This window comes from Pseudomonas putida, from assembly GCF_028682475.1.
Classification (GTDB): Bacteria; Pseudomonadota; Gammaproteobacteria; order Pseudomonadales; family Pseudomonadaceae; genus Aquipseudomonas; species Aquipseudomonas putida_AG.
Window position 1 is genome coordinate 171330 of sequence record NZ_JANHLE010000004.1, and the last position, 56284, is coordinate 227613.

Below are 56284 nucleotides of genomic sequence, written 5' to 3' on the forward strand. Positions count from 1 at the left end.
GGTTACTGGCCTGCCCCACCGTCAGATCGATCTCGGCGTACAAAATAGTCTCCTGATCAAACACCGGCCCGGCCAGCACCTGCCCGGTCGCACTGACGATCATGCTGCCGCCATGCATGATGTAGTCCCCTTCTGCCGCCTCCAGGCCGAAATCCTCCCGGTAGGACGCCGGGTACTCACCCAGGGTGATCGCCTGGCAAGCCGAAAGCACTGGCACCCGCCCTTCCAGAGCAATGTGGACCATGGACGCGGCCCAGGTCGGACGATCATCAGCAGTCGGCGCACAGTAGATTTCAGTCCCCTGCGCATACATCGCCTGACGCAGTGCCGGCATGTAGTTCTCCCAGCAGATGACCGTACCGAGCCGGCCAAACGGGGTATCCACCGGGGCGATGCTCGAGCCGTCGCCGAAGCCCCAGATGATGCGTTCCTGGCCGGTCGGCATGAGTTTGCGGTGATAGCCGGCCACGCCCTTGCCCGGTGCCAGGGTCACGGCGGTGCAATAAAGGGTCCGGCCCAGGCGCTCGATGATGCCCATGACCACATGGACGCCGGTTTCATTGACCACTTCAGCGAGCCTGGCCAGCTCCGGGCCGTCGAGGCTGACAGCGCCTTGCACATAACGCAGGTACTGCGCGCGGCCGACATCGCTGCGACTGCCGACGACCGTGCCAAACGCCGCGCCTTTGGGGTAGCCACCGAGAAACGCCTCGGGGAACACGGCAAGTTCACTACCTTGCGCAGCGGCGTCGCGAATCAGCCCGGCGGCTTTCTCGGCGCTCAGTTGCGGCTCGAAGGGGATGGATGAAGCTTGAACAACGGCAACCTTGATCATGAGTCTTCCCTTGATGAATGGTGAGGATCGGCTTAGCCGCGGGTGATATCGCGGTCTTTGGTTTCCGGGAGCAGGAACCACAGCACGATGAAGCAGATCAGCGACACCGCAGCCAGGTAGGCGGCGGGGATATTCGGGTTGTGCGTGGCCTGGATCAGTGCCACGGCAATGAACGGTCCCGGTCCCGCCAGCAGCGCCAGGGCAACGTTGTGGCCAACGGCAGCGCCGGTCGAACGGATCGAGGCCGGGAACACTTCAACCAGCAGCACCACGTCCATCACGGCGGTGATTGCCACCAGCGCCGCCATGATCACCAGCCCCAGCAGAATCGCGGCGAAGCTGCCGGTGTTCATCAGCAGAAACACCGGGTATGCCAGCACAGTCAGGCCGGCGGCGGCAGTCAGGACAAACGGACGGCGGCCGAAGCGGTCGCTCAAACGACCGACCAGCGGGTTGAACAGGGTGTAGAGCACCAAGGCAAGGCTGCACAGCACCAATGCGGTCGATTTGCTCAGGCCGACGGTCTGGGTCAGGTGGGTGTTGGCGTAGGTGATGAAGTAGTACAGCGACACACCGAACAGCGCGGAAAAGGCGAACGAGACCACGAAGGCCCGTTGCTTGGCCCCACGCGAAACCTGCTCCAGGCCTCCGGTAGCGCGCTTGTGTTGCAGCGCTTCGTAGACCGGGGTGTCGCCCAGTTTGCGGCGGATGTACATGGCTACACCGGCCATGATGATCGAGGCCACGAACGGTACGCGCCAGCCCCAGGCCAGGAGGTCTGCGTCCGACAGGGTCGCGGTGATGATGGCGGCGATGGCCGTACCACACAGGAATGCCGCGCCCGCAGTGCCGGTGATGACGCTGGCGGCGGTTGCCCGGCGGTTGGCGGGTGCGCTTTCGACAATGTAGATGCCGGCGCTCGACCACTCTCCACCCACCATCATGCCCTGCAGAAAACGCAGCGCGACCAACAGGATCGGTGCGGCAATGCCGATGGCGGCGTAGCCGGGCAACAGGCCGATCAGGGTGGTGGCCAGGCCCATGCCGAACACGGTGATGATCAGCACGGCGCGGCGTCCCAGCTTGTCGCCAATCGGCCCTAGTACCACGGCGCCCAAAGGCCGCGAAAGAAAGCCCACGGCAAACACCGCCAACGACGACAGCAGCGAAACGCCGGGCGCCGTCGAAGGAAAGAACAGTTGCCCGATCACCGCGGCGAAGTAACCGTAGATGGCAAAGTCGAACCATTCCATAAAGTTGCCAATACCGACGGCAATGGCCCGTTTGCGCAGCTCTGCTGCGTCGTTTGATGAGACGGCGTGCTCACCCTGTTGCGATTGCACTATTGAATCTTGCATCCCCGGCCACCTGATTATTGTTGTGTTTACGCAGGGTCGAGATTAAGAATGTCGAGGCAAATTAATCAAACGAATATAAGAGATAGGCATGATTAGTGTTGCTAATATCAGCAGAGTCGACCTCAATCTGCTCATCGTTTTTCAGTGCCTGATGAATGAGCGCAGCGTAACCCGGGCAGCAGCGGTGCTGCACGTCACGCAAGGCGCCGTGAGCTCTTCGCTCAAGCGCCTGCGCGAGCAGTTTCACGACGAGTTGTTCATCCGCACCGGCACCGGCATGGTACCGACCCGCCGGGCGCTGGAGATCGCGCCGAAAGTTACTGAGGCCCTCACCGCCGTGGCCTCGATCGTCGACAAGCGCCCGCAGTTTTCCGCCGAATCGTCCACGCGGGTGTTCAACATTGCCCTGTCGGACGACATCGAAAGCTATGTCTCGCCACGCCTGGTCAACGAAGCCAAAGCCCGCGGGCTGTCAGTGAAGTTTGCCTTTCACCAGAGCAACAGTTCGCTGTGGAAAACTTCGTTGGCCGACCCGGATATCGACCTGGTCCTGTGCTCGGAACCCAAGGAACTGACATCGCATTACAGCTCTCAGGTGCTGTTTTCTTCGTCCTACTCATGCCTATACGACGGACCACGGCTGAACCTGAAAAGCCAGCTCACCCGCGATGAATACCTCATGCACGAGCATGTGCGGATTTCCTTCGACGGACGCCGGGGGTTCGTTGATGACCTGCTGGAAAGCGAAGGCGTCGCCCGCCGCGTTTCGGCATCGTTCACCCACTTCAGTGGCGCCTTGGCGACCCTGGTGCACAGCGACGTGATCGCCACCTTGCCCACTTTTGCGGCCCTGTCCTACGCCCGCATCGCGCGCTTGACCGTCAGCCCGGTGCCGATTTTCGTTCCGGCTTTTCGCGTGTTCATGGTCTGGGATGTGGAACACAACGACGACCCGCACAACCGCTGGTTGCGCAGTTTTATTATCGACACTACCCAGGAACTTCAGCACGGCTCACTCACGCCGACCTGAGCGACAGTAACCGGCTGCAGACGCCATTACATTGACATCACCGACCTTAACATCGAGACTTTCCGCCTCTTCAAGATGCTCATTGATATGGAATGCACCATGAGAAATCTACTTGTAGCCTCTTTGGCCGCGGTTGTGCTTACCGGCTGTTCTGCCGAAATCGACAACGCAGAAGTCATGACTAGAAACGGCTTGATCTACAAGTACGGCGACACTGATCCTTTCAGTGGCCGAGTCGTTAACACGCCAATTGGCCTGCCAGGCATTTCAGCCCTGTGTAACTCTCAAGTAGAAAAGGGACGCTACAGCGGCATAAGCGAATGTTTCTATAACTCGCAGAAAGTTTACGAAGTCGAATACGCTGCAGGTATCAAGAACGGTACAGAAACCGTGTTCGACGCCAAAACAGGCGCCAAGGTGTCGGTAAAGAACTGGAAGAGCGGCCGCCTGGACGGGACTGTAGAGGAATACCAGAACGGCGTGCTGACGCATCGAAAAGCGTTCAAGGATGGCAAGCCGGATGGCCAGGAAACCCGCTGGACCGCCGACGGTAGCAAGGTGATCACTGAACTCAGCTGGAGCGAAGGCAAGAAGTTCAGTGGCTATGAGACCGACTCAGAGGCAAAGCTGAACTATGCAAACGGCCAGCTTCACGGGCCGCAAACGAAATACGACTACATTGTCGGTAGCCTGAAGCAATTCGTCGCCGCAGAAGAGAACTACAAAGACGGCAAGCTTGATGGCGTACAGAAGCAATATAAAAACATTCTGCACACCGCTATTGTTCAGCAGGCGTCCGAAATCATCTACGCGGACGGTACTGCAGTCTCCGGGTGGATCCGGCAGTTCAGCACCCCGGATGGCAAGGTGCTCCAGGAAATCAAGCTCGTGCAGACCGAGCAAGCTGAGGACGAGGACTTCTTCAGCGGTTACCCCGGCAACCTCGTACCCGACGGCGTCATCCAGTCGTACAACCCGCAAACCGGCCAGCTCGAAGGCCAAGAGCGCTGGGTTAACGGTGTAAAGGAAACACAATCATCCCTGCTTTCCACGGTTGCAGCGGTTTCTGCCGAGACCTGTCAGGACGCCTGGATGACCGAGTACCGCAAAGAAGTCGGCGAAGAAGCGATGATCACCAGCGACCAGATTGGCGAATGGGAACAATGGTGTGCTGAAGGCAAGTTGCCTTAAGGCAGGTGTTCAGCGAGGGCGGCTCAAGGGCCGCCCTCATTGCTTGCTGGCTTCTCCCCCACGTGCTCAGCCTTTGACGCACACCACCTGCCGCAAGGTATGCACCACCTCCACCAGCTCCCGCTGCGCCTGTATCACTGCATCGATGTCCTTGTAGGCCATGGGAATTTCATCGATCACGTCTTTGTCCTTGCGGCATTCCACATGCGCGGTGGCGCGCACCTGATCTTCCAGGGTGAACTGCTTTTTCGCCCGGGTACGACTCATGGTCCGCCCGGCGCCATGGCTGCAGGAGCAGAACGACTGTTCATTGCCCAGCCCACGGACGATGAAACTCTTCGCGCCCATGGAGCCGGGGATGATGCCCAGTTGGCCCTTCTGCGCCGATACCGCGCCCTTGCGGGTCACCAGGATGTCCTGGCCGAAGTGGTGTTCGCGCTGTACGTAGTTGTGGTGGCAGTTGACCGCTTCCAGGTTGGCGTCGAAGGATTTCCCGAGCACCTGGCGAGCCGCAGCAATCACCGCGTGCATCATCAAGGCACGGTTCTGCCGGGCAAAATCCTGGGCCCATTCGACCGCTTCGACATAGTCGTCAAAGTGGCGGCTGCCTTCTTTGAAATACGCCAGATCCTTGTCCGGCAGGTTGGCGATGTGCTGGCGCATGTCGGCCTGGGCCAGTTCGATGAACAGGTTGCCAATGGCGTTGCCCACACCGCGCGAACCGCTGTGCAGCATGAACCAGACGCGGTCGCTTTCATCCAGGCAGACTTCGATGAAATGGTTGCCGCCGCCCAGTGTGCCCAGGTGCTGGCGGTTGTTGGTTTTTTCCAGTTGCGGGTACTTGCCGGTGATGGCCTTGAAGCGCCCGGCCAGGTCTTTCCAGGCCTGATCGGCCTGGGCCGGGACCTTGTCCCAGGCACCCTGGTCGTGACGACCGAAGGTTTTGCCATGCGGCACAGCCTGCTCGATGGCGCTGCGCAGCCGGTGCAGGTTGTCGGGCAGGTCTGCGGCAACCAGCGAGGTGCAGGCCGCGATCATGCCGCAGCCGATATCCACACCCACTGCCGCCGGGATAATCGCGCCCAGGGTCGGGATCACGCTGCCGATGGTCGAGCCTTTGCCCAGGTGCACATCCGGCATCACTGCCAGGTGCTTGAAGATGAACGGCATCTTCGCCGTGTTGATCAACTGCTGACGGGCTTCGTCTTCCACCGGCACGCCCTGGGTCCAGAGTTTGATCGGTTTGCCGCCGGCCACTTCAAGCAGGTTCATGTCACACCTCTGGATTGACGCACATGTATTTACAACCAGAAACACAATGCGTTCAGGAAAATTTACAGTACACCAGACAGCGACTAAGGTGTAATCAGAGGACCGAATCGCGACTGGCAGGACGCCAGTCGGCACATGCTGAGCAGGTGCCAACAGGCATCTGGATTGGCCTCTTTTCGAGGGCCGGGGAGACAACTCCATGGGGCGCCGCAAGCCAACCCGGAGTTGTCCCCGCCTCTCCTTTTCCCGCCCTTATTTCAACTTCAGCTGCGTGCGCAAATAGTCGTGCAGAGCGGCCGCGCTCTTGCGGTAGCCGTCGGCAGTCAGGTGCACCAGATCGCCACGAGCCAGGCCTTGCGCCTGCCAGGCGGCAATCGAGCATTGTCCGCCCATGAATGCCTGCCAGTCCCAGAACAGCGCATTGGCTTGCTGCGCGGCCTGGCGCTGGATGCGGACGACCGCAGCCAGTTGCTGCGGCTGACGCGCGGCGCAACTACGCGCCTTGCGCTGCTTGATCGAGTCTGGCGGACCGACAATCAACACCACCGCCCGCGGCAGGTCGCGGCGCAGGCGCTCAAGGGTCTGCTTGAGCTGGGTCTGGTACAGGTTCAGGTCTAGGGTGTCGTCGAACGCCTCGTTGGTGCCGTACGCCAGAATCACCAGGTCCGGACGCAGCGACTTGAGTGTGTCCTGCCAGCCGGGCTGCCATTTTTCCGTTACCTCAAGCCGCGCACCGTTGATGCCCAACGCCGAGTAGATCACCCCGGCATTCTTCTGCCCCTGAAGGTACCAGCCCCCCAGTACGGTGCCGGGGCGGCTGTCGAGGGTCAGATCCAGCGGCAGTCCGAGATTGTTCACCACCGGGCCGAAGCGCCATTGCCCTCCCGTGGCGGCCAGCAACCGGCGGTTCTGACCACGAGGGTCACGCAACAACAGAGAAGTACTTTCCTGCGCCTGGTATAAGGCGGACACTCGATAGCGCTGGGTGCTCGGCTCACGCGCCTCGATACGCACACTGGGCTTTGTCGCCAGGGGTACCGACAGATAGCCGCCAAGCGGGAACTGCGCGCTCTGCTGGTTACGTGCCGACACCAGTTCCCACTGGCGCTTGGCAGCCTTGAGGATGACCGGTTCATAACGCGTGCCCGGCACCGGCGTAGCGGCAACCAGGCCGATGCCGCCATCGCCGTACTGCGCCTGCAGCAAGCGGCGCATCTCACCGCTGAACAGGTCGGCGGCGGTATGCGAATCACCAAACTGAACGACCGTGACCGGCGCGCGGTTGGCATTCCTGAACTTGCCGGCCAGCACCGCGAGGTTGCCATTGCTCTGGTTGAGCGCAGGCTTGGCCGGCGCAGTCACCGGTCTGGCCGTGGTATTGACCGCCGCCACCGGGCTACAGCCCGGCAACGCACAGACCAGTAGAGCCAACCCAAGAATGTTGTGCAGTCGACGCATCAGTGTCCCGTTACAGTAAGGCCCGGGAATGCGATCTTCGACAATATCTGTTCGGCGATCAGCTTTTGCCCGGTGATAGTGAAATGAATGCCGTCATCGACCCGGGTCTTGACCCGTTTGCCCTGGCTGTCCTGCAAGGTATAGGAGAATTCGTCGTCCTTGTAACCCAGCACCGGATTGACCGAAAGGTAGTGTTGCTGGTGCAGCCCGACCTGCTCCTGATACAGGCCGCTGAGGTAGGCCATGGCGCTGGACAGCCGCGGCGTCTGCATGTTCGGCGGGCCGACCCAGATCACCTGCACCTGGTGCTCGCGGGCCTGATCGAGGATCGCATTGATGCGCTGGCGGTAGGCACTCTCCCAGTCCGGCGACTTGAAGCGCAGGAACGGCTTGCCCTTGCCCTGGGGCATGTCCCACGGATCGTTGGGGCCGAGGAAGATCACCATCAGGCGAATGTTCGGCGAGCTGTCCAGGGTCTGCGCCACAGTTCGCGGCCAGTTGAAAAACCCAGGATAGGCCAGCCCGGTACTCTGCCGGCTGAGGTTGACGCTCTTGATCTGGTAGCGCTTGCGCAGGGTGTTGGCCAGGTGCGGTGCGACGCCTTGCATCAACGAGTCGCCGACCAGAAACACCTCGTCACCCGCCGCCAGCGAGACCAGGGTGGCTGACGACGGCGTTGGGGCAATGGCTGCGGCTGGCTTGACCGCTTCCACGACTGTCGCTGGGACAGCCTCCTTGACCGCCAGCGGATTGCTCGCCACTGCCTGTGGCGCAGCATGGGCTGCCACCAGATTCACCGGAACCACGGGAATGGGCGCCGGCAGCTCGACGGTTTCAACCTTTGCTATCGCTGTGCGGCTCTGCACCAGGCTGTCGACAAAGCTGTCACGGGCCGCACCCAGCGCCTGGGTCAGGTTGCCGCCCAGACGCCAGGCCGGGCTTTGCCCAAGCACCGGCAGCTCGCAGCTCTGATGGTATTTCTGCTGGCAGTAGAGGCTGATCGACTCCTGGTTCAGCCAGAACAGCAGCACAGTGGCCAGGACAATCGCGTAGAAGGCTTTCGCCGCATCCAGTTGCACGCGCAGCAGTTGAGCGGAATTAGAAGCTGGCATAGATGAACCCCGGCACGCCCGACTGCGAAGCAAAGATCACCAACGACACGAACACCCCGAGTGGAATCGGATAGAACTGCCAGGGCAAGCGGGTTGTGGCGGTAAACAACTGACGAAGCAGGGCAAGCAGCTGTGGATAGACCGCGACGTACAGCACACTCGCAAGCACCAGCAGGCCGGTCGCCGAGAACAGCCCGTCAAGGCTCAAGCCGCCAATGCCGGCGAGCATGTCGATGGCTTCTTCGAAACTTGCGCAGCGGAAAAAGATCCAGGCAAAGGCCACATAGTGAAAGGTCAGCAGACGCGCCGCCAACCCCGCCCCGGGCCAGCGCATGGGTTGCGGAAGGATATAGGTCGAAGCCTTGTACAAAGCCAGGCCGATACCGTGCAGTGCCCCCCAGATAATGAAGTTGAGGCTCGCGCCATGCCACAAACCGGAAATCAGCATGGCCAGCAGCATGTTCAGGTTGCCGCGCCATACCCCGCGGCGGTTGCCGCCCAGCGGGATGTACACGTAGTCACGGATGAACAGCGACAGACTGATGTGCCAACGCGCCCAGAACTCCTTGAGGTTGTGCGCCGCATAAGGCGCGTTGAAGTTGTCGGGCAAGCGGAAGCCCAGCAACAGGGCGATGCCGGTCACCAGATTGGTGTAGCCGCTGAAGTTGAAATAGATCAGAAAGCTGTAGCCATAGACGCTCAGCAGGATCTGTTCCGGCGAGTAACTGCCCGGCGTTGCGAACACCGGATCGACCCATTCGCTGGCCAGCCAGGCGCTGCAGAAGAACAGCTTGACCACCGCCTGGGCGATCAGGCCCAGGGCTCGTTGAGGCTCCAGCACCTGGCGAATGGACGGCGGCCGGATTTGCGGCAACATATGCGCGGCGCGGTTGACCGGGCCGGCGACCAGACTGGGGAAGAATGCCAGGTACAGGGCCAGGTCCATCGGACTGGCGGATGGCATCTCGCGCCGATTGATCGACACCAGGTAGCTGACCGAATGAAAGGTGTAGAACGACAGACCAATCGGCAGCAGCACTTCCAGCACCGGCAGCGACACAGCGATACCGGCACTGGCCAGTGCGCCCTGCACGCCCGCGACAAAGAATTCCTGATACTTGAACAGGTAGAAGCAGCCCACGACCAGCAGCAACACCAGCAGGTAACTGAAACGCCGCCCCGGATAGCGTTCACCGAGCCGCCCGAGCAGGTACACCAGGGCGCTGTAGCCGAGCAGGACATACAGGGAGTTGAGGCTGAAACTGGCCACCAGGGCATAACTGGCCGCCAACAGCAGCACGTTCTGAAGGCGAACGCTCCAGCACAAGCTCCAGTAAATGACGAAAAACAGGATGAAACTGAGGCCGAACTCGATCGAAAGGAAGCTCACAACGTAGTCCATTACGTGACGTCAGATAAAAGAAGCCGCACCTGCGCGAACCCGCGAGATAAAGCGGCCGCGATTATGGCAGAGAGCCGCAAGCAGCCACAATGAAAGCCTTGCAGGAAAATCAAGCGCTGGCCGTCGGTGTTTATGCAACAGAATGCGACGAAAGATCCGCCCTACCGATTTGCTCCCCCCGCCCCGCTCTGCTAGTGTCGCGCCGTTTATACCGCCACCGAGACAGCCGCCATGGCCCGAAAAAAAGCCTCCATCGATTTCGAGCAATCCCTCGCCGACCTGCAAGCCCTGGTCGAACGCCTGGAGAACGGTGAGCTGTCGCTGGAAGACTCGCTGACCGCCTTCGAACAAGGCATCAGCCTGACCCGCGACTGCCAGGCCGCGCTGGTCCAGGCCGAGCAGAAGGTCCAGGTGTTGCTGGAGCGCGATGGCGAACTGAAGGCCGAACCTTTCGACGCGGAACAGGCAGAATGATTGCCCACTATCAGGCCAGCTGTCAGGCCCGGGTCGATGCGGCCCTCGAGCAGTTGTTCGTCGCCCCTTCGGCAGAGCTCACCCGCCTCTACGCCGCCATGCGCTACAGCGTGATGAACGGCGGCAAGCGCGTGCGTCCGTTGCTCGCCTATGCCGCCTGCGAAGCCCTCGGTGCCGCCCCCGAGCAAGCCAATGGCGCCGCCTGCGCGGTCGAGCTGATCCATGCCTACTCGCTGGTGCACGACGACCTGCCGGCCATGGACGATGACGACCTGCGCCGTGGTCAGCCGACCACCCATAAAGCCTTTGACGAAGCCTGCGCGATCCTTGCCGGCGACGGCTTGCAGAGTCTGGCTTTCAACGCCCTGCTCGATCCGCAACTGAGCCCGCAGGCTGACGGTATTCGCCTGGCCATGGTCCAGACCCTGGCGCTGGCCGCAGGTCCGGCGGGCATGGTCGGCGGTCAGGCCATCGACCTCGGTTCGGTGGGCCTCAAGCTTGACCAGACCGCGCTGGAGTTCATGCACCGGCACAAGACCGGCGCCCTGATCGAAGCCAGCGTGCGCCTCGGCGCCCTGGCCAGTGCGCGCGCCGACCAGGTGCAGCTCGATGCCCTGCAGACCTACGCTCGGGCCATCGGCCTGGCGTTCCAGGTGCAGGACGACATTCTCGACGTAGAAAGCGACACCGAAACCCTGGGCAAACGCCAGGGCGCCGACATCGCCCGCGATAAACCGACCTACCCGGCCCTGCTCGGCCTGGAAGCCGCCAAGGCTTATGCCCTGGAATTGCGCGATCAGGCCCTGGAGGCCCTGCGGCCTTTCGACGCAGCGGCCGAGCCGTTGCGCGAGCTGGCGCGCTACATTGTCGAGCGACGCAACTAAGTCGCCTGTTCCGGCCTCATCGCCGGCAAAGCCGGCTCCCACATGAGCCAGGCCTTGCACTATTACTGTGGGAGCCGGCCTTGCCGGCGATAGGGGCCAATGCCCCCCCACTCAATGGGCAGTAAACACCGCAATAAGGTAAACTGCCGCCACTTCATATCTATAACGATTCGCCTGATGCCCACGACGTTTCAAGAGATCCCCCGCGAACGCCCGGTCACGCCGCTGCTCGACCGTGCCGATACGCCCGCCGGCCTGCGCCGGCTGGCTGAAGCCGACCTGGAGAACCTGGCTGACGAACTGCGCCAGGAACTGCTCTATACCGTTGGTCAGACCGGCGGGCATTTCGGTGCCGGCCTGGGCGTCATCGAGCTGACGATTGCCCTGCACTACGTCTTCGACACCCCGGACGACCGGCTGGTGTGGGACGTGGGTCACCAGGCCTATCCGCACAAGATCCTCACCGGTCGCCGCCAGCGCATGCACACCCTGCGCCAGAAGGACGGCCTGGCCGCTTTCCCGCGTCGCGCCGAGAGCGAGTACGACACTTTTGGCGTCGGTCACTCCAGCACCTCGATCAGTGCCGCGCTGGGCATGGCCATCGCCGCCCGCCTGCAGAACGATCCGCGCAAGTCCATCGCCGTGATCGGTGACGGCGCGCTGACGGCCGGCATGGCCTTCGAGGCGTTGAACCACGCCCAGGAAGTCGATGCCGACATGCTGGTGATCCTCAACGACAACGACATGTCGATCTCGCGCAATGTCGGCGGCCTGTCCAACTACCTGGCCAAGATTCTTTCCAGCCGCACCTATTCGAGCATGCGCGAAGGCAGCAAAAAGGTCCTCTCGCGCCTGCCTGGTGCCTGGGAAATCGCCCGCCGCACCGAAGAGTACGCCAAGGGCATGCTGGTGCCCGGCACCCTGTTCGAAGAGCTGGGCTGGAACTACATCGGGCCCATCGACGGTCACGACCTGCCGACCCTGATCACCACCCTGCGCAACATGCGCGACCTCAAGGGCCCGCAGTTCCTGCATGTGGTGACGAAAAAGGGCAAAGGCTTCGCCCCGGCAGAAGTCGACCCGATCGGCTACCACGCCATCACCAAACTCGAGCCCGTCGATGCCCCGGCTGCCGCGCCGAAAAAGGCTGGCGGTCCGAAGTACTCGGCAGTGTTCGGTCAGTGGCTGTGCGACATGGCCGCGGCTGACGAACGTCTGGTCGGCATCACCCCGGCGATGAAGGAAGGCTCTGACCTGGTGGCGTTCAGCGAACGCTATCCGCAGCGCTACTTCGACGTGGCGATTGCCGAACAGCACGCGGTAACGCTGGCGGCCGGCATGGCCTGCGAAGGCGCCAAGCCGGTGGTGGCGATCTACTCGACGTTCCTGCAGCGCGCCTACGATCAACTGATCCATGACGTTGCCGTGCAGAACCTCGACGTGCTGTTCGCCATCGATCGCGCCGGCCTGGTCGGCGAAGACGGCCCGACTCACGCGGGCAGCTACGACCTGTCGTTCCTGCGCTGCATCCCCGGCATGCTGGTGATGACCCCGAGCGACGAGAACGAGCTGCGCAAGATGCTCAGCACCGGCCACCTGTACAACGGCCCGGCGGCAGTGCGCTATCCGCGTGGCAGTGGCCCGAACGCGACCATCGAAAACAACCTCGAGCCGCTGGAAATCGGCAAGGGCGTGGTTCGCCGTCAGGGCAGCAAGGTCGCCCTGCTGGTGTTTGGCGTACAGCTGACAGAAGCTCTGAAAGTTGCCGAAAGCCTCGATGCAACCGTCGTCGACATGCGCTTCGTCAAACCGCTGGATGAAGCGCTGGTACGCGAAATGGCCGCCAGCCATGAGCTGCTGGTGACCATCGAAGAAAACGCCATCATGGGTGGCGCGGGCGCTGCGGTCAGCGAGTTCCTCGCCCGTGAAGCCATACTCAAGCCGGTGCTGCATCTGGGCTTGCCGGATGTCTACGTCGAGCACGCCAAGCCTGCGCAGATGCTGGCCGAGTGCGGGCTGGATGTTGCCGGGATCGAGGCTTCGGTGCGTCAGCGCCTGCAACTGCTCGGCCTTTAGGGCCTAATCGCGGGGCAAGCCCGCTCCCACAGTGGGAGCGGGCTTGCCCCGCGATAGCAATGGAACAACCATGAAGCGCTATCGCCTTACCCCGCTGTTGCTCTGCCTGCCCACCACCCTCCTCGCCGACCCCATCGACCGCGACAACGCCCTGAAGCTGCCCGACACCCTGATCAGCGCCAATCGCCAGGTCGAGGACCGCACGCAATCCAGTGCCGCCAACACGGTGTTCACCCGCGACGACATCGATCGCCTGCAGCCCTCCAGCGTCACCGACCTGCTGACCCGCGTACCGGGCGTACAGGTCGCGCCTACCGGCGGACGGGGCAGCGTGCCCGGCATCTACATCCGCGGCAGCAAGACCGCACAAAGCCTGGTACTGGTCGACGGCGTGCGCATTGCCAACGCCACCTCCGGTGACAGCGGCCTGCAGTTTTTGAATATCGACCAGATCGAGCGGGTCGAAGTACTGCGCGGTTCACGTTCGGCGGTCTATGGCAGCGACGCTATCGGTGGCGTCATCCAGATTTTCACCCGTCGCAGTGCCCAACAGGGCCTGCAGCCACGCCTGCGCCTGGCCGCCGGCAGCAATCAGACCTGGCAACGCAGCCTCGGGCTTTCTGGCGGCGACCAGAACACCCGCTTCAATCTCGGCGCCAGCCTCGATGAAAGCGCCGGCATCGACTGGAGCCACACGTCCTACCCAAGCGATGGCGACCATGACGCCTACCGCAACAAGTCGTTCAACCTGAGCCTGAGCCACAACTTCAATGACAACATCGAGGCCGGCCTCAACCTGCTCGACAGCCGTGGCCGCAGCGAATACGACAACCCGTACGGTCGCTTCGACATGGACACCTTCCAGAGTTTCGGCCAAGCACCCTACACCGATTTCACCGTCAGTAGCCTGGGCAGCTACCTGGGCGCCCAACTCAACGAACAGTGGTATTCGCGTCTCGAAGTCGGCCACAGCGAAAACCGCGACAAAAAACGCGACAAACTCAGCAGCGACAGCAGCGAGTTCAACACCTATCGCGATTCAGCCAGCTGGCAGAACGACCTGACGTTCGATGAGCAGAACAGCCTGATGATCGGCGCCGACTGGTACCAGGACCGCGTTCACGGCAGCACCCAGTTCGACGAGGATAGCCGCTGGAACCGCGCAGCCTTTATCCAGCACCGCTTCAAGGGCGAGTGGTTTTCCACCGAGCTGGGCTTGCGGCGCGACCAGAACCAGCAATTCGGTGGGCAGAATACCTGGAGCGGCAGCCTGACCCTGCCCGTCAACCCGGATAACGACCTGCTGCTGTCCTACAGCGAAGGTTTCCGCGCCCCGACGTTCAACGACCTGTATTACCCGCAGTACAGCAACCCGGACCTCAAGCCCGAGCGTTCAAAAAGCTACGAACTGCAGTGGCGCAGCCAGCTCAGTGAAGAGAGCCGCCTGGAAACCTCGATTTACCGTACCGACTTGCGCGACGCGATCATCTTTGGTGAAGGTTCGATCCCTCGCAACGTGGCCTCAGCCCGAATCAACGGCTTTGAAGCGGCCCTGCACCAACAATGGTTCGGCTGGCAGAGCAACCTCGGCCTGGCATTGATTGACCCTCGCGATCGCGACAGCGGTCATACCCTGGCCCGCCGGGCTCGCCGTACCCTGAGCCTGGACCTTGACCGGCAGTTCGATCGACTGGGGCTGGGCGCCAGCTGGCAGGCGGTGAGCAGTAGCTACGACGATGAAGCCAACAGCAATAGCCTTGGCGGCTATGGCCTTCTCGGCCTGCGCAGCAGCTGGACATTGAACCCTGAAATCAAGCTGGACCTGAAGATCGACAACCTGCTGGACAAGTCTTACTCCCGCGCCCTGTATACGTACGAAGGCACCCAGTACGGCTACCGCGAAGAAGGCCGCACCTGGCTGCTCGGCATCACCTGGACACCGGCGCTTTAACCTCAAGCGCCCGACACAGCTGCGCTGTCGCTTCGATCATCTGCCCGCTGGGCCGCTCCAGGCCCTTGTCCGGCACCCGCAGCAATCGCCCGTTGCGCACGGCATCGACCTGCGGCCAGGCCTTCCAGGCGTCAAGCTGGGCCTGCTCGCTGGCGAGGATCACCTGGGGATCGCGCAACAGCACCGACTCCAGGCTGACTTGCGGCGCAGGCACCTTGAGCTCGGCGAACACATTGCGCGCACCGCACACCGCCAGGGCATCGCTGACGATCTGCCCGCCACCGACGGTGTACAACGGTTTATCCCACACCTGGTAGAAAACCCGCAGCGGCTGTTGGCGATGATACTGCGCACGTAGCGTCTGCAATTGCTCACGCAGCTGCTGCGCACGCGCCCGCCCTTGCTCCGCGCGCCCAATTTGCACGCCGATGGCCTCAATCTGTTCGATCAACTCATCGATGCCATGGGGTTCGGCGGTGTAGGTGGCGATGCCCAGACGCTTGAGCTGATCGCGTTGGGCCGCCGGCACGCTGCCCGGCCAGAGCAGCAACAGATCAGGCTTGAGGCTAAGCAGCCGCTCCATGTCGATCTGGCCGTAGCGTCCGACCGACGGTACCTGGGCCAGGGCCGGTGGACGCTCACCACCGTCGAGCATGCCCACCAGCAGATCCGTGGCGTGCAGCTCGACAACGATTTCCGACAGCGAGGGGGCCAGGCTGACCACCCGTGAGGCGGCCGCCAGTGGCGCGGCCAGTGTCAGCAACACCAGCAGCAGAACGCCGCGCATCAGCCGAGCTGACGCGGGATACGGTAGAGGTAGAGCAGGACCAGGCTGGAGATCGCCAGGAGGATCTGCGGCACCGTTTCCAGGCCGACAAACACCGACAAGGCGGATATCCAGGCCGGCAGGCAGGCGAACAGCATGCCCAGGCGCCGCACCCGCGCCAATTCGCTCCAGGCGGCAGGTTCGGCGTCACTGTTGAGGGCTTTCTGGGTCGCGATCAATGCCCGCTTATAGGCACCAAAGCGCGGCAGGCTGAGAAACATCGAGGCCACACCGGCGATGAACACCGGCATCGCCAGGACCGCAATCAGCGCCTGCAGGTCACCAAAGGCCCAGGCAAACACCAGCAACGGCGCCAATGCCAGCGCCAGGTACTGCCACCAGGCGAGTTCGAGGCGGCGGCGAACCTGAGCGCGGGTCACGCCCGACCGGCCTCGCCCTGGTGCTCGTTGCCCATCATGTGGCCGAGCTTGCCGGCCTTGGTGGCCAGGTAATGTTTATTGTGCGGATTATGACCGGTGTGCAGCGGCACACGCTCGGCGACCGGGATGCCCATGCCGGTCAGTGCCTTGACCTTGCGCGGGTTGTTGGTCATCAGGCGCAGCGACTTGACCCCCAGGTGCTCAAGCATCGGCTGGCACATGCCGTAGTCACGCTGGTCGGCGGCAAAGCCCAGGCGCTCGTTGGCCTCGACCGTGTCGGCACCACCGTCTTGCAGCTCGTAGGCGCGGATCTTGTTCAACAGGCCAATGCCACGGCCTTCCTGACGCAGGTACAGCAGCACGCCACGGCCTTCGCGGGCGATGGCCTGCAGGGCCGCCTCAAGCTGCGAACCGCAGTCGCAACGCTGGCTGAACAAGGCATCGCCGGTCAGGCATTCGGAATGCAGGCGCCCGAGCACCGGTTGCCCATCGGCGATATCACCCAGGCTGAGCACAACGTGCTCGCGGCCGGTGGCTTCATCGAGAAAACCATGCATGGTGAAAGTCGCAAACGGGGTAGGCAGCTTGGAAGCGGCAACAAAGACGACGGGCACTTTGTGCTCCTGATTTGAAAGCTTGAAGAATAAAGTGAGCCGATTGTACCAGCATGTGCACGGGCTGCTCAGGTCGAATCTTCGCTCAAATCCATCGAGAGATACGATTCGACCTACTCCAGGCGTGCCCTTTCGTCGAACGGATAGGGTTGCTGCCAGTGACTGAAGATCTCGCGCAATTCGCCACTGGCGACCAGTTTTTCCATGCGCTGGTCAAACAGCGCCATGAGCGCGCGGCCCTTGTCGGTCTTGCCGAAGGCCAGGTACAGCGGCAGCTCGGCAATATGCGTGCTGCGAAACCTGCGGCGTTCACCGACTGCAGCCTGGTCCAGAACGTAGTCGACTTCAGTCTGCGCATCGATGTAGAAATCCACACGCCCGCGTTCGAGCATCGGCAAGATTCCCTCGCGACGCTGCACCTCGCGGTATTCGCCGACATTGGGCAGGTAGTCCTGATAGTCGTAGCCACGCACCCAGGAAAGCTTGAACTGCCCCAGGTTCTCCGGGGTCGGTACGGGCTTGCTGGTAAGACTCAGGGCGTAGATATGGTCGGTATCGAAATTCCACCGCGGGTAGAGATTGTCAGTGCTTTCTTCGTGATAGGAGCCGACCCAGGCATCGGCTTCACCGCGTTTGACCAGGCCGATGGCACGGCTGTACGGCACGCTGGATATCACCACTTTGACCCCGGCCGGCTCGAATACCTTGCGCATAAGGTCCCAGGCGATGCCGCTACCGTCGGCGTTGGTGTAATCCTCCCAACGCTCGCTGGCCAGCCGAACCTGATTGGGTACCTCAATTGTCTCGCTGGCGTGAACACGGCTGGCGACCAGCGCCAGAGTCAACAGGACCACTCGCCATCCACGCATTGCACCACTCCCTTAAGTGACACTCCATACAAGCACCTGCATACCCAGCCAAGCAAAGACGCCTGCCAGCACATCGTCAAGCATGATACCGACACCGCCGTGCACATGGCGGTCGACCCAGCGAATCGGCCAGGGCTTGAGGATGTCAAAAAAGCGGAACATCAAAAAGCCCGCCAGCAGCCATTGCCAGCCTTCGGGGACCAACCACAGGGTGATCCACATGCCGACCATCTCGTCCCAGACAATGCCTTCATGGTCATGAACACGCAAGTCATCGGCGACCTTGCCGCACAGCCAGAAGCCGAACAGCATGGTCAGGCCGAGCATCAGCCAGTAGCCCCAGTCGGGCAGCATCTGCCACAACGGGATAAACGGCAACGCCACCAGCGAGCCCCAGGTGCCCGGCGCCTTGGGCAAGGTCCCGGAGCCGAAGCCGAAGGCCAGAAAGTGCCACGGATTGCGCCAGACCGACGGCGGAACGTTCTCCGCAGGCACCTGATTGGGGTGATCGGTCACGGTTGCTCCCTAAAATGTTGATAGCCCCGGGTGGTCGGGGTGATGTCCTGTCCCTGGCCGTCCACCAGGCTGACGCCCGCGCCAGTGCCTGCATGCCCCACCACATGGATCGGCCAGCCGGCCGCCAGCAGGGGCACAAGTTCGGTTTCAGGCAAGGTGAACGCCAGTACATAGTCGTCGCCGCCGGCCAGTGCAGCGTGCTGCGCACCTGCATGCCCGAAGAACGCTTGCAGCGCAGCAGACAACGGCAGCCGATCCAGCTCGACCTGCAGCGATACCTGCGAAGCTTTGGCGATATGTCCGCAGTCGGCCAGCAGGCCATCGGAGATATCCAGCGCGGCTGTCGCCTTGCCGCGCAGCGCCTGCCCCAAGGCAAATTGCGGCTGCGGCGACCAGTAATGGCCGAGTAGCGGTTCGGCCACACCAGGCTCGGCCTGGCGCTGGCCGAGCACCAACGGCAAAGCGCCGGCGGCATTGCCCAGCTCGCCGCCGACACACAGCAGGTCACCGGCGCGCGCGCCACTGCGGGTCAAGGCCTGGCCCGCCGGCACGCGGCCGAACACAGTCATGGTCAGGCTCAATGGGCCACGGGTGGTGTCGCCACCGATCAGACTGAGTCCGCAGGCCTGGGCCATCTGGTTCAGACCACGGGCATAGGCCTGCAGCCAGTCGGCACGCACTTCAGGCAGGGTCAGGGCAAGGGTAAAGCCGATGGGCGTGGCGCCCATGGCAGCCAGATCACTGGCGGCAACAGCCAGCGAACGCTGACCGAGCAGAAAAGGGTCGCAGACAGCCGGGAAATGCACCCCGGCCACCAGCGTGTCGGTGGAGATCGCCAGTTGTTCGCCAGGCGGCGGGCTGAGCAAGGCACAATCGTCGCCAATGCCCAGCGCCACCGCTTCGCCGCCTTGCGCGCAGGGCGCAGCGGCGAAGTAATGACGAATCAGCTCGAACTCACCCATTGGCAATCAGCGCCGCAATCAGCGCTTGAACGCCTTTACTTCGGCTTCACGCAGCCGTGGAGCCAGTTTGTCGAGCACACCGTTGACGAACTTGTGACCGTCGGTGGCACCGAAGACCTTGGCCAGCTCGACACCTTCGTTGATCACCACGCGGTACGGTACATCAGCACGCATCATGAACTCCCAGGTGGACAAGCGCAGCACCGCCAGTTCGACCGGATCGAGCTCTTCGAGGGCCAGGTCCAGGCACGGCTTCAGTGCTTCGTCGATCTCGACTTTCTTCGCCGGAACCCCGTGGAGGATTTCGCGGAAGTAGGCACCGTCGACATCGGTGAAATCGTTATCGACCCGGAACTGCGCTTCGATCTCGTTCAGCGACTGCCGAGCCATGTGCCATTGATACAGGGCCTGGGTCGCGAGCTGACGGGCTTCGCGACGCTTGGCGCTCTTCGATGGCTTGCCAGCATCCGCAGGTTTTGGATCGCGCGGGTTGAAACGATCGTGCTCGTCGCTAATCACTTGGCCTCCAACTGCGCCAGCAGGCTGACCATTTCCAGAGCGGACAGGGCAGCTTCGGCACCCTTGTTGCCGGCTTTGGTGCCGGAACGCTCAATGGCCTGTTCGATAGAATCGACCGTCAGGACACCGAAGGCGACCGGTACGCCGAACTCCATGGACACCTGGGCCAGGCCCTTGGTGCATTCGCCCGCTACGTATTCGAAGTGCGGGGTACCGCCACGGATCACTGCGCCCAGGGCGATGATGGCGGCGTATTCGCTTTGCTGGGCGACTTTCTGTGCTACCAGCGGGATTTCAAAGGCACCCGGGGCACGGATGATGGTGATGTCGCTTTCGCTCACGCCATGGCGAACCAGGGCATCAACAGCACCGCTTACCAGGCTTTCTACGACGAAGCTGTTAAAGCGGCCAACCACCAAAGCATAGCGACCTTTGGGGGCAATGAAGGTACCTTCGATGGTCTTCAGGGTCATTGCGCAGTTCTCATCTTAAAGAGCCAGGCCGCAAAGGGCGGCCTGTGAGGGTTTGGGACACGAATGGCAGCACGACAAAGTGCCTGCTTTATTCGGAGGGCACGTATTCTACAACTTCCAGATCGAATCCGGATATCGCATTGAACTTCATTGGCGAACTCATCAGGCGCATTTTGCGTACGCCCAGGTCGCGCAGGATCTGCGAACCGGCACCGACAGTGCTGTAAGTGGTCGGGGTTTTCGCCGGTGCGGCGTCGGCGCTTTCGCGGATATGCGCCAGCAGCACGTCACCTTCCAGCGGGTGACCGAGCAGCAGCACGACACCGCTGCCGGCCTCGGCAACCGCGCTCATGGCGGCGCGCAGGCTCCAGCGGCCTGGCTGTTTGACCATCAGCAGGTCGCGCAGCGGGTCCATGTTGTGCACCCGTACCAGGGTCGGTTCTTCCGCGCAGATGTTGCCCAGGGTCAGGGCCATGTGCACGTCGCCTTCGACCGAATCGCGGTAGGTGACCAGGTTGAAACTGCCCAGTTCACTGTCCAGCGGCTGCTCGGAAATCCGCTGAATGGTACGTTCGTGGATCATCCGGTAGTGGATCAGGTCGGCGATGGTGCCGATCTTGATGCCATGCTCGGCGGCAAACACTTCCAGTTCCGGACGACGCGACATGGTGCCGTCGTCGTTCATCACCTCGCAGATCACCCCGCTCGGCTCGAACCCGGCCATACGCGCCAGGTCGCAGGCAGCTTCCGTGTGGCCGGCACGCGCCAGGGTACCGCCAGGCTGGGCCATCAGCGGGAAGATGTGGCCGGGGCTGACGATGTCTTCAGCCTTGGCATCACGGGCGGCGGCCGCTTGCACGGTGCGCGCGCGGTCAGCGGCGGAGATACCGGTGGTCACGCCTTCGGCGGCTTCGATCGACACAGTGAACTTGGTACCGAAGCCCGAGCCGTTGCGCGGCGCCATCAGCGGCAGCTTGAGCGTTTCGCAGCGCTCGCGCGACATTGGCATGCAGATCAGGCCACGGGCGTGCTTGGCCATGAAGTTGATGTGTTCGGCCTTGCAGCACTCAGCGGCCATGATCAGGTCGCCTTCGTTCTCGCGGTCTTCGTCATCCATGAGGATGACCATTTTGCCCTGGCGGATGTCTTCAACAAGTTCTTCGATGCTGTTGAGCGCCACGCGGCACCCCCTTTCAAATCAGGATTTCAGGTAGCCGTTGGCGGCCAGGAAACTTTCGGTAATGCCGCTGCCGGCGTTCGCCTCGGCGGCTTTGTCACCCAGCAGCAGACGCTCCAGGTAACGGGCCAGCAGGTCGACCTCAAGGTTGACCCGACGACCAGGACGGTAGTCGGCCATGATGGTTTCGGCCAGGGTATGCGGGACAATGGTCAGTTCGAACTCGGCGCCATCGACGACGTTGACTGTCAGGCTGGTGCCATCGACGGTGATCGAGCCCTTGTGAGCAATGTACTTGGCCAGTTCCTTGGGTGCACGGATGCGGAACTGGATGGCGCGGGCGTTATCGCTGCGCGACACCACTTCGCCGACACCGTCGACGTGACCGCTGACCAGATGGCCGCCCAGGCGGGTGGTCGGGGTCAGGGCCTTTTCCAGGTTGACCCGGCTGCCGCTTTTCAGCTCGTTGAAGGCGGTGCAGTCGAGAGTTTCACGGCTGACATCGGCCCAGAAGCCATCGCCAGGCAGCTCGACCGCGGTCAGGCACACACCGTTGACGGCGATGCTGTCGCCGAGTTTGACGTCGCCCAGGTCGAGCTTGCCGGTTTCGACATACACCCGCACGTCGCCGCCTTTAGGGGTCAGCGAGCGGATACTGCCGATGGATTCGATGATGCCAGTAAACATGAGTCCTCCTCGAGAACAGGGCTGCGCGTGGCTAGCCTGGAATTATACGCCGGGCGCCGGCACAGGGATGGCAGTGACTCGCCAGTCATCGCCTACCGCACGCATTTCAGTGATTTTCAGTTGCTGCGCCTCGCTCATGTGATTCAGCGGCCAATCCAGCAACGGACGGGCACTGGAGCCGAGGAACTTGGCGGCGAAAAAGATCTGGTATTCATCGATCAGGCCAAGCCGGGCAAAAGCACCGACAAGACCGGCACCGGCCTCGAGCAGCACTTCGCTGGCTCCCCGCTGTGCCAGTTCACGCATCAGCGCAGACAGGTCGACCCGACCGCCCTCGCCCGGCAGGCTCAGCAGGTCGTGGCCGGCTTCGGCGTAACGCCGGTCGGCACTGGCGGCAGTGACCACCAGCGCCGGACCGGCCTGGAAGAACGGCGCATCCAGCGGCAGCCGCAGGCGGCCATCGACCAGCACCCGCAAAGGTGGGCGAGCCATAGCCAGGGCTGTGGTTTGCGCATCGAGGCCCAGCTCGTCTGCACGCACCGTCATCCGCGCCTTGTCGGCGAGGACGCTTTCGGCGCTGGTCAGCACCACGCTGGAGCGCGCACGCAGGCGCTGCACCGCAGAACGGGCGGCCGGGCCGGTGATCCACTGGCTTTCACCATTGGCCATGGCCGTACGGCCGTCCAGGCTCATCGCCAGCTTGGCCCGTACGAAGGGCAGGCCGCATTCCATGCGTTTGAGGAAGCCCGGGTTGAGCGCGCGCGCCTCGGCTTCGAGCACGCCGCTGGCGACCTCGATGCCGACTTCGGCCAGACGTTTGAGGCCTTGACCTGCGACTTGCGGATTGGGGTCCTGCATGGCCGCGACTACCCGCGCGACACCCGCCTTGACCAGCGCCTCGGCACACGGCGGCGTGCGCCCGTGATGGCTGCACGGTTCAAGGGTGACATAGGCGCAGGCGCCGCGAGCCAGTTCACCGGCCTGGCGCAGCGCGTGCACTTCGGCGTGCGGCTCACCGGCACGCACATGCCAGCCTTCGCCGACAATCTGGCCGTCGCGAACAATCACACAACCGACGCGCGGATTCGGGTGGGTCGAATACAGGCCCTTGCGGGCCAGTTCCAGGGCCCGGGCCATGTAATGGGCGTCGAGTACCGCGCGTTCGTTGGACATGCTCACTCTTTAACCGGCTCACGGGCCAGGCGGTCGATTTCTTCGCGAAACTCGTTGAGGTCCTGGAAGCGCCGGTACACCGACGCGAAGCGGATGTAGGCGACTTCATCGAGCTTCTGCAGCTCGTTCATCACCAGCTCACCGACCACCAGCGATTTGACCTCGCGTTCGCCGGTTGCCCGCAGCTTGTGCTTGATGTGCGCCAGCGCCGCTTCCAGGCGCTCGACGCTGACCGGGCGTTTTTCCAGGGCGCGCTGCATTCCGGCGCGTAGTTTTTCTTCGTCGAAGGGTTGGCGGCTGCCGTCCTGCTTGATCAGGCGCGGCAAAACCAGCTCGGCGGTTTCGAAGGTGGTGAAACGCTCACCGCAGGCAACGCATTCGCGCCGGCGGCGCACTTGCTCGCCCTCGGCAACCAGTCGCGAGTCGATGACCTTGGTGTCGTTGGCACCGCAGAAGGGACAGTGCATGGTGGCAGGCAACAAAAAAAGGGAGGGCCATGGTAGCGCATCCCACTGGCAAGACAAGCCAAAGGGGTTACCATCCACTCAGGAAATATGCCGCGAAGGAATTCCCCATGCCATTTCGAGCGCTCGTTGTGCTCAGTTTTGCCGCCTTGCTGGCAGCCTGCAGCAGCGATCAACCCCAGCAAGCACTGGAGCCCAAAGCCCCGGTAGCAAGTAAAACCGCGAAACCTCTCGGCCCGTTGCCGGCCTATCAACGTGAGTTGAGCGGCACCTTGCTCAATGTGCCAGCCGGCGCCGAGATCGAGCTGGCGCTGCTGGTCATCGATGACCGCGGCCGCCCGCAGGACCTGCTGGCCAGCAGCACGCTCAACAGCAACGGTCTGGACATGCCCTATCAACTGCGCTTCAACCCCGAAGCATTCCCTGCCGGTGCGCGGGTCGAATTGCGCGGCCGCGCGAGCAAGTCCGGGCAATTGATCCTGCACCTGCCGCCGGTCCGGATTTTCCAGGCACAAACCCAGGTCACCGGCCCACTGCGCTTCGAAAAAGCGCCATGATGGCACCGGTTCAGTTGCAACAGGCTTTGGGCGAACTGCTCGGCGATGCCCGGCTGGTGGTCAGCGAGCTGCCCGAGTGTGCGCTCAAGCTGTGGCTGATCGACGCCGACAACATGGACCGCGAATTCAGCCCGGAAGAAACCCGGCGCATCCTCCACGAGCCGCCGTACTGGAGCTTCTGCTGGGCCAGCGGCCTGGCCATGGCCCGTTACCTGGACCAGCACCGCCACTGGGTAGAAGGCAAGCGTGTCCTGGACTTTGGCGCCGGCTCCGGGATCGCCGGAATCGCTGCCGCTCGCGCGGGCGCCCTTGAGGTCGTGGCGTGCGACCTTGATCCACTGGCCCTGCAGGCCTGCCAGGCGAATGCCGCGCTCAATGGCGTGGAACTGCGTTATTCCGAGGACTTTTTCCAGGAAGCCGACCGCTTCGACCTGATTCTGGTAGCCGATGTGCTCTATGACCGGGCCAACCTGCCACTGCTCGATGAATTCCTCAGCCGCGGCCAGCAAGCCCTGGTGGCCGACTCGCGGGTGCGTGACTTCAGTCATCCGCTGTACCAGCCATTGGGCGTGCTGGAGGCCCTGACCCTGCCGGACCTGGCCGAGCCCCACGAATTCCGCCGGGTCAGCCTGTACCACGCCAGCCGCCAGCCTTTATAGTGATGCCATTCACGGATTTTCGAGAGTCGCGATGAGCCAAGACACACCCTATGTTTTCGATACCAGCGCTGCCGATTTCGACCAACTGGTCATCGCCAACTCCCACCACAAACCGGTGCTGGTGGATTTCTGGGCCGAGTGGTGCGCCCCCTGCAAGGCGCTGATGCCGCTGCTTGCGCAAATCACCGAGAGCTATCAGGGCGAATTGCTCCTGGCCAAGGTCAACTGCGATATCGAGCAGGACATCGTCGCCCGCTTCGGCATTCGCAGCCTGCCAACCGTGGTGCTGTTCAAGGACGGGCAGCCGGTCGACGGTTTTGCCGGGGCCCAGCCTGAGTCGGCGATCCGCGCGCTGCTCGAACCGCATGTGCAAATGCCGCCACCGGCGGCTGCCGATCCGCTGGAACTGGCTCAGGGATTGTTTGCCGAGGGTCGCTTCAGCGAAGCAGAAGCCACGCTGAAGGCGCTGCTGAGCGAAGACAACAGCAATGCCGCAGCGTTGATCCTGTACGCCCGCTGCCTGGCTGAACGCGGTGAACTGGGTGAAGCGCAGACCGTGCTCGATGCGGTCAAGAGTGATGAGCACAAAGCGGCACTGGCCGGTGCCAAAGCCCAACTGACCTTCCTGCGTCAGGCTGCAAGCCTGCCGGAAGTCGCCGACCTCAAGGCGCGTCTCGCGCAGAACAGCGAGGACGATGAAGCGGCCTATCAGCTGTGCATCCAGCAGTTGTCGCGCCAGCAGTACGAAGCGGCGCTGGAGGGCATGCTCAAACTGTTCATGCGTAATCGCGGCTATGAAGGCGGCTTGCCGCACAAGACGCTACTGCAGGTGTTCGACCTGCTGGGCAATGATCATCCGCTGGTGGGGACTTACCGGCGCAAGCTGTTTGCTGCCTTGTATTAAGCATCCGGCCCCATCGCCGGCAAGGCCGGCTCCCACAATGGATCAGGGTGATCTGCAAACCCTGTGGGAGCTGGCCTTGCCAGCGATGGGGCCAGCACAGACTCACCCCACCCAGTGATAGACCGGCGCATCCGCCCCACTTTCGACTTTCACCTCGGCACTGTGGCGCAAGCGCACCAGCAAACGCTTACCCGCCGCCGTACTTCCCGCCAGCCCTTCCAGATGTTCCAGCAACTCCGGCCCATTGAGCTGCCCGGCGTTGCGCAATACCTCACGTGCCGCCTGCCAGAGTGCGTCATCCGGCCGGGCACTGGGCGTTGATGCCACTGCAGCAGCCGTCGCAACCGGCGCCACAGCCGCCAATTGTCCGCCCAGATGTGCCCATTCCGCAGGGTCCAGCTCCAGGGTCAAATCCACCGGCCAGTCGCCGATATGTCCACGAATTCGCACGCTCGTTTCCTCTGCTGAATGCCGGGCTCCATGCTCCCACGCCGACGATCCGTCGCCAAGCACGCTGGCATCGGCAGAACAAGTTGTTATAACATAACCAAACATATCCTGTGCCCTCGTGGAGTCCTGCCCATGCGTCGCCTGTTCCTTGCCCTGCCGTTCGCCTTGCTGCCCCTGGCCGTTGCTCACGCCCATGAGGACCACGAGCATGATCATGACCACGCCCATGGCAGCCTCGCCGCCCATGAGCACGGTGTCGCCCGCCTCAATGTGGCACTTGAAGGCAAAGTACTGGAACTGGAACTGGAAAGCCCGGCCATGAATCTGGTCGGCTTCGAGCACGCTGCCACCAGCGCTAGCGACAAAGCCAAAGTCGCCGCCGTGCGTGCGCAACTGGAAAATCCCCTTGCCTTGTTCGCGCTGGCCAAAGCCGCCAACTGCAGTGAAAGCGCCCAGGAACTGGAAAGCCCACTGTTCACTGATACGCCGGAGTCAGCAAAAGATGAACATGGCCACAGTGAAATTCACGCCCACTACACCTTCGACTGCGATAAGCCTGAACAACTCACCACACTTGACCTGAGCCCGCTGTTCAAAGCCTTCCCCGCCACCAACAGAATTCAGCTACAACTGATCGGACCGAATGGCCAGCAGGGCATTGAAGCCACTGCCGCCCGCGCCTCAATTCCTCTCTAAAAGCCCCTTCTCCATGAGCCAGGCACTGATTGAACTGACCGACCTGGGCTTTGCCTGGCCGGGCCAAGCCCCTCTGCTGGACATTCCCGCCTTGCGCCTGGAAGCCGGCGAATCGCTATTTCTCAAAGGCCCCAGTGGCAGCGGCAAAACCACCCTGCTCGGCCTGCTCGGCGGTGTGCAGGTACCCGACCGCGGCAGCATCCGCCTGCTGGGCCAGGACCTGAGCAAACTGAAACAGGGCGCCCGTGATCGCTTCCGCGTTGATCACACCGGCTACATTTTCCAGCAGTTCAATTTGCTGCCGTTCCTTTCGGTAAGGGAAAACGTCGAACTGCCCTGCCGTTTCTCGCGCAGCCGCGCGCAACGCGCTGCCGAACGCCACGGCAGCATCGACCAGGCCGCCGCCAGCCTGCTCGCCCACCTTGGCCTGAAAGATCCGGCCTTGCTCGCCCGCCGCGCCGACAGCCTGTCGATCGGCCAGCAGCAGCGGGTCGCCGCCGCCCGCGCGCTGATCGGCCAGCCGGAGCTGGTGATCGCCGACGAACCGACCTCGGCCCTCGACGCCGACACCCGTGAAGCGTTCATTCGCCTGCTGTTCGCCGAATGCCGTGACGCCGGTTCCAGCCTGCTGTTCGTCAGCCATGACCAGAGCCTGGCCGCGTTGTTCGACCGCCAGCTGTCACTGGCCGAACTCAACCGCGCGGCCCTGCCTGCCAACGCTCAGGAGGCCTGATGTATCTGCTCCGTCTAGCCCTGGCGAGCCTCGCCAACCGTCGTTTCACCGCCTTTCTGACCGCCTTTGCCATCGCCCTGTCGGTGTGCCTGCTGCTGGCCGTTGAGCGGGTACGTACCGAAGCCCGCGCCAGCTTCGCCAGCACCATCAGCGGCACCGACCTGATCGTCGGCGCCCGCTCCGGCTCGGTGAACCTGTTGCTGTATTCGGTGTTCCGCATCGGCAATGCCACTAACAACATCCGCTGGGACAGTTACGAACACTACGCCAGTGACAAGCGGGTGAAATGGGCCATTCCGATTTCACTCGGTGACTCGCATCGCGGCTACCGAGTCATGGGTACTACCGGCAGTTACTTCGAACATTATCAATACGGCCGCAAGCAAAACCTGCAATTGGCCGAGGGCCGGGCGTTCGCCACCGATCCGTTCGAAGTGGTGCTGGGGGCCGAAGTTGCCCAGGCCCTGCACTACAAGCTCGGTGACAAACTGGTACTGGCCCACGGTGTGGCTGCCATCAGCCTGGTCAAGCATGACGACAAACCCTTCACCGTGGTCGGCGTGCTGCAGCGTACCGGCACTCCAGTGGATCGCACCCTGCATATCAGCCTCGGCGGCATGGAAGCGATTCACATCGACTGGCACAACGGCGTTCCAGCCCGAGGTACCGGGCGGATCAGCGCCGAACAGGCGCGCGACATGGACCTCAAGCCCGCCGCGATCACCGCGTTCATGCTGGGCCTGAACAACAAGATTTCCACTTTCAGCCTGCAGCGCGAAATCAACGAGTACCGCACGGAGCCGCTGCTGGCGATCCTGCCGGGAGTCGCCCTGCAAGAACTCTGGAGCCTGATGGGCACTGCCGAACAGGCGTTGTTCGTGGTCTCCCTGTTCGTCGTGCTGACCGGGTTGATCGGCATGCTCACCGCGATCCTCACCAGCCTCAACGAGCGGCGCCGGGAGATGGCCATTTTGCGCTCGGTCGGTGCCCGTCCGTGGCATATTGCCGGATTGCTGGTGCTTGAAGCGCTGGCCCTGGCAGTGGTTGGTATCGCTGCCGGTCTGGGCTTGTTGTATCTAGGGATTGCCCTGGCTCAGGGTTATGTACAGGCCAACTACGGACTGTTCCTGCCGCTGGCCTGGCCAAGCGTCCATGAGTGGAACCTGCTGGCGATCATTCTCGGTGCCGCGCTACTGATGGGCAGCGTGCCGGCCTGGCGTGCCTATCGGCAGTCGTTGGCCGACGGCCTGTCCATTCACCTGTGAGACGCTTGATGCCACGTATTCTGCTGTCGCTACTGCTGCTTATGAGCACCCCGTTGTGGGCGGACGAACCGCGCACCCTGGAGTGGCCGCAACTGATTCCCGCCGGTGCGCCAATCGTCCAGCCGCAGACCGCACCGCTGCACGACCTGTCGCAATTGAGCGACGCCCTGGCCGCCGAATCGGCGCCGGCCGCTCACCAGCAGGTGCCGAACGCGCCGGTGGTCAAGGCCCTCGATGGCCAACAGGTGAAGTTGCCGGGCTATATCGTGCCGCTGGAAGTCAGTGAAGAAGGTCGCACCACCGAGTTTCTCCTGGTGCCCTACTACGGCGCCTGCATCCATGTGCCGCCGCCACCGTCGAACCAGATCGTGCATATCGTCAGTGAGATGGGGGTGCGCGTCGAGGACCTCTATCAACCCTACTGGATCGAGGGCCGGATGCAGGTGAAAAGCACCAGCAGCGAACTGGCCGACGCCGGCTACCAGATGGAAGCCGAGAAAATATACGCTTATGAACTAGAATGATTGGCCCCACACAATGGCTTTGACGCTTTCATTGAGCTGGGTCAAATCGCGAAAATAATGGCTCTTTACCATTGGACGTACCAATTCTAAACGTCCTCTGGGAGCTTCCATGAACAAGTCCTTGCTCAGCGCCTCGCTTTTCGCCTTGGCGCTCGCAGCCCCTGTTGCCCACGCCCACCAGGCTGGCGACATCATCGTGCGTGCCGGCGCAATCACTGTTAATCCCAACGAGGACAGCAGTGACATCAAACTCGACGGCACCAAGGTGGCCGGCACCAAGGCGACTCTGGATAGCGATACCCAACTGGGCCTGACCTTTGCCTACATGCTGACCGACCACATCGGCCTCGAGCTGCTGGCCGCCACGCCGTTCCACCACACCGTCGGCGTCAAGGGTCTGGGCCCAGGCCTGGATGGCAAGCTGGGCGATATCAAACAACTGCCACCGACCCTGTCGCTGCAGTACTACCCGATGGAACCAAGCTCGAAGTTCCAGCCGTATGCCGGTATCGGTCTGAACTACACCATGTTCTTTGACGAAGACCTGGACAGCAACCGCAAGGCTCAGGGCTTCAGCAACCTGAAAGTGAAAGACTCGTTCGGTCTGGCCGGTCAGTTGGGCATGGACTACATGATCACCGACCACTTCCTGGTCAACGCCGCAGTCTGGTACATCGACATCGATACCAAGGCCACCATGGACGGCCCGACCGCACTGGGCGTCGGCAAGACCAAGGTCGACGTCGATGTCGATCCATGGGTCTACATGGTCGGTGTAGGTTACAAGTTCTAAGGCTGCGGGGCCTCGGAAAGAAAAAAGCGGCGATTAAATCGCCGCTTTTTTTTATTCTTTGCCGAGCAATCGAGCCAGGCCAACGGCCAGAGGCGTGGGCTGCGGGAGCTCGAAACGCGCCAGCAACCGCTGGTTGTTCGCCCGTGAGTGGCGAATATCGCCAGAGCGCGCAGGCCCGTGACTGATCGCCGGCAACTCGCCCAGCACTGATTTGAGCGCCGCCAGCAACTGGTTAAGCGAAGTGGCCTGGTTCAGACCGATGTTGATTGCACCCTCTTCAACCTCCGGCAACTCCAGTGCCTGGACCATCACCGCGACCAGATCGGCGATATAGAGAAAATCACGGGTCTGTTCGCCATCACCGAACAGCGTGATGGGGGTACCGCTCAGGGCGCGCTCGCAGAATATGCTGATCACCCCGGAATACGGCGACGACGGATCCTGGCGTGGCCCGAAGATGTTGAAGAAGCGGAACACCACCGGTTCGAGGCCATGCTGGCGACGATAGAAGTCCAGGTACTGCTCACTGGCCAGCTTGTCCACGGCATAGGGTGTGAGCGGCGCCTTGGGAGCATCTTCCTCGACCGCCAGGCCTTCGCCGTTGTTGCCGTAGACGGCCGCGCTGGAGGCAAACAGCACCCGCTTGATGCCATTGAGGCGCATGGCTTCGCAGACATTCAAGGTGCCGATGAAGTTGCTCTGGTGGGTTTTCACCGGGTCGTCCACCGAGGCCTGCACCGAGGCAACGGCGGCCAGGTGCACAACCGCCTGGCAGCCCGCGGCCGCGCGCTTGACCAGCTCAGCGTCGGCGACATCGCCTTCGATCAGCTCAAGCCTGGGGTTGTCCATCTGCAGGTTGCCGGGTTTGCCGGTGGACAGATCATCGAGGACCCGTACCGCGTAGCCTTTTGCCAGCAGCGCATCGCTCAGGTGAGAACCGATGAAGCCGGCGCCACCGGTGATCAGAATTGGGGCATCAGCCATGACGATAGAATCGATCCAGTAGAGGTGGCAAACCCGAGCGCCAGGCGCGGGGCTTGATACCGAAAGTGTGCAGAATTTTCTTGCAGGCCAGCACTGCATGTTGCGGTTCTTCGCTGGCATCCGGACGTGCGGCATGGGCCTGCGCGGTCGGTGCGGTGACAGCCAGTGGGTGCAGCTGCGCCGCTTCGGTGAGGATAGCCTGACCGAGCGCCAGCGGCGTGGTGGCTTCGTTACCGGCGTAATGGTACGTGCCCCACAGCGGCGCTGCGCAATCGAGCTGCTTGAGCACCGAGAGAATCACCCGGGCGGCATCGTCCACCGGGGTCGGATTGCCCCGGCGATCATCGGCCAGGAGCAATTCCTGGGGCTGTTCGGCGCGGGTCAGAAAACGCCCGAGCACGCCATCGATGCTCTCGTCGAGCAACCAGCCAAAACGCAGCATTACGTGCTGCGGGCAGGTCGCCCGCACGCTCTGTTCGATCCGCCACAGCGCCTGACCACGCAGGCCCAGCGGCACCGGCTCATCCTTCTCGCTGTAGGCGGTGGCACGCGAGCCATCGAACACTCGGTAACTCGAAGGCTGGAGCAGAATGATGTTGTGGTGTTGGCACAGTTCGGCCAGGCGCTCCACCGCGCGCTCCTGCTGGGCCAGGCGCTTTTCGCTGACGGACTCGGCCTGGAACCAGTCGAAGTAATAGGCCAGATTCACCAGTGCGTCGGGGCGGGTGTCGTCCAGCAGCTGGGTCAGGCTGGCCGGGTCCCAGCCGTGCTCTGGCGGACGCGGCGCGAGAAAGCCGATATCTTCCTCGGCCCCGAGACGAATCAGCGCTTGCCCAAGGGCATTTCCACCACCCAACAGCATCAGGCGCATTCGCATAGAGTCAGCAGATCCGGTCAGATTGATTGAGGAAAGGGCACATTTTGCGTTTTCCGGCAGGGGAAGTCCAACGCTGGCCTAGCGAACGCCTTATCTACGCCAATCGGCAAACGGCCTATAATGCGCCCGACATAAGCATCCTCGGCTTCTCAAGGCGACGTCCATGGAACTTGAAGCGGCTTCAGCACAACGTTCAACCTGGCAATACGATGAGCCCAGCCCCGGCGCTGAGCGCTTCATCACCGAAACCTTCGACAGCTATCAGCAACAGGCCCGGCTACTGATCCCCGACCAGGAGCGTGCGGCGCCGCTGTTCGTTGTCGGCGGCGCGCGCTCGGACTTCACCCGCCTCAATCCCCTGCTCTACCGGCTGCAGGCATTGGGTATCGGCTCCCTGACCGCCAACCTGTCCGGGCATAGTCTAGCCAGCGAGCCGGGTGCGTTGGAACCATCACTGCGCACCAACCGTGAAGAAGCACTGCGTTTTCACCGGCATATCGCTGCGCGCTGCCAGACCGTGATCGGTCATAGCCTCGGCGCGTCCATCGCCTTGAAGCTGGCGGCGCAGCAACCGTCTGTGGATAAGTTGATCCTGATCTGCCCTGCCGTCTACCCCGACAACGCCCATGACGCACCCTTCGGCCCGGACTTCACCGCGGCAATCAGCAAGCCCTATGGCTTTCTCGACTGCGACAGTTTCGAGTTCCTGCGCCGGTTCCACGGCCGGGTGTTGCTGGTACTGGGTGAGTTCGACGGGCTCAACTCACAGACCCATGGCCAGGGCGCCGGTACATCAGCCGGCACCCTGTGGCTGGCGGGTGCCCAGCGCTACAGCCCAATCCCGGAAGAAGTCACCCGCTCGCTGCTCCAATCCGTGCCGCCTCCGCATCTGCAGTGTCTGTTGCTGTCAAACTGCGATCACGGCATCGCGGCACATTTGCGTGCATCGCCGCAGGTGGCGGATCAGGTGGCGCAGACCGTGGCGGAGTTCATCTTCGACGCCAGCTGATCATTCGATCTCGAACAGCCCGTTGCTGATCGGCCCGACGCTCAGGCGCTCGCGCACATCGTCATCGATACGCGGGTCGTCCGGGCGATACAGCTTCACCTGGCGGTAGGCGCTGATGCGGTTGATCTCGGTCCCCAGATACTCCCAGACCACCCGGGTGCACGCCGGGGTGCGCCGGTCGCCACTGGAAACCCCGGTTTTCAGGCCGTTCAAACGGGTGATGCGGCTCTTGAAGCTGGGGATCAGGATAGTCTGGCTCATCTCGTTCACCGTCAGCGACTCGTAGTCGATGAGAAACAGGCGATCCTGCAACTGGAACGCCGCACCCAGGTAGCGGCACCGTACCCAATCCTCGGCCTGCACATCGGTACTGCTGGAACGCTCCTGACGTTCCTGGCGTTCGAACAGGAAAGTGCCGCGCTCCTCGCGCAGGTGCACCAGTGACAGCAGGATCGAGCCCGGCACCGACATGCAGTTGGAATATTCGAAGTAATAACCGCAGTAACGCGACAGGTTGCCGCTCTGCTCGCGCAATGGCCGCAGCAGTTCGCTCAGCGGATCTTGTTGCGCAACGCTGACGCTGGCCGGGTTGCGCGCGCCGATCAAGCGGGCGAACTGCTCAGGCGGCAAACCCAGCTCGTAATCCTCGACACCGAAGAAATCGCCGATGCGCTTGAGGTTGAACGGCGTCGGCTGGCTCTGCCCGCTCAGGTACTTGTTGAACTGTGCCCGGTTGATCGACAGCTGCCGGCAAACCTCTGAGATAGAGCGGTAGTGACTGCAGGCGAGTTTGAGGTTGATGCCGAGGTTTTCGCTCATGCGCGTCGTTCCAGGTGATGCGATAGGCGCCAGTTTAGCATCAAGCCGCATCAACTCAGAGCAACCCGCGAAATTGTAACCATATTTATCTTGGCCAACCATGCGCCCCATGGATACGGCGCAACGGTGCCTGTCCGGTTGTCTTTCATGCAAAGAATAAGAATCGAGGTCACTCCATGCTCGAAGCACTCAACGATTTCCTTTCGGGGAAACTCCTCATCGTGCTGATCGTCGGACTCGGCGGTTATTTCACTATCCGCTCGCGTTTTGTCCAGTTCCGCCATTTCGGCCACATGTTCGGCGTGTTCAAGGAATCCCTGCGTGGCCAGGCTGGCCAGTTGAGCTCGTTCCAGGCCCTGATGCTGAGCCTGGCCGGCCGCGTCGGTGCCGGTAATATCGCCGGTGTCGGTATCGCGGTAACCCTCGGCGGCCCAGGTGCGGTGTTCTGGATGTGGGTCACTGCCCTGGTGGGTATGTCCAGCAGCTTTTTCGAATGCACCCTGGCCCAGGTCTACAAGCGTAGCGACAGCGACGGCCTGTACCGTGGCGGCCCGGCCTACTACATCCAGCATGGTCTGAAGCTCAAGACCATGGCGGTGGTGTTCTCCCTCCTGCTGCTGGTGACCTACGGCTTCGCCTTCAATGGCCTGCAGTCCTACACCGTGACCCACTCGCTGCAGAACGCCTTCGGTTTCGCACCCGAGCACACCGGCATCGCCCTGGCCGTGCTGCTGGCCATCGTGTTCCTCGGCGGCATCAAGCGCATCGCTGCAGTCTCCGACCTGCTGGTACCGGTCAAGACCCTGGCCTACATCGGCGTGACCCTGTACGTGATCGGCAGCCAGATCGAGCACGTCCCGGCCATGCTGGAAACCATCTTCAAGAGCGCCTTCGGTCTCGATCCGGCTTTCGGCGGCCTGCTCGGCAGCGCGATTGTCATGGGCGTGAAGCGTGGCGTGTTCGCCAACGAAGCAGGCCTGGGCAGTGCACCGAACGTCGCCGCCGTGGCTGCAGTGAAACACCCGGGCGCGCAGGGCGTGGTCCAGGCCTTCAGTGTGTTCCTCGACACCTTCGTGATCTGCACCTGTACCGCGCTGCTGATCCTGCTGTCCGGCTTCTACACCCCGGGTTTCGAAGGTGACGGTATCGTCCTGACCCAGAATTCCCTGGCCGCCGTAGTCGGTGACTGGGGCCGTCTGTTCGTCAGCGTGGCACTGTCGCTGTTCGTCTTCACCTGCATCCTCTACAACTACTACCTGGGCGAAACCAGCCTGCAGTTCCTGACCCGCAATCGCCTGGTGCTGCTGGGCTACCGCGCGCTGGTGCTGGCCCTGATCGTCTGGGGCTCGGTGCAGAACCTGTCCACCGTGTTCGCCTTTGCCGACATCACCATGACCTGCCTGGCCTTCGTCAACCTGATTGCCCTTGCCCTGCTGTTCAAGATCGGCCTGCGAGTAATGCGTGACTACGACGAGCAGCGCAAAGCCGGTATCAAGCAGCCGGTATTTGATGCCCGCAAGTTCAGCGATCTGGACCTGGATTTGCAGGCCTGGCCGGTCAATTCGCGGACTGAATCCAAGCCTGCCGCCAGCGCCGCTGTCGCGCAGCCGCAGAACTGACATGCGCGCCGTCAACAACCTGCTGGTTCTCTACACCGGCGGCACCATCGGCATGCTCGAAACCCCGCAAGGTCTGGCACCAGGCGGTGGCTTCGAGACGCGCATGCGCGATTACCTGGCGGCTCACCCCGAATCGCCAGGCATCCGCTGGACCTTGCGTGAACTGGCGCCGTTGCTCGACAGCGCCAACATGCAGCAGGCCAACTGGCTGGCGATGTGTGACGCGATTGTCGAAGCCGTGAAGAAGGATGGCCACGACGGCATCCTCGTCCTGCACGGCACCGACACCCTGGCCTACAGCGCAGCGGCCCTGTCATTCCTGTTGCTTGGGCTGGAAGTACCGGTGGTACTGACCGGTTCGATGCTGCCGGCTGGCGCCGCGGACAGCGATGCCTGGAGCAATCTGTGCGGCGCCTTGAGCCTGTTCGAGACGGGTGTCGAGAACGGCGTGCACCTGTATTTCGCCGGCCAGCTGTTGCATGGCGCGCGCGCCAGCAAACTGCGCAGCGAAGCCTTCGATGCCTTTGCCGCGCTCCCGCGTCATCGCGAGGGGCCGCGAGCCGAGCAGATTCCAGCGGTGCTCACCTATTGTCAGCCTCGTGTGGCGGTGAACCTGGCGGTATTGCCGGTCTATCCGGGGCTACAAGCGGCGCATGTGCGTGCGCTGATCGACAGTGGCGTCAAGGGCCTGGTGCTCGAATGCTACGGCAGCGGCACCGGCCCTTCCGACGATCAGGCCTTGCTCCAGGCCCTGGCTGATGCGCGCCAGCGCGGTGTGCTGACGGTCGCCATCAGCCAATGCCCGCAAGGCAGTGTGAGGTTCGATACCTATGCAGCGGGCAGCCGGCTACGTGGCACGGGCTTGGTCTCGGCCGGTGGCATGACCCGCGAAGCGGCGCTGGGCAAACTGTTCGCGCTGCTGGGTGCCGGGCTGGATGTGGAAACCGCGCAGCACTGGTTCGCTCTGGACCTGTGCGGGGAACGGGCGCAGTAGAAAATGGCGGAAGGCAGCGGGAGTCGAACCTGCCCGGGAACGGCTGCCGTCCCCAACCGGGTTTGAAGCCCGGCCGCGCCACCGGGCGCGATTACCTTCCTTGAACTCAATGCCCTGGCGAGTGTGCCAGGGCGTTGTCGCCACGCACCTGACGGCGGTCACCGATGCGCCGGGTCAGGCCGATGCGATCAAAATATTCCAGCACCTGAATGCTGCGCTTGCGGCCGATGCCCAGCACATCACGAAAGGCGGCCACCTGCACCACCGGATCGTCACTGGCCAGCTGCAAGAGCATAGCTGCCATTTGTCGGATTGTGGCGTCAGGATAGAACAGATCGCGCACCACCTGATGCACTTGGCCCAGACGTGCCAACTTGCGCAGCAACAATCGCACCTGCGCCTCCTCTTGCGCCAGCGACCTGGCCAGATCACGCACCCAAGGCGGATCGAATTGCCCCTGTTCAAGCAGCGGCTGCAACTGCTGCCATAGCGCCTCATCGGCCTCGCTCAGGCGTACCTGATGTTCGGGCAGGTGCAGCCAGGGGCCATTGCCAACAAGGGCGCCGCTGGCGAGCAACTCATCAAGCAAGCTGATAAAGGCCGGACGCTCCAGCGGCAAGGCGGCAAAGCGGCGCAACCGGTCCCGGTCGGGGCCGAGCTGATCGGGCTCCTGCTGGTGAAAATCTGCCAGCTTTTGCACTACCACCTGCTTCAGCCCCTGCCACCGTGCCGTGGTGAACAGCAACGGGCCCTGACGGGTAGCGATAACCTGGACATCTGCCGGTAATGTCCAGCTGCTACGCAGGCGGTTGAACTGACGCTCCAGGCGCTGCGGATCAAGGCCGACCTCATCGTTGGCCAGTAGCCCCGGCAAGGCCTGCTCGAGGCTGTCGACGCTGGCCAGCGCCTGCAACTGCGCCAGCCGCGTCTCGCTGCGCCGTTGGCGCGCCGGGGCAAAAGGATCAAGCACCCGGCCACCGCCAAGGGTGCGTTGCGCGCTATGGTCGCGCAACACCAGGCGGTCGCCGTGTACCGCCTGCAGCGGCGCGTTGAGCTGCAACTGGGCAAACATGCGGCCACCCGGGAGCAAAAACTCACCCTGCAACAAAGCCACCCGCGCGCTGACATCCTGGGTGCCCAGGTGCACATGCACCGGACTGAAATGGGTAAAGCTGCGAGCTTCACTGGCCAGCAGGTGCAGCTCGATATCCACGCGCTGGGTCGGCCCATGCAGCCATTCGGCAAGCAACCAGTCGCCACGGTGAATCTGCGCAAGTTCCAGGCGCTCGGCGCTGATGTTCAGCGCCACCCGCTGCCCCGCCCAGGCCTCGGCCACCGCCTGGTTCTGCGCATGCAGCCCGCGTACCCGCACCGGCTTTCCAGCCTTGCCCAGGAGCAAACTGTCGCCCAGCTGTACCTGACCATCGAGCGCGGTTCCGGTGACAACGATACCGGCGCCCGACACCGCGAACGCACGATCGATGGCCAGGCGAAAGCCACCTCGGCGACTGCGCTCACGAATCTCGCCCTGAGCATGGATCAAAGCCTGACGCAGGGCATCGACACCTTCGCCGGTCACGCTGGACAGCGGAAACTGAGGGGCGCCAGCATAGGAGCCGGCCTCCAGCAGGGTGCTGATTTGCGCCTGCACCTCGCGGACCCGACGCGGCTCGACGCGATCGCACTTGCTGATGGCCACCAGCAGGCGGGGAATCCCCAGCAACTGCACAATCGCCAGGTGTTCACGGGTCTGCGGCATCACCCCGTCATCTGCGGCCACCACCAGCACCAACAGATCGACACCCTGAGCACCGGCCAGCATGTTGTGGATAAACCGCTCGTGGCCCGGCACATCGATGAAACCGGTCGACGGCGCCCCCGCTTCCAGGCTGGCATAGCGATAGCCCAGGTCGATGGTCATGCCCCGTTCGCGCTCTTCCCGGCGCTGATCCCCCGCCTGGCCGGTCAGGGCTTCAAGCAACGAGGTCTTGCCATGGTCGATGTGCCCCGCGGTGCCGACAATCACCTGATCGTCTCCAGCAGCGGCAATTGCGCCAGCCAGGCTGGCTCATCATCCAGTTGCCGCAGGTCCAGCCACAGGGCGTCATCATCGATACGCCCAAGCACCGGAACCGGGAGATTGCGCAGCGCCTCCTCCAGCGTTCGCAAGCTGCGCCCGCGCAAACGCCTGGACAGCTGTGGACGCAGGCACAGGGCGGCACTGGGTAAACGGGCGACCGGCTGGCTGCCGCTGCCGATCATGCTCTGCGCCGGCATGGCGGCGACGCCCCAGTCTGCACCGAGTACCTGCCCGAGCAGCGGCGCCAGGCGCTCGGCCTGGGCGGCAATCTCAGACTGGGGACGGGTCAACAGCCGCAGGCTGGGCAGCCGTTCAGCCAGCAGGTCAGGGTTACGGTACAAGCCCAGTACGGCTTCCAGCGCGGCGAGAGTCAGCTTGTCGACCCTGAGCGCACGTTTGAGCGGGTTCTTCTTGATCTTCGCGATCAGCTCCTTGCTCCCGACGATGATCCCGGCCTGGGGGCCACCGAGCAGTTTGTCGCCACTGAAGGTGACGATGTCGGCACCGTCGGCCAGGGCCTGGCGCACCGTCGGTTCGGCGGGCAGCCCCCAGCGCGTGAGATCGAGCAAGCTGCCGCTGCCCAGATCCTCAAGCAACGGCAAGCTATGTTGGTGAGCCAGTTGCGCCAGCTCTCGAGTAGCAACCTGAGCAGTGAAACCCTGGATGCTGTAATTACTGCAGTGCACCCGCATCAACAGGCCGCTGCGCGGGCCGATGGCCGCTTCATAGTCGCGGGCGTGGGTACGGTTGGTGGTACCGACTTCATGCAGTTTGACTCCGGCGCGGGCCATGATGTCCGGAATACGGAAGGCGCCGCCGATCTCGATCAGTTCGCCACGGGAAATGATGCCTTCCTTGCGTGCGCCCAGACTGTTAAGCGCCAGCAAGACCGCCGCCGCATTGTTGTTGACCACCGTGACCGCCTCGGCGCCGGTCAGCTCACGGATCAGTCCTTCAATCAGGTCATCGCGGTCACCGCGCTTGCCGGTGGCCAGGTCGTATTCAAGGTTCAGCGGGTAGCGCGCCGCCATCTGCACCGCGTCGATGGCTTCCTCAGGCAGCAGCGCACGGCCAAGGTTGGTATGCAATACCGTGCCCGTGAGGTTGAACACCCGGCGTACCTGGCTGCGGTGCTGGGCGGCAAGCCGTTCGCCGGCGCGACCAGCCAATACCGGTGGCGCCAGCTCGACAGCGTCCAGTTGTCCCAGATGGGCAGGTTCGCGCAAGTCGTCAAGCAGCTGGCGCAAAGTAGCCAGTACGGCATCGCGACCATAGCGCTCGATCAGCGGCTGGCAGGCGGGGTCGCGCAACAGGGTATCGATAGAGGGCAGGCGTGTCGGCAGTTTGGCGAGGTTGGAGGGCATTAACGAGGTTACCTTCAACAGGGTGGACCAGATCGCGGGGCAAGCCCGCTCCCACAGGTGAAGGGGGCGCTCCTGTGGGAGCGGGCTTGCCCCGCGATGGCAGCGGCACAAAACCTGAGTGTAGACGCTAGGTTCACTCCCCTCCCGGCGCCAGCATCAGGTTCGGAGCCAGCCGCTGATAACCCTCCTGATCCAGACGCAAATCCAGCGCAAGGCTCGCCAGATCCGCAGACAGCGCCTCGGCATCAGCATCGCACTCCAGATAGATCTGCTTCAGGTAGCTCTTGCACCCCGGACAACACTCGGCGCGCAGCGGTGCCTTGCCAGCAGCATGGCGATCATCCTCGAGGTTGAAATAAGTCAGCCCCTTGCTCTGCTCGCAGTAGATACATTTGACCCGCACCACATGCCACTCACACGCACACAGCGAACACACCAGATAACGCAGGCCGTTGTACTTGCCACGATGACGGATCACCCCGGCCATCGGTGGCGACCCGCAGGCCGGGCATTGGCAAAGACTGTCGCCAGCCTTGAGCTCGGTGTTCGAAAGGCTCAGCAACCAATGGCTCCAGGCCGCCTGCAGCGCAGCCCCCAGAAACGGCACCAGGGCTGCTGGCACGGCGCTGAACTGCCCGGTCAGCAAGGCGATGCCCCAGAGCTTGCGCTGCTCGGCACTGGATGTGTTCAAGACGTTTACGGCCGCCAGCAATTCAGCGCTGGCCGGTGCCGGATAGCGCTGTAGCAACGCGTCAAGGTAAGACAGCCACTGCCCTTCACGCACCAGACTGTCAGCGGCCAGCGGCGGCAAGCCGTGCTCGACACACAAACGCTGACGCTCTGTCTCGGCAGGCACCGCGGCGGGGGGCTGGTCCATCAGGCTTTGCTGGACGCGGCACAGGTCGGCAACCAGGCGCAGGTAGTCCCCCAGGGCATTGCCCTCGGCGAGTTTCTCCAGACGCGCGGCGCGCAAGGCAAACAGGTTTGCTGGCGGCAGATAGAGAAACGGCGGCGTGCTGGCCGCCGCTTCGATCTGCCCAGGTTCAAGAATGGTGCTCAAGTGGTCATCCTTTTTTACCGATCTGCGAGTCCGGCGGATCCTCGCGGGTCACTTCCCGATACCATAGCTCATGGTGTTTTTTCGCCCAGGCGCGACTGACCCAGCCATGCAGCATGGCGCTGACCGAGCCCTTGATCCAGACCCCGGCGTAGATGTGGATAATGATGCTCAGCACCAGCACGAAAGCGGCCAGCGCGTGCAGCAACGTCGCCAGGCGAATCGAGCCGATACCGAAGTACTGGCTGAACCAGGCGCGCCAGATCACCACGCCACTGAGCAACAGCACCAGCATGCACAGCAACAGGGTCCAGAACAGCAGCTTCTGCCCGGGGTTGTACTTGCCGATGGGCGGCACGCCCTCCTCTTCGTTGCGCATTACCCGGTCGATACGCCTGAGCCACAAACGATCATTGGCGATAAAGAAATTCGCCCGCCAGAAGCGCAGCACCAGAAACAGGAAGAACACGAACATCAACACGCCAATGAACGGGTGCAAGATGCGTGTCCACGGCCCGCCGCCGAACAGATGGCTGAGCCAGAACAGCGCCGGGTGAAACAGCGCCAGCCCCGACAATGCCGCCATGATGAACAGGATCGCCACCAGCCAGTGGTTGGTGCGTTCGTTGGCGTTGTAGCGCAGGATGGGTTTGTCTTTCATGGCCGCTCCTCCCCTTGCCCACCCGGCTTGTGCGGGTCATACACATGCACCGCCGGATCGACCACATGCACGCTGGTGTCCGGCGCACTCGGGTGCTCGTCCTCCTCGACCCGGTTCGGGCCAATACGCACATAATGGAAGAACCCGGCCAGCACCGCCGCGCCCATGGCCAGCAGTGCCAACGGTTTGCTGATCCCTTTCCACAACCCCACCAGCGGGCTGATCACCGGCTGGTCCGGCAGGCCGGCATACAGCTTCGGTTGATCGGCGTGGTGCAGCACGTACATCACATGGGTGCCACCGACGCCATCGGGGTCATACAAACCGGCGTTGTCGAACCCCCGCGATTTGAGGTCGACAATGCGTTCGGCGGCATGCTCCTTCATGTCCTCCTTGCTGCCGAACACGATCGCACCGGTCGGGCAGGTCTTCACACAGGCGGGCTCCAGCCCCACCGCGACGCGATCGGAGCACAAGGTGCACTTGTAGGCTTTGTGATCCTTCTGCGAAATCCGCGGAATGTTGAACGGGCAACCGGTAATGCAGTAACCGCAGCCGATGCAGTGGTCCTGGTTGAAGTCGACGATGCCGTTGGCATGCTTGATGATCGCGCCGGGGCTCGGACAGGCCTTCAGACAACCTGGATCGGCGCAGTGCATGCAGCCGTCCTTGCGGATCAGCCACTCCAGATTACCGTCGGCATTTTCGTGCTCGGTGAAGCGCATCAGGGTCCAGGTCTCGGCCCCCAGGTCATGCGGGTTATCGTACGTGCCGTAACTGTGCCCCACCTCGTCGCGCAACTCGTTCCATTCCGAACACGCCACCTGGCAGGCTTTGCAACCGATGCACTTGGTGGTGTCGATCAGCTTGGCCACTTCCTCCTGCTGGCGGATCGACGGCGGCGCCGTGGTGGTGGCCGAACGGGCGATGATGTCTTGGCTAGCCATCAGATTTTCTCCACGTTGACCAGGAACGACTTCGATTCCGGGGTTTGCGTATTGCCGTCACCGAGGAACGGCACCAGGGTGTTGGTCAGGTAGCCGTGCCGGGTCACCCCGGTAAAGCCCCAGTGCAGCGGAATGCCGATCTGGTGCACAGTCTGGTTGTTGACCTGCAACGGCCGAATCCGCTTGGTCACCACCGCTACCGCCTCGATATGCCCACGCTTGCTGGAGACGCGCACCCGGTCGCCTGCGGCAATGCCTTTCTCCTTGGCCAGCACCTCGCCGATTTCGACGAACTGCTCCGGCTGGGTCACGGCGTTGATCGGACAATGCTTGGTCCAGAAGTGGAAGTGCTCCGTCAGCCGGTACGTGGTTGCAGCGTAGGGGAAGTCCTTGGCTTGCCCCAGGGTGTCCCATACCGAATCGAACACCCTTCCTGCCGGGTTGCTAGTGGCCTTCTTGTTGTTCGGGTGCAACGGGTTGACCCCGATAGGTGTCTCGAACGGTTCGTAATGCTCGGGGAACGGGCCTTCGGCCATCTTGTCCAGGGCAAAGAAGCGCGCCACGCCCTCAGGGTTCATGATGAACGGGTTCATCCCCGCTTCCGGTGCCACGTCGGCCTTGAAGTCGGGCACGTCGGTGCCGCCCCAGGCCTTGCCGTTCCACCACACCAGCCGCTTGTTCGGCGACCAGGGGTTACCCTGTACATCTGCCGAGGCGCGGTTGTAGAGAATCCGCCGGTTGGCCGGCCAGGCCCAGGCCCAACCGAGGTTCTGCTTCATGCCGAACGGGTCGGCGTTGTCGCGCCGGGCCATCTGGTTGCCCTGCTCGGTCCAGCTGCCACAGAAGATCCAGCAACCGGAGGCGGTACTGCCATCGTCCTTGAGCTGGGCGAATGCGGCCAGTTGCTGCCCGGCCTTGATGGTCGCGCCACTGGCATCAGTGACATCGGCCACCGCGTAACCGCTGAACTCCTTGGCGATTTCTTCCGGTGTTGGCTCGTGCGGTACCTTGTACGGCCAGTTGAGCTTGAGGATCGACTCGGCCCAGGCACCACCTTCGCGCTGGTAACGCTCACGAAGGCGCAGGAACAGCGCGCTCATGATCCACACGTCGGTACGGGCCTGACCCGGCCCATCTGCGCCCTTCCAGTGCCATTGCAGCCAGCGGCTGCTGTTGACCAGCGAACCGTCTTCCTCGGCAAAGCAGGTCGTGGGCAGACGAATGACTTCGGTTTGCACATTCGCCGTATCGACATCGTTGTACGGCCCGGCATTGCGCCAGAATTCCGAGGTCTCGGTGGCCAGCGGGTCCATCACCACCAGCCACTTCAATTTGCTCAGCGCGGCAGTGACACGGTTCTTGTCAGGCAAGGCGGCAATCGGGTTGAAGCCCTGGCAGAAGTAACCGTTGACCTGCTCTTTGGCCATCATGTCGAACATCTTCAACACGTCGTAGCCCGGGATATCCAGCTTCGGCAGGTAATCAAAGCCCCAATGGTTCTCGGCGGTGGCGTTGGCGCCATACCAGGCCTTCATCAGGCTGACATGGAACTTGCCGTAGTTCTGCCAGTAGGACAACTGCCCCGGTCGCAGTGGCTTCGGCGCGCGCTTGGCGATATAGGTGTCGTAGTCCTGCTCGGCATCCGACGGCAGGGTCAGGTAGCCCGGCAGCAGGTTGGACAACAGGCCCAGGTCCGTCAGCCCCTGGATGTTGGAGTGACCGCGCAGGGCGTTGACCCCGCCACCGGGCATGCCGACGTTGCCCAGCAGCAACTGGACCATGGCCGCGCTGCGGATGATCTGCGAACCGATCGAGTGCTGGGTCCAACCCAGGGCATAGAGGATCGTCATGGTCTTGCCCGGTTGCGAGCAGGTGGCGATCTCTTCCCAGACCTTGCGCATGCTGTCCACCGGCATGCCACAGATCTGGCTGGCCAGCTCCGGCGTGTAGCGGCTGTAATGCTGCTTCATCAGTTGATAGACGCAGCGCGGATCCTGCAGGGTCGGGTCGACCTTGGCAAAGCCGTCTTCACCCAGCTCGTAACCCCAGCCGGACTTGTCGGTGTAGCTGCGCTTGTCGGCGTCGTAGCCGCTGAACAGACCGTCTTCAAAGCTGAAACCTGCTTTGACGATGAACGACACGTCGGTGTAGTTGCGCACGTACTCGTGCTGAATCTTGTCTTCGGTCAGCAGGTAATTGATCAGCCCGCCCATGAAGGCGATATCCGTACCGGTACGGATCGGCGCGTAATAGTCGGCCACCGAAGCGGTTCGGGTAAAACGCGGGTCGACCACGATCAGCCGGGCCTGGTTGTGCGCCTTGGCCTCGGTCACCCATTTGAAGCCACAGGGGTGGGCTTCTGCAGCGTTGCCACCCATCACCAGGATCAGATTCGCGTTGGCGATATCGGTCCAGTGATTGGTCATGGCTCCACGGCCGTACGTCGGGGCAAGACTTGCCACCGTCGGGCCATGTCAGACACGTGCCTGGTTATCGAACCCCAGCATGCCCAGACTGCGAACGACCTTGTGAGTCATGTAGCCGGCTTCGTTGGAGGAAGCCGAGGCGGCCAGAAAGCCTACGCTCAGCCAGCGATTGACCGTCTGGCCCTGGGCGTTTTTCTCGATGAAGTTGGCGTCTCGGTCGGTCTTCATCAGATCGGCAATACGATCGAGCGCCTCATCCCAGGACACCCGCGTCCACTCTTTGCTGCCCGGCTTGCGCACCTGCGGGTACTTCAGGCGGTTGGGGCTGTGGATAAAGTCGAGCAGACCGGCGCCTTTCGGGCACAGCGTGCCGCGGTTCACCGGGTGGTCGGCATCGCCTTCGATATGGATGATGTTCTGTGCAACGTTCTTGGCCGCATCGCCCTGGCTGTACATGATCAAACCACAGCCGACGGAGCAATAAGGACAGGTGTTGCGGGTTTCTTTGGTATGCGCCAGCTTGAAGTGACGCACCTGCTCGGCGAAGGCCGGTGTCGGGGCCATGCCCAACGCAGCCAGGCTCGAACCTCCAAGGCCGATCGCGGCGACCTTGAAGAACTGCCGACGGTTGAGATCCATCGTGCACTCCTGATCAGGTGATGGACGCGCGGGACGTTGCCGGCGTCTCTTGAACGATCACGGTGGCGACTTTTACTGCAGGCGCCAGTTGATACTGTAGTCAAGATTTCTGAATCAGGGATGAAAAATGGCCACCATTGCTGCACACCAGCCTCGAAGGGCTATGACCTGCCTAGGGCGATCAGCAGCACGTATGGAGCGGCCACCGACTGCAGTAGCTACTGAACGGTGACTTTCACCCACTGGAAGCAGTTTCAGCAGACGCTGTACGGGAAAGATGGAAAGTATTTTCACCCTTATACTCAGCAACGATTTTCTCATTCAACTCAGTGGAATCCGGACATACAACTGAATAGTAATGAAGTAAATACGCCTCTGGCGTCATTACTGTTTCAGGTTTCAAAGTCCAGCTTGTGATACCGATAATAATGGCGCCAAGGCTGAATATCGGCCCAGGATACAGTTGAATAAACTGGATAAACGTTGGGCCTCTCAACATACTGACCATTACCGTCGACGGCCCGAAGATAAGGGTCAAAAACCCAACCAGACAAAGAACTGCACCAATCAAAAACCCGATAAAGCTGAGAAAGCCCGCTGGCTCTCCGAGTTTTTTCGATTCTATGTGAGCGGAATAGTCATCAGAGAATGTTTCAACTACGTAGTCTCCTGGCAAGGAGCCCACCATGACTTCCCACTTCAGATTTTTACTTTCACTCTCTTGCATTTCATCCTCCTGAATAAATTTCGGGACGGATTCTAACGAATGCAAGATCGCCAAAAAAACCTAAACCATGGCAAAACAAAAAAATCAGAATTTTCTTACCGCGAAAAACGAAAAAGCCCCTGACCTTATAGGTTAGGGGCTTTTGAAACCAACTTCACAACGTTCTAAATCAGAACGGAATATCGTCATCAAAGCTGTCGAAATCCGGAGCTGGCTGCGGTGCGGCCTGTTGCGGCGCCGGGCGCTGCTGCGGTGCCGACTGCTGTGGACGCGGGGCCTGTTGGCGAGGCGCCTGGTTGTAGTTGTTGCCACCACCCTGAGGCTGAGAACCATCCTGGTTCTGCGGACGACCGCCGAGCAGCTGCATGGTGCCCTGCATGTCGACGATGATTTCAGTGGTGTAACGCTTGATGCCGTCTTTTTCCCACTCGCGGGTCTGCAGTTTGCCTTCGATGTAGACCTGCGAACCTTTACGCAGGTACTCGCCAGCGATCTCGGCAACTTTGCCGAACATCGAAACGCGGTGCCACTCGGTGCGCTCGACCTTCTGGCCGGTTTGCTTGTCGGTCCACTGCTCGCTGGTAGCCAGGCTCAGGTTGGTCACGGCGTTACCGTTGGGCAGGTAGCGGACTTCGGGATCCTGACCGCAAGTACCGACCAGAATGACTTTGTTAACCCCACGGGCCATAACGTTCTCCTAGGCTTCGCACGCTGCGGAGGCCGGGTTTACCAGGCGCTCCAGGGTCGTGCGATCCAAAATTTGTGTATCAAGTTTGATATAGATGGCGGACTCATCGGCCACCACCACTGCGTCGGTCACACCCGGTACGGCCAACAGCCGCTCGGTCAGTCCCGCTTCGCGGACCGCCTCGGCCGACAACGGCATACGCAGGCTGGTCACGTACGGCGGCTCACGCATGCTCAGGGCAACGATCCACCACACGGTACACAAGGCTGCGCAGCCCAGGAACACCGTGCTCAGGCCTCCGTGCTGGAACAACCAGCCACCGAGAATTCCTCCCAGCGCGGCGCCAAGGAACTGGCTGGTGGAGTACACCCCCATGGCCGTGCCCTTGCCGCCGGCGGGCGACACCTTGCTCACCAGCGAAGGCAAGGATGCCTCCAGCAGGTTGAAGGCAGTAAAGAATATCACGGTGCCGATCACCAGTTCGTGCAAGTTGTCTGCCGACAGCCAGAAGTACAGCTCGGTCAGCACCAAAACACTGACCGCACCCAGCAGGACACGTTTCATCTTGCGCTTTTTTTCGCCATAGATGATGAACGGGATCATTGCAAAAAATGAGACCAGCAAGGCGGTCAGGTACACCCACCAGTGCTCTTCCTTGGGCAGGCCGCCACGCTCGACCAGCGCCAGGGGCAAGGCAACGAAGCTGGCCATCAGGATCGCATGCAGAACGAAGATGCCGACATCCAGGCGCAGCAGGTCGGGATGCCGCAAGGTCGGCCCCAGGGCCTGCTTGGCGACGCCCGACTCGCGGTGTTGCAAGGCGCCGTGGGACGCCGGCACGACGAAGGCGATCAGGGCGATGCCGACCACCGCCAGGCCGGCTGTGGCCAGGAACAGCCCGGACAAGCCGAAGGCACGGGTCAGCAAGGGGCCAACCACCATGGCCACGGCAAACGACAAACCGATGCTCATGCCGATCATAGCCATGGCTTTGGTCCGGTGTTGCTCGCGGGTCAGGTCCGAAAGCAGCGCCATCACTGCCGCCGAAATCGCCCCGGCACCTTGCAGGATACGTCCGGCAATCACCCCCCAGATCGAATCGGCCTGAGCCGCCAGCACGCTGCCCAGGGCAAAGATCACCAGGCCCAGGTAAATCACCGGACGACGACCGATGCGATCGGAAATGACCCCGAACGGAATCTGCAGGAATGCCTGGGTCAGGCCATAGGCACCAATGGCCAGGCCAATCAGCGCCGGAGTGGCACCAGCCAGGTCCATGCCATAGGTCGCCAACACCGGCAGGACCATGAACATGCCCAGCATACGGAAGGCGAACACCAGGGCCAGGCCGCCTGCGGCGCGGGTTTCGCTGCCGCTCATGCGTTCGCTGTGGGGATCGTGCATGGATAAACCTCGTGTGAACCGGCGGCGATTCTACCAGTCCGATCGCGTAACGGCATATACGTGACGCTTTGCCGCGTACTGGCAGGGAGCCGTATACTCAACTGTTTATGCCCGCCAAGCGAGGCCGCAGTGGACAAGATCCTGATTCGTGGGGCACGAACCCACAACCTGAAGAACATCGACCTGACCCTGCCCCGGGACAAGCTGATTGTTATCACCGGCCTGTCCGGTTCCGGCAAGTCGTCACTGGCCTTCGATACTCTGTACGCCGAAGGTCAGCGCCGCTACGTCGAATCGCTGTCGGCGTACGCCCGGCAGTTCCTGTCGATGATGGAAAAACCTGACGTCGACACCATCGAAGGTCTGTCGCCGGCGATTTCCATCGAACAGAAATCGACCTCGCACAACCCGCGCTCGACTGTCGGCACCATCACCGAGATCTATGACTACCTGCGCCTGCTCTACGCCCGCGTCGGTACCCCGCGCTGCCCGGACCACGACATCCCGCTGGAGGCGCAGACCGTCAGCCAGATGGTCGACCTGGTGCTGGCCCAGCCCGAAGGCAGCAAACTCATGCTGCTGGCCCCGGTGATTCGCGAGCGCAAGGGCGAGCACCTGGCCGTCTTCGATGAACTGCGTGCCCAGGGCTTCGTCCGTGCCCGGGTCAACGGCAAGTTGTTCGAACTCGATGAACTGCCCAAGCTGGATAAACAGAAGAAACACACCATCGAAGTGGTAGTCGACCGCTTCAAGGTCCGCGAAGACCTGCAGCAGCGCCTGGCCGAATCCTTCGAGACCGCGCTGAAACTGGCCGACGGTATCGCCCTGGTGGCCTCGATGGACGACGAGCCGTTCGAGGAGATGATCTTCTCGGCACGCTTCGCCTGCCCGATCTGCGGTCATGCCATCAGTGAGCTGGAACCCAAGCTGTTCTCCTTCAACAACCCGGCGGGCGCCTGCCCGACCTGTGACGGGCTGGGGGTCAAACAGTTCTTCGACACCAAGCGTCTGGTCAATAGCGAGCTGACCCTGGCCGAAGGTGCAATTCGCGGCTGGGACCGGCGTAACGTCTATTACTTCCAGATGCTTGGCTCACTGGCCGCGCACTATGATTTCAGCCTCGAAGTGCCCTTCGGCGAACTACCGGCCGAACAGCAGAAAGTCATCCTGCACGGCAGCGGCAAGCAGAACGTTGATTTCAAATACCTCAACGACCGCGGCGACATCGTCAAGCGCTCGCACCCGTTCGAAGGCATCGTGCCGAACCTGGAGCGCCGCTACCGCGAGACCGAGTCGGCGACCGTGCGCGAAGAGCTGGCCAAGTTCCTCAGCACCCAGCCCTGCCCGGATTGCCGTGGCACGCGCTTGCGCCGTGAGGCGCGACACGTCTGGGTCGGCGAAAAGACCCTGCCGGCGGTAACCAACCTGCCAATCGGCGATGCCAGCACCTACTTCGGTGGCCTGAAGCTGACCGGCCGTCGCGGTGAAATTGCCGACAAGATCCTCAAGGAAATCTGTGAGCGCCTGCAGTTCCTGGTCAATGTCGGCCTCGACTACCTGACCCTCGACCGTAGCGCCGATACCCTGTCCGGCGGTGAAGCCCAGCGTATCCGTCTGGCCAGCCAGATCGGTGCCGGCCTGGTCGGGGTGATGTACATCCTCGATGAGCCGTCCATCGGCTTGCACCAACGCGACAATGACCGCCTGCTGGCTACCCTCAACCACCTGCGCGATATCGGCAACACGGTCATCGTGGTTGAACACGACGAAGATGCCATTCGCCTGGCCGACTATGTCGTGGATATCGGCCCGGGTGCCGGCGTGCATGGCGGGCAGATCGTCGCCGAAGGCACACCAGCCGATGTCATGGCCCATCCTGATTCGCTGACCGGCAAATATCTGTCCGGGCGGGTGAAAATTGCCGTACCGGCCAAGCGCACGCCGCGCAACAAGAAGCTTTCGCTCAAGCTCAAGGGCGCACGCGGCAACAACCTGCAGAATGTCGACCTGGATATCCCGATCGGCCTGCTGACCTGCGTGACCGGTGTTTCCGGCTCGGGCAAGTCGACCCTGATCAACAACACGCTGTTCCCCCTCAGTGCCACGGCCCTGAATGGCGCCAGTACCCTCGAGGCGGCGCCACACGACAGCTGTGACGGCCTGCAGCACCTGGACAAGGTCGTCGATATCGACCAGAGCCCGATCGGCCGTACACCACGCTCGAACCCGGCGACCTACACTGGCCTGTTCACCCCGATCCGTGAGCTGTTCTCCGGTGTGCCGGAATCCCGTTCTCGCGGCTACGGCCCGGGGCGCTTCTCCTTCAACGTCAAAGGTGGACGTTGCGAGGCCTGCCAGGGCGACGGCCTGATCAAGGTCGAGATGCACTTCCTGCCGGACATCTACGTGCCTTGCGACGTGTGCAAGAGCAAGCGTTACAACCGCGAAACCCTGGAGATCAAGTACAAGGGCAAGAACATCCACGAGGTGCTGGAAATGACCATCGAGGAAGCCCGCGAGTTCTTCGACGCGGTGCCGGCGCTGGCGCGCAAACTGCAGACGCTGATGGATGTCGGCCTGTCCTACATCAAACTGGGGCAGTCGGCGACCACCCTCTCCGGTGGCGAAGCGCAGCGGGTCAAGTTGTCTCGCGAGCTGTCCAAGCGTGATACCGGCAAGACCCTGTACATCCTCGACGAGCCGACCACCGGCCTGCACTTTGCCGACATCCAGCAGTTGCTCGATGTATTGCACCGTTTGCGCGATCACGGCAACACCGTGGTGGTGATCGAGCACAACCTGGACGTGATCAAGACTGCCGACTGGATCGTCGACCTGGGGCCTGAGGGCGGCTCCAAGGGTGGGCAGATCATTGGTTGCGGTACACCGGAAGAAGTCGCCGAGATGAAGCAGTCGTATACCGGTTACTACCTCAAACCGCTGTTGGAGCGTGACCGGGCCTGAATCAGGCCCGTTTCAACAGAAACAAAAAAGCCCCGCACTGGCGGGGCTTCTTTTTGTTCCGGGAAAATTACATCTGCGACTGCAGGTAATTCTCGAGGCCGATGGACTTGATCAGGCCTTGCTGCTTTTCCAGCCAGTAGGTGTGATCTTCTTCGGTGTCGGCCAACTGCAAGCGCAGGATGTCACGGCTGATGTAGTCCTTGTGCAGTTCACACAGCTCGATGCCTTTGCACAGTGCGGCGCGCACCTTGTATTCCAGGCGCAGGTCGGCTGCGATCATTTCCGGCACGGTTGCACCTACGTCCAGATCATCCGGGCGCATGCGTGGAGTGCCTTCGAGCATGAGGATACGACGCATCAGGGCATCAGCGTGCTGGGTCTCTTCTTCCATCTCGTGGTTGATACGCTCGTAGAGCTTGCTCAAGCCCCAGTCTTCGTACATCCGCGAGTGGATGAAATATTGGTCACGTGCCGCCAGTTCGCCCGTCAGCAACGTGTTGAGATAATCGATTACGTCCGGGTGACCTTGCATCGCCCTGCCTCTCCCTGTGTGAAAGTTATAGTTTGAACCAGGATGCCCGGAAGGTCACTTGGAATCGGGCATAAATGTGCAAAAAAGCGGGTAAACAGTAGTGATATTCATTGAAAAACCGCCCAAATGAGGGCGGTTCTTTTTATCACTTCGACTTAGGCGAGATTTATGCCCAAAGCCTTGGCAATCCCTTCTCCATAGGCCGGATCGGCCTTGAAGAAGTGCTGCAACTGACGTTGGACGACCTCTTCGGAAACCCCGGCCATGGCTCCGGCAATGTTGTTGATCAACAGGGCCTTCTGTTCGGCATTCATCAAGCGGAACAGTGCACCGGCGTGGCTGTAGTAATCGGTGTCTTCGCGATGATCGTAACGATCAGCCACACCGTTCAACTCCAGAGCGGGCTCGGCGTACTGCGGCGCCTGCTTCGGCGCATTGCCATAACTGTTCGGTTCGTAGTTAGGTGCTGCACCACCGTTGCTGCCAAACGCCATGCTGCCATCACGCTGGTAGGTGTTCACCGGGCTGCGTGGGGCGTTCACCGGCAATTGCTGATGGTTGGTACCAACGCGATAGCGGTGGGCATCTGCATAGGCGAATACGCGGCCCTGGAGCATACGATCCGGCGACAAACCGACACCTGGAACCATATTGCTCGGCCCGAATGCAGCCTGTTCGACTTCGGCGAAGTAGTTGAGCGGGTTGCGGTTCAGCTCCAGCTCACCGATTTCGATCAACGGGTAATCCTTCTGCGACCAGGTCTTGGTCACGTCAAAGGGGTTCTCGTCGCGGCTGGCTGCCTCTTCTTCACTCATCACCTGGATGCACACCGCCCATTTTGGGAAGTCGCCGCGCTCGATGGCTTCGAACAGGTCGCGCTGAGCGTAATCAGGATCAGTACCCGCCAGGCGCGCCGCCTCAGCAGGCGCCAGGTTCTTGATGCCCTGCTTGGTCTTGAAGTGCCATTTGACCCAGGTGCGCTGACCCTGAGCATTGATCAAGCTGTAAGTGTGGCTGCCGAAACCGTGCATGTGACGGTAGCCGTCTGGAATGCCCCGATCAGAGAACAGGATGGTGACCTGGTGCAGCGCCTCAGGCGAATGCGACCAGAAGTCCCACATCGCCTGCGCACTTTTCAGGTTACTTTGCGGCAGACGTTTCTGGGTGTGGATAAAGTCGGGGAATTTCAGCGGATCACGAATGAAGAACACCGGGGTGTTGTTACCTACGATGTCCCAGTTGCCTTCCTCGGTATAGAACTTCAGGGCGAAACCCCGCGGATCACGCTCGGTATCCGCCGAGCCACGCTCGCCACCGACCGTGGAGAAACGCAGGAAGGTTTCGGTCTGCTTGCCGACAGCGCTAAACAGCTTGGCGTAACTGTACTGGGTGATATCCCGGGTTACCGTGAAGGTGCCATAAGCTCCCGAACCCTTGGCGTGTACACGGCGCTCTGGGATGTTCTCACGGTTGAAGTGGGCAAGCTTTTCAAGCAGGTGGAAGTCATCCAGCAACAACGGCCCCCGCGGCCCTGCGGAGCGCGAGTTCTGGTTGTCGGCAACCGGTGCACCGCTGGCGGTGGTCAGTGTCTTGGTCTGGCTCATGCGCTATCTCCCTATCGGTCCTTTCGGTCTCAAACTGCCGGCTAATCGGCCTGGAATGAGTATCGACGAGAACTGTGACAGCAACAAATTCATTACCTGACTTGGATCAATAGATTGTTTCAATACATCAAGACACAAAAAACCGGGCACTAGGCCCGGTTTCTTGTTTCAGACTGACGTCTTATTCAGCAGCTTCTACCGAACCACCGACAGGACGATCAACCAGCTCGACGTACGCCATTGGTGCGTTATCGCCAGCGCGGAAGCCGCACTTGAGGATACGCAGGTAGCCGCCCTGACGGGTGGCATAGCGCTTGCCCAGATCGTTGAACAGCTTACCGACGATTTCTTTCGAACGGGTACGGTCGAAAGCCAGACGACGGTTAGCTACGCTGTCTTCCTTGGCCAGGGTGATCAGCGGCTCGGCAACGCGGCGCAGTTCCTTGGCTTTTGGCAGGGTAGTTTTGATCAGCTCGTGCTCGAACAGCGACACCGCCATGTTCTGGAACATAGCCTTGCGGTGAGAGCTGGTACGGCTCAGGTGACGTCCACTTTTACGATGACGCATGATTCATTCCTTACCAAACACTACGTTCGGTGATTACGACGATCAGGCAGTCGCCTTGTCGTCTTTCTTAAGACTTGCAGGCGGCCAGTTGTCGAGGCGCATGCCGAGGGACAGACCACGGGAGGCCAGAACGTCCTTGATTTCAGTCAGGGACTTCTTGCCCAGGTTCGGAGTCTTCAACAGTTCTACTTCGGTGCGCTGAATCAGATCGCCGATGTAGTAAATGTTCTCCGCCTTAAGGCAGTTGGCCGAACGCACGGTCAATTCCAGATCGTCAACCGGACGAAGCAGGATCGGATCGATCTCGTCTTCCTGTTCGACTACCACAGGTTCGCTGTCACCTTTGAGGTCGACGAACGCAGCCAGCTGCTGTTGCAGGATGGTTGCAGCACGACGGATAGCCTCTTCAGGATCCAGAGTACCGTTGGTTTCCAGATCAATAACCAGCTTGTCCAGGTTGGTACGCTGCTCGACACGGGCGTTTTCCACCACGTATGCGATACGGCGAACCGGGCTGAACGAAGAGTCGAGCTGCAAGCGACCAATGCTGCGGCTTTCGTCTTCATCGCTCTGACGCGAATCGGCCGGCTCATAACCACGACCACGAGCTACGGTGAGCTTCATGTTCAGGGCGCCGTTAGACGCCAGGTTAGCGATTACGTGATCGGGGTTAACGATCTCGACATCATGATCCAGCTGAATATCGGCAGCGGTAACCACCCCCGAACCCTTTTTCGACAAGGTCAGCGTAACTTCGTCACGACCGTGCAGTTTGATAGCCAGGCCTTTCAGGTTCAACAGGATTTCAATGACGTCTTCCTGTACACCTTCGATTGCCGAGTACTCGTGGAGTACACCGTCAATCTCGGCCTCGACTACTGCACAGCCAGGCATAGAGGACAACAGGATGCGGCGCAGCGCGTTGCCCAGGGTATGGCCAAAGCCACGCTCGAGAGGCTCGAGCGTGATTTTAGCGCGGGTTGGACTGACGACCTGCACATCAATGTGGCGGGGCGTCAGGAACTCATTTACCGAAATCTGCATGGATGCACCTATTTTCTAGCCCTTACTTGGAGTAGAGCTCGACAATCAGGCTTTCGTTGATGTCGGCGGACAGGTCGCTGCGAGCAGGAACGTTCTTGAAAACGCCCGACTTCTTGGCAGCATCCACATCTACCCACTCAACGCGGCCACGCTGGGCGCACAGTTCAAGGGCTTGAACAATGCGCAGCTGGTTCTGCGACTTCTCGCGAACCGCGACCACGTCACCCGGACGAACTTGGTAGGACGGAATGTTTACAGTCTTGCCGTTGATGCTGATCGCTTTGTGCGAAACCAGCTGACGGGATTCGGCACGAGTAGCGCCAAAGCCCATACGATAAACGACGTTATCCAGACGGCATTCGAGCAGCTGCAGCAGGTTCTCGCCGGTTGCACCCTTCTTGGAGGCTGCTTCCTTGTAGTAACCGCTGAACTGACGCTCGAGAACGCCATAGATGCGACGTACTTTTTGTTTCTCGCGCAGCTGGGTGCCGTAGTCGGACTGACGGCCACGGCGCTGGCCGTGGATACCTGGGGCTGCTTCGATGTTGCACTTCGATTCCAGAGCGCGAACGCCGCTCTTCAGGAACAGATCGGTGCCTTCACGACGAGACAGTTTGCATTTTGGACCAATGTAACGTGCCATTTATCTGTCTCCTGATTACACGCGGCGCTTCTTCGGCGGACGGCACCCGTTATGCGGGATTGGCGTCACGTCGGTGATGCTGGCGATCTTATAGCCACAACCGTTCAAAGCACGAACAGCGGACTCACGACCTGGACCTGGACCCTTGACGTTAACGTCGAGGTTCTTCAGACCATATTCCAGCGCAGCTTGACCAGCACGCTCAGCAGCTACTTGAGCAGCGAACGGGGTGGACTTGCGGGAACCGCGGAAACCCGAACCGCCGGAGGTAGCCCAGGACAGAGCGTTACCTTGACGATCGGTGATGGTCACGATGGTGTTGTTGAAAGACGCGTGGATGTGGGCGATGC

At 61.8% G+C, this 56284-nt stretch carries 55 protein-coding genes and 1 tRNA gene (2 of these 56 only partly in view); 18 read left to right on the top strand and 38 right to left on the bottom strand.

Features of this window, described 5'->3' with window-relative positions:
* Both NPS47_RS05395 and NPS47_RS05400 read right to left on the bottom strand, forming a co-directional pair.
* A protein-coding gene (locus NPS47_RS05395; RefSeq protein ID WP_274294049.1) for a carbon-nitrogen hydrolase family protein crosses the window boundary here: on the bottom strand, positions 1-835 show its 5' portion. The gene continues 98 nt to the left of window position 1, outside the view; the window shows 835 of its 933 coding nt (coding positions 1-835); it begins with the start codon at positions 833-835; its stop codon lies off the left edge, out of view.
* Between the two features lie 32 nt (positions 836-867).
* Complete coding sequence (locus tag NPS47_RS05400) at positions 868-2193, bottom strand: MFS transporter (RefSeq protein ID WP_274294050.1); 1326 nt, start codon at positions 2191-2193, stop codon at positions 868-870.
* Between the two features lie 88 nt (positions 2194-2281).
* On the opposite strand from NPS47_RS05400, the gene NPS47_RS05405 reads away from it, so the two are divergent.
* Both NPS47_RS05405 and NPS47_RS05410 read left to right on the top strand, forming a co-directional pair.
* A complete protein-coding gene (locus NPS47_RS05405; protein WP_274294051.1) occupies positions 2282-3223 on the top strand; it encodes a LysR family transcriptional regulator in 942 nt (313 codons plus the stop codon).
* A gap of 99 nt (positions 3224-3322) precedes the next feature.
* Positions 3323-4414: a toxin-antitoxin system YwqK family antitoxin gene (locus NPS47_RS05410; protein ID WP_274294052.1), complete on the top strand. Its 1092-nt coding sequence runs from the start codon at positions 3323-3325 to the stop codon at positions 4412-4414.
* Positions 4415-4480: 66 nt separating this feature from the next.
* Here the strand turns inward: NPS47_RS05410 and NPS47_RS05415 are convergent, their stop codons facing one another.
* From NPS47_RS05415 to NPS47_RS05430, 4 genes are all read right to left on the bottom strand, one after another.
* Positions 4481-5686 carry an RtcB family protein gene (locus NPS47_RS05415; protein ID WP_274294053.1) on the bottom strand — a complete coding sequence of 402 codons (1206 nt, stop codon included), beginning with the start codon at positions 5684-5686 and terminating at the stop codon, positions 4481-4483.
* Positions 5687-5938: 252 nt separating this feature from the next.
* Positions 5939-7144: an SGNH/GDSL hydrolase family protein gene (locus tag NPS47_RS05420; protein ID WP_274294054.1), complete on the bottom strand. Its 1206-nt coding sequence runs from the start codon at positions 7142-7144 to the stop codon at positions 5939-5941.
* On the bottom strand, positions 7144-8256 hold the full coding sequence (locus NPS47_RS05425; RefSeq protein WP_274294055.1) for an SGNH/GDSL hydrolase family protein: 1113 nt from the start codon (positions 8254-8256) through the stop codon (positions 7144-7146). The genes NPS47_RS05420 and NPS47_RS05425 overlap by 1 nt, the downstream gene beginning before the upstream one ends.
* Positions 8243-9646 carry an MBOAT family O-acyltransferase gene (locus NPS47_RS05430; RefSeq protein WP_274294056.1) on the bottom strand — a complete coding sequence of 468 codons (1404 nt, stop codon included), beginning with the start codon at positions 9644-9646 and terminating at the stop codon, positions 8243-8245. Before NPS47_RS05430 ends, NPS47_RS05425 begins: the two co-directional genes overlap by 14 nt.
* 243 nt (positions 9647-9889) lie before the next feature.
* Here NPS47_RS05430 and NPS47_RS05435 point away from each other — a divergent pair, with 243 nt between their 5' ends.
* The 4 genes from NPS47_RS05435 (at position 9890) to NPS47_RS05450 (ending at position 15043) form a co-directional block, all read left to right on the top strand.
* Positions 9890-10132 carry an exodeoxyribonuclease VII small subunit gene (locus NPS47_RS05435; RefSeq protein ID WP_107024764.1) on the top strand — a complete coding sequence of 81 codons (243 nt, stop codon included), beginning with the start codon at positions 9890-9892 and terminating at the stop codon, positions 10130-10132.
* The gene (locus tag NPS47_RS05440; protein ID WP_274294057.1) at positions 10129-11016 is read left to right on the top strand and encodes a polyprenyl synthetase family protein; all 888 of its coding nucleotides are present in this window, start codon (positions 10129-10131) and stop codon (positions 11014-11016) included. Before NPS47_RS05435 ends, NPS47_RS05440 begins: the two co-directional genes overlap by 4 nt.
* 177 nt (positions 11017-11193) lie before the next feature.
* The gene (gene dxs / locus NPS47_RS05445) at positions 11194-13092 is read left to right on the top strand and encodes a 1-deoxy-D-xylulose-5-phosphate synthase (protein WP_274294058.1); all 1899 of its coding nucleotides are present in this window, start codon (positions 11194-11196) and stop codon (positions 13090-13092) included.
* Positions 13093-13162: 70 nt separating this feature from the next.
* A complete protein-coding gene (locus NPS47_RS05450) occupies positions 13163-15043 on the top strand; it encodes a TonB-dependent receptor domain-containing protein (RefSeq protein ID WP_274294059.1) in 1881 nt (626 codons plus the stop codon).
* Here the strand turns inward: NPS47_RS05450 and NPS47_RS05455 are convergent.
* The 12 genes from NPS47_RS05455 to nrdR all read right to left on the bottom strand — a co-directional run bounded on the left by NPS47_RS05455 (position 15021) and on the right by nrdR (position 23706).
* Complete coding sequence (locus tag NPS47_RS05455) at positions 15021-15830, bottom strand: cobalamin-binding protein (protein ID WP_274294060.1); 810 nt, start codon at positions 15828-15830, stop codon at positions 15021-15023. The genes NPS47_RS05450 and NPS47_RS05455 overlap by 23 nt on opposite strands.
* On the bottom strand, positions 15830-16249 hold the full coding sequence (locus NPS47_RS05460; RefSeq protein ID WP_274294061.1) for an MFS transporter: 420 nt from the start codon (positions 16247-16249) through the stop codon (positions 15830-15832). Before NPS47_RS05460 ends, NPS47_RS05455 begins: the two co-directional genes overlap by 1 nt.
* On the bottom strand, positions 16246-16863 hold the full coding sequence (ribA, locus tag NPS47_RS05465) for a GTP cyclohydrolase II (RefSeq protein ID WP_107024770.1): 618 nt from the start codon (positions 16861-16863) through the stop codon (positions 16246-16248). Before ribA ends, NPS47_RS05460 begins: the two co-directional genes overlap by 4 nt.
* A 113-nt stretch (positions 16864-16976) precedes the next feature.
* Positions 16977-17732 carry a substrate-binding periplasmic protein gene (locus NPS47_RS05470; protein WP_274294062.1) on the bottom strand — a complete coding sequence of 252 codons (756 nt, stop codon included), beginning with the start codon at positions 17730-17732 and terminating at the stop codon, positions 16977-16979.
* 12 nt (positions 17733-17744) lie between these two features.
* Positions 17745-18248: a phosphatidylglycerophosphatase A family protein gene (locus NPS47_RS05475; RefSeq protein WP_038606274.1), complete on the bottom strand. Its 504-nt coding sequence runs from the start codon at positions 18246-18248 to the stop codon at positions 17745-17747.
* On the bottom strand, positions 18245-19210 hold the full coding sequence (thiL, locus tag NPS47_RS05480; RefSeq protein ID WP_274294063.1) for a thiamine-phosphate kinase: 966 nt from the start codon (positions 19208-19210) through the stop codon (positions 18245-18247). Before thiL ends, NPS47_RS05475 begins: the two co-directional genes overlap by 4 nt.
* An 18-nt stretch (positions 19211-19228) precedes the next feature.
* Positions 19229-19729 carry a transcription antitermination factor NusB gene (gene nusB, locus NPS47_RS05485; protein WP_274294064.1) on the bottom strand — a complete coding sequence of 167 codons (501 nt, stop codon included), beginning with the start codon at positions 19727-19729 and terminating at the stop codon, positions 19229-19231.
* A complete protein-coding gene (ribH, locus tag NPS47_RS05490; RefSeq protein ID WP_028944446.1) occupies positions 19726-20202 on the bottom strand; it encodes a 6,7-dimethyl-8-ribityllumazine synthase in 477 nt (158 codons plus the stop codon). The genes nusB and ribH overlap by 4 nt, the downstream gene beginning before the upstream one ends.
* A gap of 88 nt (positions 20203-20290) precedes the next feature.
* Positions 20291-21382, bottom strand: a complete 1092-nt coding sequence (gene ribBA, locus NPS47_RS05495) for a bifunctional 3,4-dihydroxy-2-butanone-4-phosphate synthase/GTP cyclohydrolase II (protein ID WP_038606268.1) — start codon at positions 21380-21382, stop codon at positions 20291-20293.
* A gap of 18 nt (positions 21383-21400) precedes the next feature.
* Positions 21401-22066, bottom strand: a complete 666-nt coding sequence (locus tag NPS47_RS05500) for a riboflavin synthase (protein WP_274294065.1) — start codon at positions 22064-22066, stop codon at positions 21401-21403.
* 42 nt (positions 22067-22108) lie between these two features.
* A complete protein-coding gene (gene ribD / locus NPS47_RS05505; protein ID WP_274294066.1) occupies positions 22109-23239 on the bottom strand; it encodes a bifunctional diaminohydroxyphosphoribosylaminopyrimidine deaminase/5-amino-6-(5-phosphoribosylamino)uracil reductase RibD in 1131 nt (376 codons plus the stop codon).
* A gap of 2 nt (positions 23240-23241) precedes the next feature.
* On the bottom strand, positions 23242-23706 hold the full coding sequence (gene nrdR / locus NPS47_RS05510) for a transcriptional regulator NrdR (protein ID WP_274294067.1): 465 nt from the start codon (positions 23704-23706) through the stop codon (positions 23242-23244).
* A 107-nt stretch (positions 23707-23813) separates the two neighbouring features.
* On the opposite strand from nrdR, the gene NPS47_RS05515 reads away from it, so the two are divergent.
* From NPS47_RS05515 to trxA, 3 genes are read left to right on the top strand one after another with little or no spacing between them, the layout of a single operon-like run.
* On the top strand, positions 23814-24260 hold the full coding sequence (locus NPS47_RS05515) for a hypothetical protein (protein ID WP_274294068.1): 447 nt from the start codon (positions 23814-23816) through the stop codon (positions 24258-24260).
* The gene (locus NPS47_RS05520) at positions 24260-24919 is read left to right on the top strand and encodes a class I SAM-dependent methyltransferase (protein WP_274294097.1); all 660 of its coding nucleotides are present in this window, start codon (positions 24260-24262) and stop codon (positions 24917-24919) included. The genes NPS47_RS05515 and NPS47_RS05520 overlap by 1 nt, the downstream gene beginning before the upstream one ends.
* A gap of 31 nt (positions 24920-24950) precedes the next feature.
* Positions 24951-25823, top strand: coding sequence for a thioredoxin (trxA, locus tag NPS47_RS05525; protein ID WP_274294069.1), 873 nt, complete (start codon positions 24951-24953; stop codon positions 25821-25823).
* Positions 25824-25925: 102 nt separating this feature from the next.
* Here trxA and NPS47_RS05530 read toward each other — a convergent pair whose 3' ends face one another.
* The gene (locus tag NPS47_RS05530; protein ID WP_274294070.1) at positions 25926-26273 is read right to left on the bottom strand and encodes a hypothetical protein; all 348 of its coding nucleotides are present in this window, start codon (positions 26271-26273) and stop codon (positions 25926-25928) included.
* Positions 26274-26405: 132 nt separating this feature from the next.
* Between NPS47_RS05530 and NPS47_RS05535 the strand changes: the two genes are divergently transcribed.
* The 5 genes from NPS47_RS05535 (at position 26406) to NPS47_RS05555 (ending at position 30284) form a co-directional block, all read left to right on the top strand.
* Positions 26406-26969, top strand: a complete 564-nt coding sequence (locus NPS47_RS05535; RefSeq protein WP_274294071.1) for a DUF2796 domain-containing protein — start codon at positions 26406-26408, stop codon at positions 26967-26969.
* A gap of 13 nt (positions 26970-26982) precedes the next feature.
* Positions 26983-27702: an ABC transporter ATP-binding protein gene (locus tag NPS47_RS05540; protein ID WP_274294072.1), complete on the top strand. Its 720-nt coding sequence runs from the start codon at positions 26983-26985 to the stop codon at positions 27700-27702.
* Positions 27702-28967, top strand: coding sequence for an ABC transporter permease (locus NPS47_RS05545; protein WP_274294073.1), 1266 nt, complete (start codon positions 27702-27704; stop codon positions 28965-28967). The genes NPS47_RS05540 and NPS47_RS05545 overlap by 1 nt, the downstream gene beginning before the upstream one ends.
* A gap of 8 nt (positions 28968-28975) precedes the next feature.
* Positions 28976-29491, top strand: a complete 516-nt coding sequence (locus tag NPS47_RS05550) for a DUF3299 domain-containing protein (RefSeq protein ID WP_274294074.1) — start codon at positions 28976-28978, stop codon at positions 29489-29491.
* Positions 29492-29600: 109 nt separating this feature from the next.
* Positions 29601-30284, top strand: coding sequence for an OmpW/AlkL family protein (locus tag NPS47_RS05555; protein WP_274294075.1), 684 nt, complete (start codon positions 29601-29603; stop codon positions 30282-30284).
* A 51-nt stretch (positions 30285-30335) separates the two neighbouring features.
* On the opposite strand, the gene NPS47_RS05560 is transcribed toward NPS47_RS05555, so the two are convergent.
* Both NPS47_RS05560 and NPS47_RS05565 read right to left on the bottom strand, forming a co-directional pair.
* Positions 30336-31268 (bottom strand): NAD-dependent epimerase/dehydratase family protein, encoded by a 933-nt coding sequence (locus NPS47_RS05560; RefSeq protein WP_274294076.1) that lies wholly within the window; start codon positions 31266-31268, stop codon positions 30336-30338.
* A complete protein-coding gene (locus tag NPS47_RS05565; RefSeq protein ID WP_274294077.1) occupies positions 31261-32145 on the bottom strand; it encodes a sugar nucleotide-binding protein in 885 nt (294 codons plus the stop codon). Before NPS47_RS05565 ends, NPS47_RS05560 begins: the two co-directional genes overlap by 8 nt.
* A gap of 163 nt (positions 32146-32308) precedes the next feature.
* Between NPS47_RS05565 and NPS47_RS05570 the strand changes: the two genes are divergently transcribed.
* On the top strand, positions 32309-33154 hold the full coding sequence (locus NPS47_RS05570; RefSeq protein ID WP_274294078.1) for an alpha/beta hydrolase: 846 nt from the start codon (positions 32309-32311) through the stop codon (positions 33152-33154).
* Here the strand turns inward: NPS47_RS05570 and NPS47_RS05575 are convergent, their stop codons facing one another.
* The gene (locus NPS47_RS05575; RefSeq protein WP_274294079.1) at positions 33155-33973 is read right to left on the bottom strand and encodes a helix-turn-helix domain-containing protein; all 819 of its coding nucleotides are present in this window, start codon (positions 33971-33973) and stop codon (positions 33155-33157) included. It abuts the gene before it with no gap.
* Positions 33974-34149: 176 nt separating this feature from the next.
* On the opposite strand from NPS47_RS05575, the gene NPS47_RS05580 reads away from it, so the two are divergent.
* Positions 34150-35592, top strand: coding sequence for an alanine/glycine:cation symporter family protein (locus NPS47_RS05580; RefSeq protein ID WP_274294080.1), 1443 nt, complete (start codon positions 34150-34152; stop codon positions 35590-35592).
* Position 35593: 1 nt separating this feature from the next.
* A complete protein-coding gene (locus NPS47_RS05585) occupies positions 35594-36586 on the top strand; it encodes an asparaginase (protein WP_274294081.1) in 993 nt (330 codons plus the stop codon).
* A 4-nt stretch (positions 36587-36590) separates the two neighbouring features.
* Here the strand turns inward: NPS47_RS05585 and NPS47_RS05590 are convergent.
* From NPS47_RS05590 to NPS47_RS05635, 10 genes are all read right to left on the bottom strand, one after another.
* Positions 36591-36686, bottom strand: a tRNA-Sec gene (locus NPS47_RS05590).
* A 6-nt stretch (positions 36687-36692) separates the two neighbouring features.
* On the bottom strand, positions 36693-38612 hold the full coding sequence (gene selB, locus NPS47_RS05595) for a selenocysteine-specific translation elongation factor (protein ID WP_274294082.1): 1920 nt from the start codon (positions 38610-38612) through the stop codon (positions 36693-36695).
* Positions 38609-40030, bottom strand: coding sequence for an L-seryl-tRNA(Sec) selenium transferase (gene selA, locus NPS47_RS05600; protein WP_274294083.1), 1422 nt, complete (start codon positions 40028-40030; stop codon positions 38609-38611). The genes selB and selA overlap by 4 nt, the downstream gene beginning before the upstream one ends.
* 133 nt (positions 40031-40163) lie before the next feature.
* Positions 40164-41090, bottom strand: a complete 927-nt coding sequence (fdhE, locus tag NPS47_RS05605) for a formate dehydrogenase accessory protein FdhE (RefSeq protein ID WP_274294084.1) — start codon at positions 41088-41090, stop codon at positions 40164-40166.
* Positions 41091-41094: 4 nt separating this feature from the next.
* Entirely contained in the window at positions 41095-41748 is a 654-nt protein-coding gene (locus NPS47_RS05610) for a formate dehydrogenase subunit gamma (protein WP_274294085.1), read from the bottom strand.
* Positions 41745-42695 (bottom strand): formate dehydrogenase subunit beta, encoded by a 951-nt coding sequence (fdxH, locus tag NPS47_RS05615; RefSeq protein WP_274294086.1) that lies wholly within the window; start codon positions 42693-42695, stop codon positions 41745-41747. Before fdxH ends, NPS47_RS05610 begins: the two co-directional genes overlap by 4 nt.
* Positions 42695-45760 (bottom strand): formate dehydrogenase-N subunit alpha, encoded by a 3066-nt coding sequence (gene fdnG, locus NPS47_RS05620; protein ID WP_274294087.1) that lies wholly within the window; start codon positions 45758-45760, stop codon positions 42695-42697. The genes fdxH and fdnG overlap by 1 nt, the downstream gene beginning before the upstream one ends.
* 235 nt (positions 45761-45995) lie before the next feature.
* Positions 45996-46487: a hypothetical protein gene (locus NPS47_RS05625; RefSeq protein ID WP_274294088.1), complete on the bottom strand. Its 492-nt coding sequence runs from the start codon at positions 46485-46487 to the stop codon at positions 45996-45998.
* 169 nt (positions 46488-46656) lie between these two features.
* Positions 46657-47175 (bottom strand): single-stranded DNA-binding protein, encoded by a 519-nt coding sequence (locus NPS47_RS05630; RefSeq protein ID WP_038606199.1) that lies wholly within the window; start codon positions 47173-47175, stop codon positions 46657-46659.
* Between the two features lie 9 nt (positions 47176-47184).
* On the bottom strand, positions 47185-48579 hold the full coding sequence (locus NPS47_RS05635) for an MFS transporter (RefSeq protein ID WP_274294089.1): 1395 nt from the start codon (positions 48577-48579) through the stop codon (positions 47185-47187).
* Positions 48580-48708: 129 nt separating this feature from the next.
* On the opposite strand from NPS47_RS05635, the gene uvrA reads away from it, so the two are divergent.
* Positions 48709-51543, top strand: coding sequence for an excinuclease ABC subunit UvrA (gene uvrA, locus NPS47_RS05640; RefSeq protein WP_274294090.1), 2835 nt, complete (start codon positions 48709-48711; stop codon positions 51541-51543).
* A gap of 67 nt (positions 51544-51610) precedes the next feature.
* Here the strand turns inward: uvrA and bfr are convergent, their stop codons facing one another.
* The 6 genes from bfr to rpsK all read right to left on the bottom strand — a co-directional run.
* Entirely contained in the window at positions 51611-52075 is a 465-nt protein-coding gene (gene bfr, locus NPS47_RS05645) for a bacterioferritin (protein WP_038606192.1), read from the bottom strand.
* Positions 52076-52230: 155 nt separating this feature from the next.
* Positions 52231-53679 carry a catalase gene (locus NPS47_RS05650; protein WP_274294091.1) on the bottom strand — a complete coding sequence of 483 codons (1449 nt, stop codon included), beginning with the start codon at positions 53677-53679 and terminating at the stop codon, positions 52231-52233.
* A 181-nt stretch (positions 53680-53860) separates the two neighbouring features.
* Positions 53861-54247 (bottom strand): 50S ribosomal protein L17, encoded by a 387-nt coding sequence (gene rplQ, locus NPS47_RS05655; RefSeq protein WP_002555463.1) that lies wholly within the window; start codon positions 54245-54247, stop codon positions 53861-53863.
* A 42-nt stretch (positions 54248-54289) separates the two neighbouring features.
* Positions 54290-55291, bottom strand: a complete 1002-nt coding sequence (locus NPS47_RS05660; RefSeq protein WP_003186012.1) for a DNA-directed RNA polymerase subunit alpha — start codon at positions 55289-55291, stop codon at positions 54290-54292.
* A 22-nt stretch (positions 55292-55313) separates the two neighbouring features.
* The gene (rpsD, locus tag NPS47_RS05665; RefSeq protein ID WP_038606186.1) at positions 55314-55934 is read right to left on the bottom strand and encodes a 30S ribosomal protein S4; all 621 of its coding nucleotides are present in this window, start codon (positions 55932-55934) and stop codon (positions 55314-55316) included.
* Between the two features lie 15 nt (positions 55935-55949).
* On the bottom strand, positions 55950-56284 hold the 3' portion of the coding sequence (rpsK, locus tag NPS47_RS05670) for a 30S ribosomal protein S11 (protein WP_002555466.1). The gene runs 55 nt beyond the window's last position; 335 of the gene's 390 nt are visible here — the last part of the coding sequence; the start codon falls outside the window, past its right edge; its stop codon occupies positions 55950-55952.

What these genes read in the sequence shown, in the direction of transcription:
- NPS47_RS05400 (WP_274294050.1), bottom strand. Translation starts at nt 2,193, where the DNA reads ATGCAAGATTCAATAGTGCAATCGCAACAGGGTGAGCACGCCGTCTCA.
- NPS47_RS05405 (WP_274294051.1), top strand. Translation starts at nt 2,282, where the DNA reads ATGATTAGTGTTGCTAATATCAGCAGAGTCGACCTCAATCTGCTCATC.
- NPS47_RS05410 (WP_274294052.1), top strand. Translation starts at nt 3,323, where the DNA reads ATGAGAAATCTACTTGTAGCCTCTTTGGCCGCGGTTGTGCTTACCGGC.
- NPS47_RS05415 (WP_274294053.1), bottom strand. Translation starts at nt 5,686, where the DNA reads ATGAACCTGCTTGAAGTGGCCGGCGGCAAACCGATCAAACTCTGGACC.
- NPS47_RS05420 (WP_274294054.1), bottom strand. Translation starts at nt 7,144, where the DNA reads ATGCGTCGACTGCACAACATTCTTGGGTTGGCTCTACTGGTCTGTGCG.
- NPS47_RS05425 (WP_274294055.1), bottom strand. Translation starts at nt 8,256, where the DNA reads ATGCCAGCTTCTAATTCCGCTCAACTGCTGCGCGTGCAACTGGATGCG.
- NPS47_RS05435 (WP_107024764.1), top strand. Translation starts at nt 9,890, where the DNA reads ATGGCCCGAAAAAAAGCCTCCATCGATTTCGAGCAATCCCTCGCCGAC.
- NPS47_RS05440 (WP_274294057.1), top strand. Translation starts at nt 10,129, where the DNA reads ATGATTGCCCACTATCAGGCCAGCTGTCAGGCCCGGGTCGATGCGGCC.
- dxs (WP_274294058.1), top strand. Translation starts at nt 11,194, where the DNA reads ATGCCCACGACGTTTCAAGAGATCCCCCGCGAACGCCCGGTCACGCCG.
- NPS47_RS05450 (WP_274294059.1), top strand. Translation starts at nt 13,163, where the DNA reads ATGAAGCGCTATCGCCTTACCCCGCTGTTGCTCTGCCTGCCCACCACC.
- NPS47_RS05455 (WP_274294060.1), bottom strand. Translation starts at nt 15,830, where the DNA reads ATGCGCGGCGTTCTGCTGCTGGTGTTGCTGACACTGGCCGCGCCACTG.
- NPS47_RS05470 (WP_274294062.1), bottom strand. Translation starts at nt 17,732, where the DNA reads ATGCGTGGATGGCGAGTGGTCCTGTTGACTCTGGCGCTGGTCGCCAGC.
- thiL (WP_274294063.1), bottom strand. Translation starts at nt 19,210, where the DNA reads ATGGGTGAGTTCGAGCTGATTCGTCATTACTTCGCCGCTGCGCCCTGC.
- ribH (WP_028944446.1), bottom strand. Translation starts at nt 20,202, where the DNA reads ATGACCCTGAAGACCATCGAAGGTACCTTCATTGCCCCCAAAGGTCGC.
- NPS47_RS05500 (WP_274294065.1), bottom strand. Translation starts at nt 22,066, where the DNA reads ATGTTTACTGGCATCATCGAATCCATCGGCAGTATCCGCTCGCTGACC.
- ribD (WP_274294066.1), bottom strand. Translation starts at nt 23,239, where the DNA reads ATGTCCAACGAACGCGCGGTACTCGACGCCCATTACATGGCCCGGGCC.
- nrdR (WP_274294067.1), bottom strand. Translation starts at nt 23,706, where the DNA reads ATGCACTGTCCCTTCTGCGGTGCCAACGACACCAAGGTCATCGACTCG.
- NPS47_RS05515 (WP_274294068.1), top strand. Translation starts at nt 23,814, where the DNA reads ATGCCATTTCGAGCGCTCGTTGTGCTCAGTTTTGCCGCCTTGCTGGCA.
- NPS47_RS05520 (WP_274294097.1), top strand. Translation starts at nt 24,260, where the DNA reads ATGGCACCGGTTCAGTTGCAACAGGCTTTGGGCGAACTGCTCGGCGAT.
- trxA (WP_274294069.1), top strand. Translation starts at nt 24,951, where the DNA reads ATGAGCCAAGACACACCCTATGTTTTCGATACCAGCGCTGCCGATTTC.
- NPS47_RS05535 (WP_274294071.1), top strand. Translation starts at nt 26,406, where the DNA reads ATGCGTCGCCTGTTCCTTGCCCTGCCGTTCGCCTTGCTGCCCCTGGCC.
- NPS47_RS05540 (WP_274294072.1), top strand. Translation starts at nt 26,983, where the DNA reads ATGAGCCAGGCACTGATTGAACTGACCGACCTGGGCTTTGCCTGGCCG.
- NPS47_RS05545 (WP_274294073.1), top strand. Translation starts at nt 27,702, where the DNA reads ATGTATCTGCTCCGTCTAGCCCTGGCGAGCCTCGCCAACCGTCGTTTC.
- NPS47_RS05550 (WP_274294074.1), top strand. Translation starts at nt 28,976, where the DNA reads ATGCCACGTATTCTGCTGTCGCTACTGCTGCTTATGAGCACCCCGTTG.
- NPS47_RS05555 (WP_274294075.1), top strand. Translation starts at nt 29,601, where the DNA reads ATGAACAAGTCCTTGCTCAGCGCCTCGCTTTTCGCCTTGGCGCTCGCA.
- NPS47_RS05560 (WP_274294076.1), bottom strand. Translation starts at nt 31,268, where the DNA reads ATGGCTGATGCCCCAATTCTGATCACCGGTGGCGCCGGCTTCATCGGT.
- NPS47_RS05565 (WP_274294077.1), bottom strand. Translation starts at nt 32,145, where the DNA reads ATGCGAATGCGCCTGATGCTGTTGGGTGGTGGAAATGCCCTTGGGCAA.
- NPS47_RS05570 (WP_274294078.1), top strand. Translation starts at nt 32,309, where the DNA reads ATGGAACTTGAAGCGGCTTCAGCACAACGTTCAACCTGGCAATACGAT.
- NPS47_RS05575 (WP_274294079.1), bottom strand. Translation starts at nt 33,973, where the DNA reads ATGAGCGAAAACCTCGGCATCAACCTCAAACTCGCCTGCAGTCACTAC.
- NPS47_RS05580 (WP_274294080.1), top strand. Translation starts at nt 34,150, where the DNA reads ATGCTCGAAGCACTCAACGATTTCCTTTCGGGGAAACTCCTCATCGTG.
- NPS47_RS05585 (WP_274294081.1), top strand. Translation starts at nt 35,594, where the DNA reads ATGCGCGCCGTCAACAACCTGCTGGTTCTCTACACCGGCGGCACCATC.
- selA (WP_274294083.1), bottom strand. Translation starts at nt 40,030, where the DNA reads ATGCCCTCCAACCTCGCCAAACTGCCGACACGCCTGCCCTCTATCGAT.
- NPS47_RS05610 (WP_274294085.1), bottom strand. Translation starts at nt 41,748, where the DNA reads ATGAAAGACAAACCCATCCTGCGCTACAACGCCAACGAACGCACCAAC.
- fdxH (WP_274294086.1), bottom strand. Translation starts at nt 42,695, where the DNA reads ATGGCTAGCCAAGACATCATCGCCCGTTCGGCCACCACCACGGCGCCG.
- NPS47_RS05625 (WP_274294088.1), bottom strand. Translation starts at nt 46,487, where the DNA reads ATGCAAGAGAGTGAAAGTAAAAATCTGAAGTGGGAAGTCATGGTGGGC.
- NPS47_RS05630 (WP_038606199.1), bottom strand. Translation starts at nt 47,175, where the DNA reads ATGGCCCGTGGGGTTAACAAAGTCATTCTGGTCGGTACTTGCGGTCAG.
- NPS47_RS05635 (WP_274294089.1), bottom strand. Translation starts at nt 48,579, where the DNA reads ATGCACGATCCCCACAGCGAACGCATGAGCGGCAGCGAAACCCGCGCC.
- bfr (WP_038606192.1), bottom strand. Translation starts at nt 52,075, where the DNA reads ATGCAAGGTCACCCGGACGTAATCGATTATCTCAACACGTTGCTGACG.
- NPS47_RS05650 (WP_274294091.1), bottom strand. Translation starts at nt 53,679, where the DNA reads ATGAGCCAGACCAAGACACTGACCACCGCCAGCGGTGCACCGGTTGCC.
- rplQ (WP_002555463.1), bottom strand. Translation starts at nt 54,247, where the DNA reads ATGCGTCATCGTAAAAGTGGACGTCACCTGAGCCGTACCAGCTCTCAC.
- NPS47_RS05660 (WP_003186012.1), bottom strand. Translation starts at nt 55,291, where the DNA reads ATGCAGATTTCGGTAAATGAGTTCCTGACGCCCCGCCACATTGATGTG.
- rpsD (WP_038606186.1), bottom strand. Translation starts at nt 55,934, where the DNA reads ATGGCACGTTACATTGGTCCAAAATGCAAACTGTCTCGTCGTGAAGGC.